Origin of the sequence: Shinella sp. WSC3-e (genome assembly GCF_945994535.1) — a bacterium.
Taxonomy (GTDB): Bacteria; Pseudomonadota; Alphaproteobacteria; order Rhizobiales; family Rhizobiaceae; genus Shinella; species Shinella yambaruensis.
In genome coordinates this window covers 1,010,063-1,064,058 of sequence record NZ_OZ000530.1, presented here as the reverse complement: position 1 = coordinate 1,064,058, position 53,996 = coordinate 1,010,063, and the positions used below count along the sequence as shown (strand labels likewise).

At 60.9% G+C, this 53,996-nt stretch carries 60 protein-coding genes, 3 tRNA genes and 7 pseudogenes (2 of these 70 running past the window's edge); 37 read left to right on the top strand and 33 right to left on the bottom strand.

Going from position 1 to position 53,996, the window contains the following annotated elements; translation table 11 throughout:
• On the bottom strand, positions 1-918 hold the 5' portion of the coding sequence (locus tag AABF56_RS05430; RefSeq protein ID WP_272805186.1) for a GH36-type glycosyl hydrolase domain-containing protein. 7,677 nt of this gene lie to the left of the window's left edge; the window shows 918 of its 8,595 coding nt (coding positions 1-918); it begins with the start codon at positions 916-918; its stop codon lies beyond the left edge, outside the window.
• Between the two features lie 107 nt (positions 919-1,025).
• On the bottom strand, positions 1,026-1,277 hold the full coding sequence (locus AABF56_RS05425) for a DUF1488 family protein (RefSeq protein WP_272805185.1): 252 nt from the start codon (positions 1,275-1,277) through the stop codon (positions 1,026-1,028).
• A 419-nt stretch (positions 1,278-1,696) separates the two neighbouring features.
• Here AABF56_RS05425 and AABF56_RS05420 point away from each other — a divergent pair, with 419 nt between their 5' ends.
• Positions 1,697-2,038, top strand: a complete 342-nt coding sequence (locus tag AABF56_RS05420; RefSeq protein WP_272805184.1) for a hypothetical protein — start codon at positions 1,697-1,699, stop codon at positions 2,036-2,038.
• Between the two features lie 442 nt (positions 2,039-2,480).
• A pseudogene (locus tag AABF56_RS05415) lies at positions 2,481-2,783 on the top strand (LysR substrate-binding domain-containing protein); the annotation flags it as partial.
• A 165-nt stretch (positions 2,784-2,948) separates the two neighbouring features.
• On the opposite strand, the gene AABF56_RS05410 reads toward AABF56_RS05415, so the two are convergent.
• Both AABF56_RS05410 and AABF56_RS05405 read right to left on the bottom strand, forming a co-directional pair.
• The gene (locus tag AABF56_RS05410; RefSeq protein ID WP_272805183.1) at positions 2,949-3,731 is read right to left on the bottom strand and encodes an SDR family oxidoreductase; all 783 of its coding nucleotides are present in this window, start codon (positions 3,729-3,731) and stop codon (positions 2,949-2,951) included.
• A complete protein-coding gene (locus AABF56_RS05405) occupies positions 3,728-4,054 on the bottom strand; it encodes a nuclear transport factor 2 family protein (protein ID WP_272805182.1) in 327 nt (108 codons plus the stop codon). The genes AABF56_RS05410 and AABF56_RS05405 overlap by 4 nt, the downstream gene beginning before the upstream one ends.
• Before the next feature lie 54 nt (positions 4,055-4,108).
• Here AABF56_RS05405 and AABF56_RS05400 point away from each other — a divergent pair, with 54 nt between their 5' ends.
• The 7 genes from AABF56_RS05400 to AABF56_RS05370 all read left to right on the top strand — a co-directional run bounded on the left by AABF56_RS05400 (position 4,109) and on the right by AABF56_RS05370 (position 9,266).
• Positions 4,109-4,510: a winged helix-turn-helix transcriptional regulator gene (locus AABF56_RS05400; RefSeq protein ID WP_272805181.1), complete on the top strand. Its 402-nt coding sequence runs from the start codon at positions 4,109-4,111 to the stop codon at positions 4,508-4,510.
• A 320-nt stretch (positions 4,511-4,830) separates the two neighbouring features.
• Entirely contained in the window at positions 4,831-5,874 is a 1,044-nt protein-coding gene (locus AABF56_RS05395; RefSeq protein ID WP_272807445.1) for an alpha/beta hydrolase, read from the top strand.
• 142 nt (positions 5,875-6,016) lie between these two features.
• Complete coding sequence (locus AABF56_RS05390; protein ID WP_272805180.1) at positions 6,017-7,039, top strand: alpha/beta hydrolase; 1,023 nt, start codon at positions 6,017-6,019, stop codon at positions 7,037-7,039.
• Between the two features lie 117 nt (positions 7,040-7,156).
• Positions 7,157-7,501 (top strand): carboxymuconolactone decarboxylase family protein, encoded by a 345-nt coding sequence (locus tag AABF56_RS05385; protein ID WP_272807444.1) that lies wholly within the window; start codon positions 7,157-7,159, stop codon positions 7,499-7,501.
• Between the two features lie 49 nt (positions 7,502-7,550).
• Positions 7,551-7,970, top strand: coding sequence for a (R)-mandelonitrile lyase (locus AABF56_RS05380; protein WP_443021150.1), 420 nt, complete (start codon positions 7,551-7,553; stop codon positions 7,968-7,970).
• Positions 7,971-8,059: 89 nt separating this feature from the next.
• Positions 8,060-8,542: a cytochrome P460 family protein gene (locus AABF56_RS05375; protein ID WP_272805178.1), complete on the top strand. Its 483-nt coding sequence runs from the start codon at positions 8,060-8,062 to the stop codon at positions 8,540-8,542.
• Between the two features lie 16 nt (positions 8,543-8,558).
• Positions 8,559-9,266 (top strand): DUF4405 domain-containing protein, encoded by a 708-nt coding sequence (locus tag AABF56_RS05370; protein WP_272805177.1) that lies wholly within the window; start codon positions 8,559-8,561, stop codon positions 9,264-9,266.
• Here AABF56_RS05370 and AABF56_RS05365 read toward each other — a convergent pair.
• A complete protein-coding gene (locus AABF56_RS05365) occupies positions 9,231-10,121 on the bottom strand; it encodes a LysR family transcriptional regulator (protein WP_272805176.1) in 891 nt (296 codons plus the stop codon). The two genes, AABF56_RS05370 and AABF56_RS05365, sit on opposite strands and share 36 nt — an antisense overlap.
• Positions 10,122-10,342: 221 nt before the next feature.
• Here AABF56_RS05365 and AABF56_RS05360 point away from each other — a divergent pair, with 221 nt between their 5' ends.
• Complete coding sequence (locus AABF56_RS05360) at positions 10,343-10,900, top strand: flavodoxin (protein ID WP_272805175.1); 558 nt, start codon at positions 10,343-10,345, stop codon at positions 10,898-10,900.
• A 60-nt stretch (positions 10,901-10,960) separates the two neighbouring features.
• On the top strand, positions 10,961-12,007 hold the full coding sequence (locus AABF56_RS05355; RefSeq protein ID WP_272805174.1) for an alpha/beta hydrolase: 1,047 nt from the start codon (positions 10,961-10,963) through the stop codon (positions 12,005-12,007).
• A gap of 334 nt (positions 12,008-12,341) precedes the next feature.
• Here the strand turns inward: AABF56_RS05355 and AABF56_RS05350 are convergent, their stop codons facing one another.
• Positions 12,342-13,232 carry an AraC family transcriptional regulator gene (locus AABF56_RS05350; protein WP_272805173.1) on the bottom strand — a complete coding sequence of 297 codons (891 nt, stop codon included), beginning with the start codon at positions 13,230-13,232 and terminating at the stop codon, positions 12,342-12,344.
• A gap of 95 nt (positions 13,233-13,327) precedes the next feature.
• Here AABF56_RS05350 and AABF56_RS05345 point away from each other — a divergent pair, with 95 nt between their 5' ends.
• Positions 13,328-14,071 carry an SDR family oxidoreductase gene (locus AABF56_RS05345; RefSeq protein WP_272805172.1) on the top strand — a complete coding sequence of 248 codons (744 nt, stop codon included), beginning with the start codon at positions 13,328-13,330 and terminating at the stop codon, positions 14,069-14,071.
• A gap of 216 nt (positions 14,072-14,287) precedes the next feature.
• Positions 14,288-15,004: a Crp/Fnr family transcriptional regulator gene (locus tag AABF56_RS05340; RefSeq protein ID WP_272805171.1), complete on the top strand. Its 717-nt coding sequence runs from the start codon at positions 14,288-14,290 to the stop codon at positions 15,002-15,004.
• A 303-nt stretch (positions 15,005-15,307) separates the two neighbouring features.
• Here AABF56_RS05340 and AABF56_RS37750 read toward each other — a convergent pair.
• The 9 genes and pseudogenes from AABF56_RS37750 to AABF56_RS05295 form a co-directional block, all read right to left on the bottom strand.
• Positions 15,308-15,409: pseudogene (locus AABF56_RS37750) on the bottom strand (IS630 family transposase); the annotation flags it as partial.
• 276 nt (positions 15,410-15,685) lie between these two features.
• Positions 15,686-15,922 (bottom strand): DUF6894 family protein, encoded by a 237-nt coding sequence (locus AABF56_RS05330; protein WP_272805170.1) that lies wholly within the window; start codon positions 15,920-15,922, stop codon positions 15,686-15,688.
• Positions 15,923-16,020: 98 nt separating this feature from the next.
• Entirely contained in the window at positions 16,021-16,203 is a 183-nt protein-coding gene (locus tag AABF56_RS05325) for a hypothetical protein (protein WP_338341903.1), read from the bottom strand.
• 45 nt (positions 16,204-16,248) lie between these two features.
• Positions 16,249-16,449 (bottom strand): hypothetical protein, encoded by a 201-nt coding sequence (locus tag AABF56_RS05320; protein ID WP_272805168.1) that lies wholly within the window; start codon positions 16,447-16,449, stop codon positions 16,249-16,251.
• A gap of 56 nt (positions 16,450-16,505) precedes the next feature.
• Positions 16,506-16,754, bottom strand: a complete 249-nt coding sequence (gene acpP, locus AABF56_RS05315; protein WP_272807443.1) for an acyl carrier protein — start codon at positions 16,752-16,754, stop codon at positions 16,506-16,508.
• A gap of 147 nt (positions 16,755-16,901) precedes the next feature.
• Positions 16,902-17,189, bottom strand: coding sequence for a hypothetical protein (locus tag AABF56_RS05310; RefSeq protein WP_272805167.1), 288 nt, complete (start codon positions 17,187-17,189; stop codon positions 16,902-16,904).
• 243 nt (positions 17,190-17,432) lie between these two features.
• Positions 17,433-17,783 (bottom strand): hypothetical protein, encoded by a 351-nt coding sequence (locus tag AABF56_RS05305; protein ID WP_272805166.1) that lies wholly within the window; start codon positions 17,781-17,783, stop codon positions 17,433-17,435.
• A 291-nt stretch (positions 17,784-18,074) separates the two neighbouring features.
• Complete coding sequence (locus tag AABF56_RS05300; protein WP_272805165.1) at positions 18,075-19,235, bottom strand: GGDEF domain-containing protein; 1,161 nt, start codon at positions 19,233-19,235, stop codon at positions 18,075-18,077.
• A gap of 291 nt (positions 19,236-19,526) precedes the next feature.
• On the bottom strand, positions 19,527-19,718 hold the full coding sequence (locus AABF56_RS05295) for a hypothetical protein (protein ID WP_272805164.1): 192 nt from the start codon (positions 19,716-19,718) through the stop codon (positions 19,527-19,529).
• A gap of 236 nt (positions 19,719-19,954) precedes the next feature.
• On the opposite strand from AABF56_RS05295, the gene AABF56_RS05290 reads away from it, so the two are divergent.
• The 4 genes from AABF56_RS05290 (at position 19,955) to AABF56_RS05275 (ending at position 22,271) form a co-directional block, all read left to right on the top strand.
• Positions 19,955-20,164 carry a cold-shock protein gene (locus tag AABF56_RS05290; protein ID WP_272805163.1) on the top strand — a complete coding sequence of 70 codons (210 nt, stop codon included), beginning with the start codon at positions 19,955-19,957 and terminating at the stop codon, positions 20,162-20,164.
• 279 nt (positions 20,165-20,443) lie between these two features.
• Positions 20,444-20,671 carry a 30S ribosomal protein S21 gene (gene rpsU, locus AABF56_RS05285; protein WP_272805162.1) on the top strand — a complete coding sequence of 76 codons (228 nt, stop codon included), beginning with the start codon at positions 20,444-20,446 and terminating at the stop codon, positions 20,669-20,671.
• Positions 20,672-20,829: 158 nt separating this feature from the next.
• Positions 20,830-21,870: a fatty acid desaturase gene (locus AABF56_RS05280; RefSeq protein ID WP_272805161.1), complete on the top strand. Its 1,041-nt coding sequence runs from the start codon at positions 20,830-20,832 to the stop codon at positions 21,868-21,870.
• Between the two features lie 161 nt (positions 21,871-22,031).
• The gene (locus AABF56_RS05275) at positions 22,032-22,271 is read left to right on the top strand and encodes a hypothetical protein (protein ID WP_272805160.1); all 240 of its coding nucleotides are present in this window, start codon (positions 22,032-22,034) and stop codon (positions 22,269-22,271) included.
• Positions 22,272-22,716: 445 nt separating this feature from the next.
• Here AABF56_RS05275 and AABF56_RS37745 read toward each other — a convergent pair whose 3' ends face one another.
• Positions 22,717-23,190, bottom strand: a complete 474-nt coding sequence (locus tag AABF56_RS37745) for a BA14K family protein (RefSeq protein WP_443021092.1) — start codon at positions 23,188-23,190, stop codon at positions 22,717-22,719.
• Positions 23,191-23,952: 762 nt separating this feature from the next.
• On the opposite strand from AABF56_RS37745, the gene AABF56_RS05265 reads away from it, so the two are divergent.
• Both AABF56_RS05265 and AABF56_RS05260 read left to right on the top strand, forming a co-directional pair.
• Complete coding sequence (locus tag AABF56_RS05265; protein ID WP_272805159.1) at positions 23,953-24,306, top strand: response regulator; 354 nt, start codon at positions 23,953-23,955, stop codon at positions 24,304-24,306.
• Positions 24,307-24,394: 88 nt separating this feature from the next.
• Positions 24,395-25,438, top strand: coding sequence for a sensor histidine kinase (locus AABF56_RS05260; protein ID WP_272805158.1), 1,044 nt, complete (start codon positions 24,395-24,397; stop codon positions 25,436-25,438).
• 78 nt (positions 25,439-25,516) lie between these two features.
• Here the strand turns inward: AABF56_RS05260 and AABF56_RS05255 are convergent, their stop codons facing one another.
• Positions 25,517-25,663 carry a hypothetical protein gene (locus AABF56_RS05255; protein WP_272805157.1) on the bottom strand — a complete coding sequence of 49 codons (147 nt, stop codon included), beginning with the start codon at positions 25,661-25,663 and terminating at the stop codon, positions 25,517-25,519.
• A gap of 328 nt (positions 25,664-25,991) precedes the next feature.
• Between AABF56_RS05255 and AABF56_RS05250 the strand changes: the two genes are divergently transcribed.
• The 4 genes and pseudogenes from AABF56_RS05250 to AABF56_RS05235 all read left to right on the top strand — a co-directional run.
• On the top strand, positions 25,992-26,264 hold the full coding sequence (locus AABF56_RS05250; protein ID WP_272805156.1) for a hypothetical protein: 273 nt from the start codon (positions 25,992-25,994) through the stop codon (positions 26,262-26,264).
• Between the two features lie 15 nt (positions 26,265-26,279).
• Positions 26,280-26,665, top strand: a pseudogene (locus AABF56_RS05245) (hypothetical protein); the annotation flags it as partial.
• A 63-nt stretch (positions 26,666-26,728) separates the two neighbouring features.
• Positions 26,729-27,817, top strand: coding sequence for an extracellular catalytic domain type 1 short-chain-length polyhydroxyalkanoate depolymerase (locus tag AABF56_RS05240; protein WP_272805155.1), 1,089 nt, complete (start codon positions 26,729-26,731; stop codon positions 27,815-27,817).
• Positions 27,818-27,837: 20 nt separating this feature from the next.
• Positions 27,838-28,381, top strand: a pseudogene (locus tag AABF56_RS05235) (catalase); the annotation flags it as partial.
• A gap of 573 nt (positions 28,382-28,954) precedes the next feature.
• Here the strand turns inward: AABF56_RS05235 and AABF56_RS05230 are convergent.
• The 4 genes from AABF56_RS05230 to AABF56_RS05215 are packed head-to-tail and all read right to left on the bottom strand — an operon-like array spanning position 28,955 to position 30,211.
• Positions 28,955-29,224, bottom strand: coding sequence for a DUF1488 domain-containing protein (locus tag AABF56_RS05230; protein ID WP_272805154.1), 270 nt, complete (start codon positions 29,222-29,224; stop codon positions 28,955-28,957).
• Entirely contained in the window at positions 29,221-29,736 is a 516-nt protein-coding gene (locus AABF56_RS05225; RefSeq protein ID WP_336314373.1) for a hypothetical protein, read from the bottom strand. The genes AABF56_RS05230 and AABF56_RS05225 overlap by 4 nt, the downstream gene beginning before the upstream one ends.
• Before the next feature lie 33 nt (positions 29,737-29,769).
• The gene (locus AABF56_RS05220; RefSeq protein WP_272805153.1) at positions 29,770-29,916 is read right to left on the bottom strand and encodes a hypothetical protein; all 147 of its coding nucleotides are present in this window, start codon (positions 29,914-29,916) and stop codon (positions 29,770-29,772) included.
• The gene (locus AABF56_RS05215) at positions 29,909-30,211 is read right to left on the bottom strand and encodes a hypothetical protein (RefSeq protein WP_272805152.1); all 303 of its coding nucleotides are present in this window, start codon (positions 30,209-30,211) and stop codon (positions 29,909-29,911) included. The genes AABF56_RS05220 and AABF56_RS05215 overlap by 8 nt, the downstream gene beginning before the upstream one ends.
• A gap of 630 nt (positions 30,212-30,841) precedes the next feature.
• On the opposite strand from AABF56_RS05215, the gene AABF56_RS05210 reads away from it, so the two are divergent.
• The 4 genes from AABF56_RS05210 (at position 30,842) to AABF56_RS05195 (ending at position 33,508) form a co-directional block, all read left to right on the top strand.
• Entirely contained in the window at positions 30,842-31,738 is an 897-nt protein-coding gene (locus AABF56_RS05210) for a transglutaminase family protein (RefSeq protein WP_272805151.1), read from the top strand.
• Positions 31,739-31,815: 77 nt separating this feature from the next.
• Positions 31,816-32,631: a transglutaminase-like domain-containing protein gene (locus tag AABF56_RS05205; protein WP_272805150.1), complete on the top strand. Its 816-nt coding sequence runs from the start codon at positions 31,816-31,818 to the stop codon at positions 32,629-32,631.
• Positions 32,632-32,843: 212 nt separating this feature from the next.
• Positions 32,844-33,104: an antitoxin gene (locus tag AABF56_RS05200; protein WP_272805149.1), complete on the top strand. Its 261-nt coding sequence runs from the start codon at positions 32,844-32,846 to the stop codon at positions 33,102-33,104.
• On the top strand, positions 33,101-33,508 hold the full coding sequence (locus tag AABF56_RS05195; protein ID WP_272805148.1) for a type II toxin-antitoxin system VapC family toxin: 408 nt from the start codon (positions 33,101-33,103) through the stop codon (positions 33,506-33,508). Before AABF56_RS05200 ends, AABF56_RS05195 begins: the two co-directional genes overlap by 4 nt.
• 152 nt (positions 33,509-33,660) lie before the next feature.
• Here AABF56_RS05195 and AABF56_RS05190 read toward each other — a convergent pair.
• From AABF56_RS05190 to AABF56_RS05175, 4 genes and pseudogenes are all read right to left on the bottom strand, one after another.
• A pseudogene (locus AABF56_RS05190) lies at positions 33,661-33,875 on the bottom strand (IS701 family transposase); the annotation flags it as partial.
• Complete coding sequence (locus tag AABF56_RS05185; RefSeq protein ID WP_272807440.1) at positions 33,856-34,668, bottom strand: amidohydrolase family protein; 813 nt, start codon at positions 34,666-34,668, stop codon at positions 33,856-33,858. The pseudogene AABF56_RS05190 and the gene AABF56_RS05185, both read right to left, overlap by 20 nt.
• A 212-nt stretch (positions 34,669-34,880) precedes the next feature.
• Complete coding sequence (locus AABF56_RS05180) at positions 34,881-35,561, bottom strand: hydrolase (protein ID WP_272805147.1); 681 nt, start codon at positions 35,559-35,561, stop codon at positions 34,881-34,883.
• Between the two features lie 101 nt (positions 35,562-35,662).
• The gene (locus AABF56_RS05175; RefSeq protein ID WP_272805146.1) at positions 35,663-36,529 is read right to left on the bottom strand and encodes a pirin family protein; all 867 of its coding nucleotides are present in this window, start codon (positions 36,527-36,529) and stop codon (positions 35,663-35,665) included.
• Positions 36,530-36,653: 124 nt separating this feature from the next.
• Between AABF56_RS05175 and AABF56_RS05170 the strand changes: the two genes are divergently transcribed.
• Positions 36,654-37,565, top strand: a complete 912-nt coding sequence (locus AABF56_RS05170; protein ID WP_272805145.1) for a LysR family transcriptional regulator — start codon at positions 36,654-36,656, stop codon at positions 37,563-37,565.
• A 486-nt stretch (positions 37,566-38,051) separates the two neighbouring features.
• Here AABF56_RS05170 and AABF56_RS05165 read toward each other — a convergent pair.
• Positions 38,052-38,793 (bottom strand): annotated as a pseudogene (locus tag AABF56_RS05165) (DUF1403 family protein).
• Positions 38,794-39,532: 739 nt separating this feature from the next.
• Here AABF56_RS05165 and AABF56_RS05160 point away from each other — a divergent pair.
• Positions 39,533-40,396, top strand: a complete 864-nt coding sequence (locus tag AABF56_RS05160; protein WP_272805142.1) for a phage integrase N-terminal domain-containing protein — start codon at positions 39,533-39,535, stop codon at positions 40,394-40,396.
• A gap of 984 nt (positions 40,397-41,380) precedes the next feature.
• On the opposite strand, the gene AABF56_RS05150 is transcribed toward AABF56_RS05160, so the two are convergent.
• The 3 genes from AABF56_RS05150 to AABF56_RS05140 all read right to left on the bottom strand — a co-directional run bounded on the left by AABF56_RS05150 (position 41,381) and on the right by AABF56_RS05140 (position 43,637).
• Positions 41,381-43,228, bottom strand: a complete 1,848-nt coding sequence (locus tag AABF56_RS05150) for a tyrosine-type recombinase/integrase (RefSeq protein WP_272805141.1) — start codon at positions 43,226-43,228, stop codon at positions 41,381-41,383.
• A gap of 226 nt (positions 43,229-43,454) precedes the next feature.
• Positions 43,455-43,528 (bottom strand) — tRNA-Gly (locus tag AABF56_RS05145).
• A gap of 24 nt (positions 43,529-43,552) precedes the next feature.
• A tRNA-Tyr gene (locus AABF56_RS05140) sits at positions 43,553-43,637 on the bottom strand.
• A gap of 269 nt (positions 43,638-43,906) precedes the next feature.
• Between AABF56_RS05140 and rlmB the strand changes: the two genes are divergently transcribed.
• Entirely contained in the window at positions 43,907-44,782 is an 876-nt protein-coding gene (rlmB, locus tag AABF56_RS05135; RefSeq protein ID WP_272805140.1) for a 23S rRNA (guanosine(2251)-2'-O)-methyltransferase RlmB, read from the top strand.
• A 69-nt stretch (positions 44,783-44,851) separates the two neighbouring features.
• Here the strand turns inward: rlmB and AABF56_RS05130 are convergent, their stop codons facing one another.
• A complete protein-coding gene (locus AABF56_RS05130; protein WP_244765767.1) occupies positions 44,852-45,475 on the bottom strand; it encodes an FMN-dependent NADH-azoreductase in 624 nt (207 codons plus the stop codon).
• Between the two features lie 130 nt (positions 45,476-45,605).
• Between AABF56_RS05130 and AABF56_RS05125 the strand changes: the two genes are divergently transcribed.
• From AABF56_RS05125 to AABF56_RS05095, 7 genes and pseudogenes are all read left to right on the top strand, one after another.
• Complete coding sequence (locus AABF56_RS05125; protein ID WP_272805139.1) at positions 45,606-46,469, top strand: LysR family transcriptional regulator; 864 nt, start codon at positions 45,606-45,608, stop codon at positions 46,467-46,469.
• A 21-nt stretch (positions 46,470-46,490) separates the two neighbouring features.
• A protein-coding gene (locus tag AABF56_RS05120) for an IS3 family transposase (RefSeq protein WP_168168997.1) occupies positions 46,491-47,629 on the top strand; the annotation gives its coding sequence in 2 pieces (ribosomal slippage) (positions 46,491-46,749 and positions 46,749-47,629; 1,140 coding nt in all).
• 64 nt (positions 47,630-47,693) lie between these two features.
• Positions 47,694-47,840: pseudogene (locus AABF56_RS05115) on the top strand (hypothetical protein); the annotation flags it as partial.
• A gap of 54 nt (positions 47,841-47,894) precedes the next feature.
• A tRNA-Thr gene (locus AABF56_RS05110) sits at positions 47,895-47,970 on the top strand.
• Positions 47,971-48,233: 263 nt separating this feature from the next.
• On the top strand, positions 48,234-48,428 hold the full coding sequence (locus tag AABF56_RS05105; RefSeq protein ID WP_244765769.1) for a hypothetical protein: 195 nt from the start codon (positions 48,234-48,236) through the stop codon (positions 48,426-48,428).
• Positions 48,429-48,553: 125 nt separating this feature from the next.
• A complete protein-coding gene (locus AABF56_RS05100) occupies positions 48,554-49,327 on the top strand; it encodes an NAD kinase (protein ID WP_272805138.1) in 774 nt (257 codons plus the stop codon).
• A 35-nt stretch (positions 49,328-49,362) separates the two neighbouring features.
• Positions 49,363-49,869, top strand: coding sequence for a hypothetical protein (locus tag AABF56_RS05095; RefSeq protein WP_272805137.1), 507 nt, complete (start codon positions 49,363-49,365; stop codon positions 49,867-49,869).
• Positions 49,870-49,990: 121 nt separating this feature from the next.
• Here the strand turns inward: AABF56_RS05095 and prfB are convergent.
• The 3 genes from prfB to AABF56_RS05080 form a co-directional block, all read right to left on the bottom strand.
• A protein-coding gene (gene prfB, locus AABF56_RS05090; RefSeq protein ID WP_272805136.1) for a peptide chain release factor 2 occupies positions 49,991-51,122 on the bottom strand; the annotation gives its coding sequence in 2 pieces (ribosomal slippage) (positions 49,991-51,052 and positions 51,054-51,122; 1,131 coding nt in all).
• 101 nt (positions 51,123-51,223) lie between these two features.
• Positions 51,224-53,671, bottom strand: a complete 2,448-nt coding sequence (locus AABF56_RS05085) for a penicillin-binding protein 1A (protein WP_244765773.1) — start codon at positions 53,669-53,671, stop codon at positions 51,224-51,226.
• Between the two features lie 264 nt (positions 53,672-53,935).
• Positions 53,936-53,996, bottom strand: the 3' end of a protein-coding gene (locus tag AABF56_RS05080) for an N-acetylmuramoyl-L-alanine amidase (RefSeq protein ID WP_398431770.1). It continues 1,181 nt past the right edge of the window; only the last 61 of its 1,242 coding nucleotides appear in the window; the start codon falls outside the window, past its right edge; its stop codon occupies positions 53,936-53,938.

The following is a 53,996-nucleotide window of genomic DNA, read 5'->3' as shown; positions in this document are numbered from 1 at the left end:
AAAGGTCCCCTGCTTTGCCAACCTCGCCTCCAGCCAGCCATGGGCCGGCGTCGTGTTGGGATCATGGTCGCGTAGCCGCTTGGCAAGCTGGGCCGCAAAGAGCTCGGGCAAGGGACCGGCGGATACCTTCTCGTTGCCACGCCCCTCGTTCGCCAGAAGACGGTCGGCCAGCGCATCCGCCTCTGCACGCATGCGGCGCCCGGCGGTGATCTGGTCGGCCAATCTGCGCAGATTTTCGACAAGCACGATGCGCAAGGTGATCGCCACGGCCCACAATTCCCCAATCGTCAGGGGTTGGACCTTTTGGTAGGCCGTGATGAACCGAACGAGCGTTTCCGGATCGAAGTGGCTGTCGGTGTGCGCGACGAAGGCCCATGCAATGCCGAACACGCGTGGATATCCGGCGAAAGGCCCTTCGGCCAGCTTGGGCAACTGCCTGTAGTAGTTGGGCGGCAGGTCATCATGAATCTCGCGAATCTGCTCTTCGACCAGATGGTAGTTGTCCAGCAGCCATTCCGCCGCCGGCACGACGCCGCGCTCGTTCTCCACCTCCAAGGCACTGGCGCGGTAGGCGGCGAGGAGGACCGCCGCGTTGCTCTTCAGGCGCTTGTGCAGGGACTGGACGGATGGCGGTCGCCGCGTCACCGGTTGGGCAAGCGCAAGGGTGGCGGCGTGCTGCTCGAGCCTTTCGATCCCAAACAGTTCTTCCCGCACCGGGGTGGGATCATTCAACGGCATGCCCGACGCCCGGTTAAAACCGAAGCCGGACTGCGGAATGCTGCCCTTGCCTTTCCCGCGCGCAACCGCTTGCGGCTCCGTCAGCGGCCTGGAACCCGTCTCGGGATGGACGGTCCGTTCGGTAACGGCGGTTTCCGAACTGCCAATGTCTTCGACGCCACGCTTTTGGCCTTTGGCCATAATCATTCCTTTGCCTGGATGCGGCCAGGCAGCCGGCCGGGCGAAATCCGGCAGTCGTTTTGGAGATGTGAAAGATCGCCGAAGCTTCGCTCCGGTATTCGGCGCTCTCAGGCGAAATCGGCGCGCGTCAGGACGTAGACCGGTTTGCGGGCGGCGGAGTAAGCGCGGAGGGCCGCCGTGTTGATGGCGACTCGGGCGGCGTCGAACGCCTTTAGATAACCTGCTTCCGAGGTCGCCGCTGATAAGAGGTCCGCCGCCACGAAGAAGGGGATTTCAAACACACCATTATGACCGATGAAGCGGACGCGCTTGCCAGCCTCTTCGTAACTTCTGCTCGGGTTCGGAAAACTGAGACTCATGGAAAGCTCCTCGCGGTGGACGACTGCATCTTCAATGCGAAAAGTAGCCATCGGCGGCGCAAACATTCTCGCTGGCGCACTCTCAAAAGGAAATGTCAGATACTTATCCAGAAATTCGCTGCAGAATGCACAAAATTCCGGTCATTCAAATAAAAAATGAAACTTACGAATGTAAATTTCCGTCATCACCCCATAAGATTATGTGTTTATCGATTGACTTCACCATATCATGAAAAAAAAAATTCTGTTTTTTTATTTTTAAAAAAGAAACTTTTGTAAAAATTCGAAGAAAAGCCAATAATTTAATTTGCTTTCTGCGGTTTAAGGCGTAGATTGAAATTGTCCGGATTGCCATTGGCTCCAGGTCCGAGTGTGGGCCGTATCGATCCCGATAATCATCGATTAGAGGGAATAAAGCCATGTCATTCAGTCAAACCATCGAAAAAGCAAAACCCTATATGGTGGGTTTCGTTCTCGGTCTCGTGGCCGCGCCGATCATCGCCTTCAACGCGGGATGGGTTTCCACCACCAGTGCACGAGCCGAGGCCGTGAAAACTGCGCGCGTAGAGACCCTTGCGGGTATATGCTCCGCCAACGCGGGACGGATAGCCACTGCAAGCAGCACTGATCTTGCGACAGTCAAGGGATATGAAAACCGTGCCAAACGGGACGAGCTCGTCGCCGCCGCAATGGCCGATATCGAGGTGCCGGCGGACCTTCTGAGCAAGGTCACCTTCGATTGCGGACGTATATTGTCCTGATCACGGCGCCATGGAGATCACAAGGCACGACGCCGGAGGCACGCTATCCTTCGCTCCAAATGATTCTATCGTGCTTCTAAGCAGAAAATGGGTCCTGAAGGTTGCCCATTTCTCAACTGCGTTTAACACATCACCCGAAAGCTCGACCATTCGCTGACTTGGTTTCGATCTCAACGATTGATGACCGCTTTCGGAATCTTCCTGCGACCTGCTCGACGACCGACACGAAGGCGCATAGCAGACATTCGGCGACGGATCTTTCAACGTTATCCGAGGTCTTTCCGCAAAGCCGCTTAAAGTGACTACACATTCGCACAACACTTCATTCGATCGATTGAAAGATAGTGCCGGTCCCGCTTTTCAATTAGACAGTTCAATCGGGATGCCATGATGAGCAGAATGTCGGACAGGAAATCTGCGTGACCTGAACGCCTTCGTCATCGTCGCGGAGGAAGGCAGGCTGGTCTTCACCAGCGTCGTGCAGGTGCGCCAGGCCTGCCTCGCCGGCTTCGGCCTTGCTTATCTGCCGCTCGATTTCGTGGCCGGGCATATCGCCAGCGGAGAACTCGTCGCGGTGCTTGCCGACTGGTGCAAAACCTTCGAGGGTTATCACCTCTACTATCCGAGCCGGCGACAGCATCCGCCCGCCCTACACCGACCGCATAGCCCGTCTTGCAAACTACCAGCCGCGGCCAGTCAGAAGGCTGCCGGGTTGGCCGGAACCGGTCGATCCACTTCGGGATAATATCGCGATAAGCCGCCGTCCCGCTCCAACCTCATCTCAATGGTCGGGAGCAGATGCCGTTTAGAGTAGATACCGCAGTTCCCGCCATCATAGATCATGACCGCCCCAGCAATCAGCCGCGATGTGTCGCTTTAGCCGGAAGCTGGCAGAGGATGCCCAGCCCTGTCACAAGGTTGGTATCGTGCCGCCGTCGATGACGAATTCCGTGCCTGTTGCCGCGCCGGCGCGCGGGGAGACGACGAAGGCAATGAGATCGGCAACCTCCGCCGGTCTGGCGGGGCGTCCGAGCGGAATGCCGCCCAGCGAATCCATGACGATCCGCTTGCCGCCCTCGTAGTCGGTGCCCGCCTGTTCGGCCAGGCGCTCGGCCATCGCAACCGCGGCCTCGGTCTCCACCCAGCCGGGAGAGACCCGCACCACGCGAACCCCCTTCGGCGCCACCTCCTTCGACAGGCTCTTGCTGTAGGTCGAAAGGGCGGCCTTGGCGGCCGCATAGGCGGTCGTGGATTCGGGAAGCGGCAAACGGTTCTGGATCGAGGTAACATGCACGACCACGCCCGCCCCTTGCGCGATCAACCCGGGCAGAAGCGCCCGGTCGAGACGGACGGCCGGCATGAGATTCCAGTTCAGCTCCTTGAACCATTCCGCGTCATCCAGCGCCGCGAACCCGCCGCCGGGCGCGGACGAACCGCCCACCACATGCACGACGATGTCCACACCGCCGAGACGATCGAGCACGCCGACGGCCACATCGGCGCAGCCTTCGGCTGTCGTGAGGTCAGCCACGATGAAGTGGACATCTTCCGTCGAATTGGCCGGCACGGTGCGGGCGGTCGTCACCACGCGCGCACCGGCCTCGCGCAGAGCCTCGACCACGGCCGCGCCGATGCCCTTCGTTCCGCCCGTCACCAGGGCGCGCTTGCCCTTCAAGCCGAGATCGAAGCTCATGGGGTGATCTCCAGCCGCGCGATCTTCTCGCCTTCCAGAACGAACGCATAGCGCAGATCGACCGGGCTGCCGGGGAAGTTCCCCGCGACATGGGCCGTCACCACGGTCTGACCGCCTTCCTCGCTGACCGCAAAGGGATCGGCGGTGTAGCTGAACTTCCCGGACGCCTCCGTCTTCCATCGACGGATGGCGTCGCGGCCCCTATGGGTCTGGCGCTCGTCCACGACGATAGCGTTTTCGGTGAAGCAAAGGGCGACGGCATTGCCATCGTTCTGATCGGCGGCGAAATAGGCCGCGACCGGTTCCGGCAGGGTGATCGGCATGAGAGTTCTCCGATTTGTGTTGTCTCCGCAGATAAATCGCCCTAACCTCATCAAATGACAAGAACAGATAAAAAAGTAAGGTACTCACCGGAAGGTAAGTCTTCCCATGGCCATACGCGCGAAACGGCGGCCGAAGGCGTCGAAAACGTGCTGAAGCTGCTCGAAGGCCGGTGGAAGCTGATCATCCTGTTCCACCTGTTCGGCGGCAACGTCATGCGGTTTTCCGATCTCGAGCGGGCAATCCCGGCGGTATCGCAGAAGATGCTGATCCAGCAGCTTCGGCAAATGGAAGGCGACGGCATCGTGCGCCGCATCGTTCACCATCAGGTGCCGCCCAAGGTGGAATACTGCCTCACGAAATGGGGCCAGGCATTGTGCCCGGCGCTCGATGCGCTGCTGTGCTGGGCCGCGCAGCGGGAGGAGGAAGGGGTTCGGTCGCCCACTGTTGCAAACTGAACAGCTGGGTTGTCCAAGACATTTTGTGTGTCGCGCTACTCCAAGGGTTCGCCGTCAGCCTGCCGCCCTGAAATCAAGAGGCATTTTCGGCGCTTAGGAGGACCTTCGGTGCGCCCCGAGCGGGCTGGGCCGTAGCGCTCGACTTTCCCGATGTACTCTCTTCCATGGTTCGCCATTATGAAGCTGACCTTAAAGACGCATCCGGATATCGGCATCTAATCAAGGAATACGACTGGCTCTATCTTTCCCAACGATACGAAATATCGAGAAGGATGGGTGCTTTGTGTTCACGCAGTCAATTCGCCGCGCCGATAATAGCCATGGTGACAATACTTTCCCCCTTGGCCGCCATGGCTGACCAGATAGCGAAGTTCGAGCCGCTGACCATTCAGGATCAAGGAAGCTTCGCCGTCGGCGGAACGGTGGTGAACACCCCCGGCACATACAATAACAACGTCCCCACCGCTGAGGGACAGACGTTCCACGGCGACCATCTCTACGCCTTCTATCAGGTTCCCCCAAACCCCAAGGCACTGCCGATCGTCATGCTGCACGGCGCGTTCCAGTCGGCGCGTAGCTGGGAGACGACGCCGGACGGGCGCGAGGGCTTCCAGACCCTTTTCCTGCGTCGCGGCTTCCCCGTCTATGTCGTCGATCAGCCTCGTCGCGGCCGGGCGGGCAACAGCACCGTCGCGACGACGATCGAACCGGCACCCAACGACCAGCTTTTCTTCGACCAGTTCCGGATCGGCAAGTGGCCGGACTACTTCGACAATGTCCAGTTCGATCGCAAGCCGGAGACGCAGGACCAGTTCTTCCGCTCCGTCACGCCGAACACCGGGCCTTACGATGCCGGCGTGATTTCCAACGCGATGGCGGCGCTGTTCGACAGGACCGGTCCCGGCATCCTCTTCACCCATTCGCAGGGCGGCGGTCCGGGCTGGCTGACGGCGATCAGGAGCGAGAACGTCAAGGCGATCGTGGCGTTCGAACCGGGCAGCGGCTTCATCTTTCCGGAGGGCGAGCTTCCGGAAGAAATGCCGAGCGCAGCCGGCACGCTGAAGCCCGAGGCTGTGCCGCTCGCGGACTTCGAGAAGCTCACCAGGATTCCGATCGTCATCTATTATGGCGACAACTTTCCAACCGAACCAACCGCGGAACGAGGACAGGACAATTGGCGGGTACGGCTCGCCATGGCTAAGCTTTGGGTCGACGCGATCAACAAGCGCGGCGGCGATGCCCGGCTGGTGCATCTTCCCGAGATCGGCATTCGCGGCAATACGCACTTCCCGATGTCCGACCTGAACAATGTCGAGATCGCCGATCAGGTCGCGCAGTTCCTCGCCGAGAAGAAACTGAATTGATGCCCCTGCGCGGGGATCGCTCTTCCCCGCACATCGAAGATTGGAGTTCGACATGACCGACGACGTCATCGACACGAAAAGGCGCGCGTTCCTCGGAGCCTCCGCGCTTGTTCTCTCAGGTGCAATCATAGGAGTTCCGGCAATGATCACTTCCGCCGCTGTCGCAGCCGACTACAAGCAGAACCCGTTCACCCTGGTCTATGACGGGGCGATCACGAAGAACGAACCGGGCAAGGTCAATATCCACCCGGTCAGGTACAAGCTCCACGGCCTCGATATCGTCGCCAACGTCTACACCCCGGCCAACTACGATCCGGGCCGGAAATACCCCGCGATCGTGGTGGCGCACCCGAATGGCGGCGTGAAGGAGCAGGTCGCAGGCCTCTATGCGCAGCACCTGGCGGAGCAGGGCTACATCACGATTGCGATGGACGCCGCCTATCAGGGCGGGAGCGGCGGCGAGCCGCGCAGCGTGGACAAGCCCCAGTTCCGCATCGAGGACATTCACGGTGCAGCGGACTTCATCACCGGCTATGCGGGCGTCGATGCCGAACGGCTTGGTCTGCTCGGTATCTGCGGCGGCGGCGGGTACTCGCTGTCCGCGGCGAAGGCGGACAAGCGCTTCAAGTCGGTCGCGACGCTGAGCATGTTCAACTCCGGCCGGGTTCGCCGCAATGGCTTTGCGGATTCGCAACTCGGCACGATCCAGGAGCGCCTGCGGCAGGTTTCCGAAGCACGCGCCCAGGAGATGTCCGGCGGAGAAATCCTCTATTCAGGCGACGCCAATCTTACGGACGAGCAGATCGCCGCGCTGCCGTTCGAGATGTACCGGCAGGGCTACGAATATTACTGGAAGACGCACGCGCATCCCAACTCGACCTTCAAGTACACGACGAGCAGCTTGCTGGACCTGATGCGGTGGGATGCCACCGACCAGATCGACCTGATCGACCAGCCGTTACTGATGATCGCCGGCAGCAAGGCCGACAGCCTCTACATGACCGAGGACGCCTATCCGAAGGCCACCGGCACGGCGGACAAGGAGCTGTTCAAGATCGAGGGCGCGACGCATATCGAAACCTATTGGATTCCCGAGTATGTCGAAGCCGCGATGGGCAAACTGACGCCGTTCTTCGCCCGGACCCTTGTCTCCGACCGCACATAGTGCGTCGCCCCATTTAAATCAGGCCATCCCCGACGCCCAAGGAGTCATCCATTGAAGACGCTCACCACACGCCTGTTCCTCGCAGCCAGCCTGCTTCTGTCCGGAGGTTTTTCCACCATGGCCCACGCTCAGTCCGAAACGCCGGTGGCGAAACAGCAGTCACGCGCCCAGCAGCTCTACGGCGAGATCGCGCCGAAGATGGCGGAACTGACCGATGACGTGCTCTATGCCGACATCTGGGAGCGCCCCGGCCTCTCCAAGCGTGACCGGAGCCTTGCGACGGTGACGGCCCTCATCGCGCTCAACCGGCCTGACCAGCTTCGTTCCCATCTCAATATCGCGCGTCAGAACGGCGTGACGGAAGAGGAACTGATCGAGGTCATCACGCACATGGCCTTCTACTCCGGCTGGCCGAGTGCGGTTTCGTCGCTCGCGATCGCGAAAGAGGTCTTTCAGAAGTGAGGCCGGCATGAAATCCTCTCTCCTGATCGCAACCGTTCTGGTTTCCGCCATGCCCGCCTTTGCAAACTCGGAGGTCGTGATCACGCGCACCGGCTCACAGCCGTCCGCGGCGGGGCCGGCCGAGAACTTCACCGGCTCCGTCCGCGTGGACGACCGCTTCAAGGGGAGCGGCGAGGCCCGGATCGGCGGCGCGACCGTCACTTTCGAGCCAGGAGCGCGGACCGCGTGGCACACGCATCCGCTCGGCCAGACGCTGATCGTCACGGCGGGCGTCGGCCTCGTGCAGCAGGAAGGCGGCTCCATTCAGGAAGTCCGGCCCGGCGACATCGTCTGGATACCGCCGGGCGTCAAGCACTGGCACGGCGCCAGCGCCACGGTCGGCATGAGCCATATCGCCTTTTCCGAAGCGCTCGACGGCAAGTCCGTCGACTGGATGGAGAAGGTCTCGGACGATCAGTACGGACGCTGATCGCCAATCGATACGAAACCGCGCGGGCCGCCGGAATGGCGGCCTGCCGTCCGGCACCGCATTTTTCGATATCAAAGCGAGCTCCGCTCATGAAAACATTCGCACATCCGGTTGCCTTGAGCGCGCTTGCCGCCTCTGCCGCCTGTCTCATCGGCTGGCAGGTCCATGCGGAACCCAACCGCGTCCAGTTTCCCGACATCGATGCGCTGGTTCACTACACGACGGTCCGGCGCGGCAATGTCATGGAGCACATCATGACCACGCCGGCGGCCATGGAGGCCGTCAAGGCTGGCCAGCCGATCCCGGCGGGCACGCATTTCGTGCTGGTCGATCATCGGGACGGCGAGCTCTATCGCTACTTCGTCATGCAGAAGGGCGAAGGCTTCGGGGCCGAATACGACGACAGCCGCCGCACCGGCGACTGGCAGTTCCAATGGTTCTGGCCGGACAGGTCGATCAACATGGACGAGAACACGGCACGCTGTCAGTCCTGCCACAGTAGCCAGCAAGGGAGCGACTATCTGTTCACGGCCTATCGCATCCCCCGTTTCGACGGCACGCCGGTCGAATGAACGGGAGGCCTGACGCTTGAGCCCTGTCTTTCTCACCCGGCTGTTCCTCGACCTTCTTGCCGCCGGTCTCCTGCTGTTCGCCTTCTCCTACTGGTGGCTCGGCAATGTCGCCCATGAATTGGCCGGAACGGCGATGTTCCTGCTGGTGATCGTGCATAATGTCTTCAATCGCCGCTGGTATGGCGCGATCCCGAAGGCGCGGCGAGACGTGCGGGGCCTGTTCAACATCGTGGTGACGTTCCTGCTTCTCGTTGCGATGCTGGCTTTGCTGGTGACGAGCGTGCTGATTTCCCATGCGCTGTCCGGCGTCATGTCGCCCTTTGGCGGTTTCACCGTCCGGCAGATTCATACTTTGGCGGCCTATTGGGTGCTGGTGATCGTCGCCGTTCATCTCGGCCTGCGCTGGCCGATGCTCATGGGCGTGGCGCGCAAGCTCGCCAGGATCACGCAGCCGAGCGCCGCTCGCACGCTCGTATTGCGCATGATTGCAATTCTTGTCGCGATCCATGGCGTCTGGAGTTCGTTCGCGCTTGCGGTCGGCACGAAGCTCTCCATGCAGATGACGCTCGACTGGTGGAACTTCGAGGAATCCGTCATGGGCTTCTTCGTGCACTGCATTGCGATTCTCGGCCTCTATATCTGCCTGACCTACTACGCCATGAAGGGACTCCAGCTCAGGAAACGCAGGTCAGCCGCCGCGATACCGGAGAATGTCCACCAATAAGGCCAGCGCCGGAGATTGCTGCCGCCGGCTCGGGTAATAGAGGTGATAGCCGGGGAACCAGGGGCACCAATCCTCCAGAACCCGGATGAGCCGCCCATCAGCAACATAAGGAAGAACCTGATCTTCGGGCATGTAGGCCACTCCGAGGCCATCCAAGGCCGAGGACAGCCGCATGGCGAGGCTGTTGAAGATGAGCTGTCCTTCGCCCCGCACCTTCACTTCTCGGCCCTTTTTCTCAAGGCCCCAGCTAAACACGCCGCCATAGGTCGGCAGGCGCGTATTGATGCATTTGTGTGCGGTCATGTCCTGGGGAGATTTCGGCAGCGGATACCGCTCGAAATAGGCTGGCGATGCGACGACCGCCATGCGCATCTGCGGCCCGATGGGCACGGCGATCATGTCTTTCGCGACCTGCTCGCCCATGCGAACCCCGGCGTCGAACCCTTCCGCTACGATATCGGTCAGGCCATAGTCGATGATGATCTCGACCTGTATGTCCGGATAATCCGGCAGGAAGCGCTTGAGCGCGGGTTGCAGGATGGAGATCGCGGGATGTTCGCCGGTCGTGATCCGAACGGTTCCGGCCGGTTTGTCCCGAAGCTCGCTCAATGCCGCCAGCTCCGTTTCGATCTCCTCGAAGCGCGGCGCGAGCGTGCGCAGCAGCCGTTCGCCGGCTTCGGTCGAGGCAACGCTGCGCGTCGTCCGGGTCAGGAGCCTCAGACCCAATCGCTCTTCGAGATTGCGGATGGTCTGGCTCAGGGCCGAGGGCGAAACGCGAAGCTTTGCAGCCGCTCTCGTGAAGCTGCGTTCCTTGGCGACGATGGCGAATGCGGCGAGATCGTTGAAGTTTTCCATCTGGATTTATTAGCTCATCTAAAAGGCTCATGCGGATTATGGCATCTTATCGCAAGCTGCGGCAGGCGCTACATTTACCGACATGATCCTTGGAAGCTGACCTGCCGCGTGCGCCAGCCGCCGCGGCCGGTCGATTGGAGTTTCCAACTGGTCGGCGGCCCCGATCGGAAACAGTGGAGAAAGCCATGGCTACGGACAACCCGACACGGAGGGAAATCCTCATGACCTCGCTGCTCTTGCCTGTCATGGCCGGGGGAGCAGCGTCCGTCTCTCCGTCCGCGGCGGCCCGACTCCCGGAAGGAAGGAGACTGGTCGCTTACTTTTCGCGGAGCGGAAACACGCGGGTCGTCGCCGGTCAGGTCAGCCGGGCATTGCAAGGCGACCTGTTCGAGATCGAGCCGGAGAATCCTTATCCGGCCGACTACTTCGAGACGGTCGAGCAAGCGAAACAGGAGACCGATCGCGGCTACGAACCGCCGCTGAAAGCGACAGTCCCCGATTTCGCCTCCTGCCGAACGGTATTCCTTGCCTTTCCGATCTGGGGGATGACCGCACCGCCCGTGGTCCGCTCGTTTCTCGCCAGGCACGATCTGTCAGGCAAAACCATCGTCCCACTCATCACGCATGGCGGTTACGGGCTGGGCGACAGCCTGGATGTCGTTGCCGACCATGCGCGGCAGGCCAGCCTTGTCCAGGGTTTCTCCATGGAGGCTCCGCAGGAGCGGCAGACCATAGAGCGGATCACGGCGTGGCTGGACACGTTGAACGTCGCGCCGTGATCCTGGGCTCCGGCAACAGGGATGAAGCGAATGACCACGAAACGATCGTCGAGACCATCGTTGGACAAAGTCGCCCTGCGTCCCGCCGGTCTTGCCGTCTCCCTCTTGCTGGCCGCTTCCTCTGTCGCGGCCAATGAAGACAGGGCCGTTTCATCAACAGCCAGCGGTGAACGTGTCGCGGTAAGGGGCGAGACGGGAGAACGGCATGCGCGGCTGAAGCCGGAAAGCCGTCTTGCCGAGCTCCTGAAACACCCCGCTTTCACAGGCCACGCGCGAATGCTTCTGCCCTGGGATGATCGCGCCTACGATGAAAATATGCAGCTCAGCGAAATCGGTTCGCTTCTGCCGTATCATACCAATGTCGATCCCGATGTCGTGGTGTCCGCGCTCAATCGCATGATCGACGATATCAGCGCCGGCAACACCGTCTTCCATGACGTTTATACCCCCGAGGAGAAACATGCGGAGCCGGCCCGTGTGAATACCGGCCTCTTCTTTTTCCGCGGCAATCCGGGCGCACCTTTCGCGATCGTCGCCCCCGGCGGCGGCTTTTCCTATGTCGGCTCCGTCCACGAGGGCTTTCCCTATGCCGCCGAGATCAGCAAGGCAGGCTACAACGTCTTCGTGCTGAAATACCGGGTCGGTTCGGGCGGCAGGCCCGCGACCGAGGACATGGCCGCCGCCATTTCCTATATTTTCCGAAACGCCGGGACGCTTGGCGTCAGCACCCGGAACTATTCGCTGTGGGGTAGTTCCGCAGGTGCTCGAATGGCTGCGGCAATCGGCTCGCACGGCGTTGCGGCTTTCGGAGGCGACGACCTTCCCAAGCCCTCTGCCGTCATCATGGCCTATACCGGGCATTCCGACACATCTGCCGATGAGCCTCCTACCTTTGTGGTCGTCGGCGAACAGGATGGAATAGCGCCGCCCTCTGTGATGGAGCAGCGCGTGGCGATGCTTCGCACGGCAGGCACCGAGGTAAAGTATCGGAGATATGCAAACCTGGGCCATGGTTTTGGACCGGGCACCGGCACGAGCGCTGAAGGCTGGATCGCCGATGCGACGCGGTTCTGGGAAACATTCATCAGGAATAGCGACATGCAGTAACGAGAATGGCCATGAACGAAACCTCGACGCACTGTGCTCGTCGGTGGCGCGACCGGCAGCATCGAACGGCCTGTGGTCGCTTACGATATCGAATTGCCATGCGTGCTTTGGTTCGTAACGCAAATCGTGGGAAGGTGCTTCCGCCGTAAGTCGATGGCAGCGGCGGCGACCTGACTCATGCGGGCTCGCCATGCAAATGGTCAGCAGTCGACCTAATATCCGCGTTGAGCATACCACGGCCTGCCGCCCAAAGCAGACCTTCCGCAAAAGGGCCGCTGCCAGCCTTTCGAGTGGAGCATCCGAAAGGTAGTCTCGGCTCAATCATCATCCTTACTCATCCTGCGCGGGCGTAGAGCGCGGGCGGGATTCCGACGCGTCGGGCAAAGGCAGTGCTGAATGCGCTGGCTGATCCATAGCCAACGCGTTCGGCCACCTTTGCGACGGTGATCCTGTCCCGACGCAGAAGATCCTTGGCAAGCGTCATGCGCCAACCGGCGACATATTCCATCGGGGCGACCCCGACTTCGCGCCGGAACCGCTCGAAGAAGGTGGTGCGCGACAGGGCCGCCTCGCGCGCCAGCGTATCCACTGTCCAGGCCCCTGCCGGCCGGTCGTGAATGCAGCGGAGGGCGATGGCGAGACGGTCGTCGCAAAGGCCGCGCAAGAGCCCGGATGGCGCCGCCGGGCCTGAAGCCGATCGCAGGGCCTCGATCAGGAGAACTTCCAGGAGCCGCGTCAGGACGGCCTCGCGGCCGGGACGCTTCGCGCGCATCTCGTCGTTCACGAAAGCCACCAGGGCGGCCAGCCGCTGCTCGCCGCGCACATGCACGAGCTGTGGCAGAAGTGAAACGAGAAGATCGGCATCGTCCGAAGCGAAGGTGCAGTGCCCAACCAGCATGCGCAAATCAGGCGCCACGCCCTCGGGTCCAAGACGGAACACGCCCGGGCTTGTCTCGACCCTTGCCGCCTCCCCTCCTATGCAAGGGGCCAGGCTGGACATGACGAAATCGTAGGCAGCCGGCGCGAGTACGAAGTCGCCGCCCTCGAGCATGACGGGCGCTTGGCCGGCGAGCTCGAGGCGGCAGCGTCCCTCCAGGACCGCGCAATAGAAGGGCTGGCCTTCGTCGGTGCGATGCACGCGCCATGCACCGCCCGCGACGACGAGCTTAGAGAGATCGGCCTTGGGTTGCAGGAGACCGACGACTTGGCTGAGGGGATCCGACATTTTCGTACGATCGCAAAAATTATTCGTACCTTCTATTATAGAACATCCGGCATTTCTTGCCTATCCTCCTGTCATTCCCAACAGGAGATCATCTCATGACCACCATCCTTATCACCGGCTGCTCTTCCGGCTTCGGCCTGGAGACGGCGCGCTTCTTTCTTGATCGGGACTGGACGGTCATCGCCACGATGCGCACGCCGCGCGAAGGTATCCTGCCGCTGTCCGACCGGCTGCGCGTTCTGCCGCTTGACGTGACGGATGCAGGCAGCATCGAACGCGTCGTCGAAGCTGCAGGTCCGATCGACGTCCTCGTCAACAACGCCGGCGTCGGCCTCATGAATGCGCTGGAGGGCGTGCCGATCGAAAAGATCCGCGAGTTGTTCGAGACCAATACGATCGGCACCATTGCCATGACGCAAGCCGTTCTGCCGCAGTTCCGTAAGCGGGGCGCCGGTACGATCGTCAACGTGACGTCCAGCGTTACCCTGCGCGCTCTGCCGCTCTTGTCCGCCTATACGGCGACCAAAGCTGCGGTGAATGCCTTCACGGAATCGCTGGCGCTGGAGTTGGAGCCGCTCGGTATTTTCCTGCGCCTCGTTCTGCCGGGTGCTTCGCCTGAAACCGCGTTCGGTGCGAACGCCCGTGCCCGCATGGGGATGGAGGTGCCCGAAGCCTATGCCGGAGTTATGGCAGAGATCGTGGCCAACCGGCAACGCGCGACCGAATTCACGCGCGCCATCGACGTCGCCGAGGCGGTCTGGCGTGCGGCAACCGATCACGCCTGTCCTATGCGCCTGCCCGCTGGAGCGGACGCTTTAGCCTGGTCGAAGTCCGTATGATCGTTTATCCGTCCATCGAGTCGACATACCCACGCACGGCTTTTGGGGGATCGGAAGCTGCCAGTCCGTTCACGGTTAGGGGACATTGAATAGCCGACATTCGTTCTCTCATCTAAGCGTCTACCCGACTGTTCTATTTCCCTCGGTGAGGACTGCCTCCCTGCTTGATGTTCGCGGAGCGAAAGATAGATCATTCCTCTGAATGAGGAGGCACAAATGGCCGCACTGCAACCCGATATGGATCAGAACCGGCTCCTGGCGACTTTGCCGAAAGCCGATCTCGAACAGATTGCCGACGATCTCGAATATGTGTCGTTGCCGCTTGGTACCTCCCTTGCCGGGGTTGGGAAACCGATCGAGTACGTCTACTTTCTCACCGACGGCATTGGTTCGGTGGTTGTGACGACGCCTGAAGGATATCGGACGGAAGCAGGGATATTCGGCTTCGATGGCTATGTGCCTACCTCCGCTATCGCCGGCGTGGAAGTCAGTCCGCACGACGTGGTCATCATGGTGGAGGGTGGCGGCTATCGCATGGCGTACGATGCTTTCCGCCTCCGAATGGACGGGAACCGCAATATGAGCAAGGTGATGATCCGTTCGATCGAAAGCTTCTCCGTCCAGCTGGCCTATACGGTGACCTCCAATGCCATCCACGATATTGACGTCCGCCTCGCCCGATGGTTGCTGATGTGCCATGACCGCATCAAGGGCGACAAGATCCATCTCACCCACGACTTCATTGCTACCATGCTGGCGGTCCGGCGACCGAGCGTTACGACTGCCCTCCATGTGCTTGAGGGTCATCACTTCATCCGCTCTGAGCGGGGTAACGTCGTCATCCGAGACCGACCCGCGCTGCAAGAATATGCGCGGGACGCCTACGGCAAACCCGAAATGGAATTCGAGCGTTTAATGAAAGATCTCTTCTAGAGCAGATTCGCCTTACTGCATTCGTTGTACATGAACGCGCAGAAGCAGTTGGCGACGACGGACCAGAGTGCGCGTCGGTTCTTGCAGCGGCCTTTCGCAGGAGGGCCTTGAGCTTGGAGAAGGCCATCTCGATCGGGTTGAAGGCCAGCGAGTATGACGGCAGGAATAGAGCAGGGTACCGTTCTTCTCGATCGCCTTGCGCATGCCGCTGATCTTGTGAGCGGGCAAGTTGTCCATGATCACGATGTCGCCGGGGCAAAGCTCAGGTGCGAGACCTTGCTCTGCGTGGACACGGCAGTCTCGGATCAGCCTCTCGGGGTCGAGATCGAGCGGGCCGTCGAACCAAGCTATGCGGCGCCGCAGAACATCGGGGCGCTGCCGCTCGGCGGCGTGTGCCGTCTTTGTTTGAACGTGATGCCGCACCCCGGTCCAGGAACAGCCAGACAGTCGTGGGCGGTAAGGCGCTCACCGATCTTGAAATCTCATCTTCAATCGCCGCAATTACCCACTCACGAAGATCGGCGCTCAGGCTCCTCGCCATCTCCACCTCCCGAAAACCAACAGGAGCAGTGAATCAGACAAGGGACCTCGCGGGAAGCCTCAAAGCGACTCTGCGTTTATCGAAAATGCCCTCGATCGACGGCCCACCCCTGAGGATGAGAGCAAAGCTGCATCCAAGCTTCATTCAAGGTGAAACGTCGCGCGAAACGGAATTGTATGGACGACTTCGCCCGCTTCCGTCGTGATCTCGAAACGCTTTCCATCGATCAGCTCTCCAGACTTCACACGTTCTGCCACAATCTCGCGTGCCGAAGCGACGGCCTCATCGATCGCAAGGTCGAGGGTATCGAAGTCCGCCCCTTCCTCGTCAAGCTTTAAGTCCTGACCATTGCGTACGTTGAAAAAGTACCGGGTCATCACGCCCTCCAACACAACCCAACTGCGCCAGGAAGGGTTTGTTCCGTTCGCAGATTGCCCGAAAATGGATGAGGACGCGCCAGCCAGTGCTATCGCCATCACCTGGAACTGCGCCGAAACCGATCAATGGAATTGAGAAAGCCGCAATATTCAAACGCCTTCTCAAACGGCAGGTCCACAAGCGGCCAGCTTGAGGGCTTGGCAGTTGCCCCGGTGAAAACATCATAGATCGTCCATTCGAGATTGGGCTGTATGCGAATGGCATAGCGTTTGGTTTCCATTGGCCGTTTCTGCCGCGCGCCTTCGACCACAAATATCTCCGATTGCTATTTTCGCTTCAGCTTTGGCAGCGGTACGGGATTGGCCGCCTCTTTCGCCAGGCGTAGCGCGCGCAGCTTCTCGGTCTTCTTTTCTCGCGCTGCCGCCTCCTGATCGACGATCCTCCTTGCTATTGAGTTGGTCTCCGCCGCCTTTTTCTCGGCGCTCGCTTTTGTCGGCTTGGGGAACTGTTTTCTGGTCGCTGTCATCCATCGACTCCTCTGTCCGCGACGGTTTCTAAGCAACCTGGGCATGCGCTTGCCTGTCACTGCCGTGACGCGACAACGAAGTCGATGGCGTCCCGAACCGTCAAGAACTCCGCGGCCGGCTCGTCGGGAACGGCAATGCCAAACTCGTCTTCGATAAGCATCACGATTTGGACCACTTCCAGGGAATCAGCACCCAGGTCGTCGACGATTGAGGCATCATCGACGACCCTCGATTGCTTGACGGCCAACTGTCCGGTAATAATGCTCTTCACACGCTCAGCGATATCGGCTCTTGCATCTTCCATGTGTGATCCTTGCCCTGATGAAGGATAATTACTGCGACGATGCGGGCTGACGCGATTGAGAGGGATGAAGACGGTCATACCGGCCTTGATCCGGACGATAGGCCCAAACAAAGCCGACCGCCAAAACCACGATGACAATCATCGCTGTCAGACGATTGGACATAGTGGCCACGCCGTAGTGGAGCCACCCTCGTTTTCCCAAACCTCAACGCTGATGCGCTGCTCCTGCACGCGAGTCCTGCGGGATAGAGGATAGTTTCCAGCATCGATCGTCGCCGACTTGATCAAGCGGATAAGGTTTGCTGCATCTTCGCTCTTGGTCTCCTGCTCCGGCGAAAGGCTGCGGGTCTCATAGTCAGCGTTTTTGAGAATCTGCCGGAGGACGGTTCGGCGTCGTGCTCCCGGATCGGGACCTTTGAAGATGAGAATCACCATAGCCAACCCTCCGCGAGGAGGACGAGGATCATCGCCAGGCTGGCTGCAAAAAACAGGTAACCGCTTGCAGCAGCCCATACGTATCGTTGCTGCCTGTGAAAGAAAGTGGAAGACATCGAGTCCTCCTTCATTTTCAGGGCCAGGGTAACCAACCCTCAAACAGCAGCGCCCTTGTCAATGGCTGCTGGAATAAGAACCTTGCGCTTGATGCCCCGCATTGGCAAGTCCTCAATTGCAGTCGTTTCATGCTGGCAGCGCGCCAAAGTTTGCGGTCGACGGATGAGAAAGCGAGGCGTACTGTTCGTCATTGGTGGCTTTTGGCAAGGGCGCCATCGCTGAAGGTCGCAAGGCTTCCGCCCCAAACACGCAACAATGCGCACCAAGCGAATTCCCCGGCTGTTTTTGAAGCCGCCCATCGGCACCAGGGCAGGTCATTTTCCCGATTTCGGCGTCTTGCCCAATAACGAACGATGTCCGGTCGTCCGAAAAAACAAGAAACATATTGTCATCGAAACATTTGACGAGGCTGGCGTTAGGCGCATCCGGGTTGTTCTTTTGCTGTCTGTCGTCAACGACGTGGCTTACATCGTTCATGACGATGTGCTTACCACACTTTGCCTGGACACGGTTACAAACGCCTACAACGTCGATGACGGCATGCCGACGCTGGAATTGACGGCACAAAAGCGACGGTTCGATGCCTGAGCGATCAGGCGCTCCAGAGCTCGGCGACATTCATATCCTTCGAATAACGGTCATCGGCATCGTTGGAGACGATCCTGATGTCGTCGGATCTCAGCACCGCATTCAAGCGCCTGACGGGACGATCGCCCCTGCCGGCAGGCGCCAGACGTGGAAAGCAGCCGGCATTACAGAACGACCGACTCATGCGGCGAGGAGGTGGCCGTCGCTCACCGCAACCCTGTTGCGCCCACCCTGCTTCGAGCGATAAAGGGCGGCATCGGCTTCTTGCAACAGCAGCGCCAACGGCGTCTCCGCCGAGAGCGCCCGGCCCACCCCGATGCTGAGTGTCGGATGCACCGTGAGCTCGGTTCGCAGGGCGATCACATCGGCAAACGCGCGCTGGATCCCGTCTGCGATCAGGACGGCTTCATCGATGGAAGCGCCATCGAGGATCGCCACGAACTCGTCACCGCCGAGGCGGGAGAGAAGGTCGCCCGAGCGCAGTTGCCCGGACGCGGCGCCTGCAAAAAGCCGAAGCGCCTCATCGCCAGCCGAATGGCCGTGGCGATCGTTCAACGTCTTGAAGTGGTCAAGGTCGAACAGAAGAGCGACCGGCTGGCGGCCCAGCCTCTCGAACGATCGTGACAATCCCGCGCGGTTGAGCAGCCCCGTCAACGGATCGTGCAGGGCGAGCCTCGCCAGCTCGCAATGGCTCCGCTCGGCCGCCATCATCAGCATGACCATGCTGCGCAGCAGCAGGAACATCACGGCCGTGAGCGCCAGCCAGACATGCGCATCGTTGCTGGCGTTCTCGAACAGCCCTGCTCCTCCGAGATCGCCCGTCAGTGCCAGTGTGCCGCGCATCGCAAAGATCATCGCGGTCGGGATATAGAGCGCGACTAGGAGCCAGGCCGAATAGAGCCTTTCCCGCCTGCCCAGCCGCAATCCCTCGCGGATGATCGCGAGATCGATCAGGCCGCATACCGCCGAGCCGAAGGCGACGCGGCCCATGGTATCGGCGCTGCCGCCGAGAAAGACGATGATCACCACGCTTCCTGCGAGGATCGCTCCGAGCGAGTAGCGCAGATAGACGGGGCACCCTGCGAAGACACGGATCGCGACGAACATCAGCACGTAGCCGGCCAGAGTGACGGCATTGCCGATATCGATCGAAAGAACATCGGGAGCGAGATCGCGCAAGGCGATGCAGAGGCAGCCGAGACCGGTGAGGATGTTGCTCGCGCTCCACCAGAGCGGCCAGCGCTGGAACCGTTCGGTCGCGTAGGCTGCCAGTTGGAGTGCGCCCAGGACGATGAGCGTCAGCGATGCAACGACATAGATCGTCCGCAAGTCCAGCGCCAAGGATATTATCCCCCGATAACAATCATGCCTTGGAGCCTAAGGGGGAAAGTTTGCAATTCGATTTGATCGATTGCTAAACTTTTGCCTTTCCCTTCGCGAAGATGAGACTTTCCGCGGTGAATCGGGAAGTCAGCCGTGGCCGTCATGCGACGAGTTGTTGCAAAGCGGCTGACAGCCTCGGAAAATCATAGGGTTTGGGAAAGAACAGTGCTCACGGCGCGTGACGCGTGATCCAAAGCGTTCCGAAGACCATGATCACGACGGTCGGCACACCCACTACGAACCCACCGATCATACTGTCCCGGAATGCTGTAGTACTTCGCCGCGCTCCACGCCCGTCGTCGCGACAGGCCAGCTCTCCACCTTGAAGGCGCCGATCAGCGTAATGACGGCGATGCGGATGCCGAGCATGTGGCCCAATAGGTGACGATGACCTGCATCAATGAGGTAGATCAGGAACAGGCCGATAGCGGCGAGCGTCATGAGTTTCTCGCAAAATATTAGTCACCAATATTTGTTTTTTCCAAAGAAAAATCTATATTCTATCAATTAATTTCAGTTTTACCTTTTATATCTCTTGTATAATTTCCAGAGAACAGATATCAAAAAGAAAATTTTTGTGAGATTTGTCTTCGCTTGATTGGCTTTCCTATCATTGTCGATTTGCCTATTCCCATTCCGGTGGCGGATTTCACTATGAATCCGAAAGGAATATCGCTATGAATGCAGGCATGTTGAAGTTTTTCAACACGAACAAGGGGTTTGGCTTCATTTCCCCGGATGACGGCGCCACCGATGTGTTCGTGCATATTTCCGCGGTTGAACGCGCAGGTTTGCACTCGCTCGTCGAGGGCCAGAAGGTGAGCTACGACGTGGTTCAGGACCACAAGTCGGGCAGGAGCTTCGCAGACAACCTGCGCGCCGCATAGAATTCATGCGCCTCTTTGCCGACCACGGATGTAACTGGCGGCAAAGACGGCGGGGGGACAAAGAGGCCGGGGTAATGCCCGGCCTCTTTGTTTCCTGCACACGTAATGAATTGCGCAAAAGAGCTAGCTATAAGCCGAGCAATTTTCGCTCTCGGCGATACGGTGCTCAAACCGGATCTCTTTCGTCAGACGGAAACCAACTCAACCCTGCCAGATTATAGGAGTCCTGTCGGCCGACTAGAAGAAACAGCAAATGGCGCTGCTCTGAAATGACAAGATTTGCAAGTGCTCGTTCGCGACAACAATGTCGACCAGGGGAAGATGCAACGCGAAGGGCTTTTTCGCGAAATGAAAGCACGCAGTGCTTATGAAAAAACCTCACAGAAACGAGTGCGAGAAAAGGCCGAAGCCATCAGGCGGGCTCGCAAACTCGCCCGCAAGAAGGCGCAACGGGAAGGCCTGATCGCCTCGCCCAAAAGGAAGACCGTCGTCAAAGGCAGCCGGTAAGGAGGAGTGCCGATGGCGCGCCCAAGACAATATTCGTCTAAGCCGACGAAGCCAAACGCGGAGAAGAAGGCAACGGACATAAGCTTCATGGCAAGAGGCATTGTCGAACAGGAAGCTACTGCCCGCGGCAAAAAACCGAAAGGACGCCACAGCTGCCGATGACCCGGATAAACACAATTGCTCCCAGCAGCCCCGATCATGAAAAAGCCTGGCTGAAAATCCTCTCCGCCTATCGCAAGCCCCATATTGGCCGAAGCACGTTCGAACTGGCCGTAACCCTTGTGCCCTTTGTTCTCCTGTGGGCCAGCGCTTGGGCGTCGATGCACTTCGGTTACTGGTTCGGCCTGATCCTCATTGTGCCGGCAGCCGGGTTCCTTCTGCGCTTGTTCATGCTGCAACATGACTGCGGCCATGGCTCCTTCTTCGGCCGGCGCCGCCTGGATGATTGGACGGGACGGGCGATCGGTGTGCTGACATTGACACCCTACGACTACTGGCGCAGGGCCCATGCTGAACATCATGCCTCGGCCGGCAATCTCGACAAACGGGGTATCGGTGATATCACCACGCTCACTGTCGCAGAATATGGAACGTTGACGCGTCGAGGGCGGCTCGGCTACCGCCTTTACCGGCATCCGATCGTCATGTTCGGCATCGGTCCCGCGTGGCTCTTTCTCTTCAAGCAGCGTTTGCCGTTCGGCATGATGCGATCCGGCGCCCTGCCATGGGTTTCGACGATGGCAACGAATGCCGCCATCGCAGCACTCGCCGCCCTTCTTGTCTGGGCGGTCGGCCCTGTTCCGTTTCTCGTCATCCATCTGCCGATCGTGCTCCTTGCCGGAGCGGCAGGCGTCTGGCTGTTCTTCGTCCAACACCAGTTCGAAGACACCTATTGGTCTCGGCCTCCGGAGTGGACGTTCCAATACGCGGCCATGCACGGCGCCTCGCACTACGACTTGCCCCGCCCCCTGCGTTGGATAAGCGGCAATATCGGCATGCACCACATCCATCACCTGTCGAGCCGTGTTCCTTTCTACCGGCTTCCGGAGGTTCTACGTGACTATCCTGAACTGCGAGACTTGGGACACATCACGATCAAGGAAAGCCTCCGCTGTGTGAAGCTCGTCGTCTGGGATGAAGCATCGCACCAAATGCTGTCGTTTCGCGACGCGGGAGCACGTCGTAAAGTCGCAAAGTGAAACCGCAACCGTCAGCAAACCATGCTGCACAGACAAAGACGCGCAGCGCACCAACCATCAATGAACTTCAAGGATTCGCACAGGGTGATGGGTGGGGATCCAATACCTGCAATTTGGCGGCCGCGGCCGCCCCCTGTCACCAAATGGATTGAGATTAGACAATGAAGACCCTGAATGAAAAATTTCTCATTATTTTGAGTGCTTTCCACAGCGTTAGATATGGCGTGTCCCCGTCCGTGCTGCTTGGTACCGTCGAAAACCATTCCAAGAAGTATGGCCTCGCGGGAAAGGAATACACCGAGACCGTCGAAGCGGCGATTGGCGCTGGACTTATTGGCCTCACGTCCGACTCATCTCTTTCAATCAAGGGGGCGGGGCGAGCGAAGCTGGGCAAACCGTAGCTCGCTGATCATACACTTCGCGGCACAAGAGGCATTGTCCCATAGCAAAGCATGGGGTCGATAACGCCTCCGGACTGCCAAGGAAGCCGAGTTACAATCAGGTGCCGCTCGGCGGTCATTGCATGGGGAATCTGATCGAACCAGCGGCAGCACATCACTAGCCTGCGACGCGATCCGGCCATCGGCGCCCCGCGCTCATTGTTCCATTCCTGCAGATCGTTTCCATCGGGCGGCCGAAAGTCTGCTCGAGTTGCTCCGCCAGCGCGCGGGGAGGCTTCACGGGAAGGACAAGCCGCATCAGTCGAAGCGACATGCTTGAAGAGGATTCGCCACGTCGGCCCATTGCGCTTAGGTTTTGACAACCGCTTGCTGGTTTACGGTTATCCCCAAAGTCGTACCCCGCCTCGTTTTGCGAGACGGGGCCGAAGTTCTCAGCCGTAGCGGATTAGTTGTACGGCGAATTGCAATAGGCCCTCACGCCTGCCCGCGGCACATACGTGTTGTCGGAAGCGCGATATGTCCGGTAGCGATCGGCGCACCACTGGACATGACTGCCGCCGTAGCTCGTCGAAGGCTGTGACATCGCGCCTCCGATGATGGCTCCGGCTCCGAAAGCCGCAAGCGGATACCACCAACCGTCATTGTGACGGCGATAACCCCGGCGATGTTCTCGGTAACCCCGCTGGCCGTTATACCAACCCTGGCGGTCGCGACCCGGCCGGCGAACCTCCCGCCTGTCGCGTCTGTCCCGTCGAACCTCTCGCCCTCCTCGAAGCCATTCTCTCCTGTCCTGAACTTGCTGCACGTCGCTTTGAATAATGACCGATTTAAACGGTACGCTCATCGGTGCAGCCAGCGCGGGGGACAAACCAGAGAATACCGTGGCAATGGCAATTGCTATTATCGATAGCTTTTTCACGTTCTCTTCCTTTCAAGTGACGCCCAAGCATAGGGGTCATCAATTGAACGCTGAATGAACGCGAAGTTTCCGACAGTAACGATATCGTGTGCCATATATGGAGAGGCGGACGATGCCGGAGCTGAGGCGGCTTAACAAAGCGCATTCCGGGGACTGTCGCCTTTGGGGTCGGATTATCTGGCACCAGCCTCGCAATGACCTTAATTGAATTGTTGCTAAATTTGCGCGTGGGGCGCATTGTCCAATCTTCGGTAGCCATCGACACGGGCGCTACCGCTTGTGGGATAACCTCCTTCGCCCGCAACACGAAAGAAGGACGGTATGTCTTCCAAAGTCTCTGCCATAGATTTCAACCCAGCCTGCAACCGCATTCTCAACCAGATGCTTCATAAGGCGGGCTATGTCACTGCCAGGATGCAGCCGCTGGCAGGTCCCCTTGCGCGGCAATCCAAAGCCGTACTCGTTCGGTTTATGTCTGGCGTTATGCGCGATGGCGCTGCCGGCACGCCCAGCGAACCGAACTCAGTCGCTGCGTTCGGCCGCGCTTAGAGCCGAATGCGGCTGATGACGAGACCCACACGAGGTCACGCTCCAGTTCGCGCGAGTTGAGGCCCGGTCTCGCCGTGCGCGCCCCCGGCACAATCTGCGTCGGGCTTTCCTGGACAAATGCAGTTCCCACGATGACGGAGATCACGACGCCTTCAATCGAAGAAGGAACGTTGCGCGGTTCCAAGGGTTGGTGAGGATTGACAGGAGAACCTCGTGCGCACAGCCCTTGTAGTGGAAGACGAAGTGCTGATCCGCTTGACATTGGTCGACGCGCTGCACGAGGCGGGCTTCGACGTCGTCGATACTGGCTCGGCAGACCATGCTGTCAAGATCATAAACGAGCAGACGATCCACCTTCTATTCACGGATATCCAGCTGCCGGGCAAGCTGACGGGCCTCGATCTCGCCCAAAGAGTTGCCGAGCGTTTTCCCGATGCCGGAATCATCGTGGCATCCGGCCGGATACAGCCAACGAGCGCGGATTTACCGCCCAGGGCAAAGTTCTTCGCAAAGCCATTCCGCTTCGACCAAATCATCGAGTGCTTGAAAGCAATGAATCGTCACTAGATTTCGGCTGCACTCCGCATGCACATATATGACTGCGCAAGCGATGTGATCCGTGGCATAACGTGTGGGGCCGAATTCGAGAGACTTCATGAAGATTGCTGGCGATGCCGAAACGATTTCATCACGAGAGCGCTTCCTTGAGGCGATCGTGCAGAGCGCGATCGATTACGCCATCATATCCATGGACCTCGACGGCCTCGTGACGAGTTGGAATGAAGGCGCTGTCAAAATACTAGGCTGGGAAGCCGAGGACATGATCGGAAAACCGGCGACGGTTTTTTTCACGCAGGAAGATAGGGAAAATGGCGTTCCGCAGAAGGAGATGACCGCCGCCCTCAACCGCGGACGGGGAAATGACGAGCGATGGCATCTGCGCGCTGACGGCACGATGTTCTGGGCCTCCGGCGAAATGATGGCTTTGCGTGCGCCCGACGACAAGACGATCGGCTTCATCAAAATCCTTCGCGACAGAACCGGGGAACGTGAACGGGCGGAGCGAGAGCGTCTCCTGATGCACGAGCTCGCCCATCGGATGAAGAATACGCTGTCTGTCGTCCAGGCGATCGTGACACAGTCCTTGCGGAATGCGGTTTCCCTGGACGATGCGACCGACAAGCTTCAATTGCGTATCGCAGCCTATGCCAAGGCCCATGAAATCCTGTTGCAGAGGGACTGGGTAAGCGCAACGCTCGCGGACGTCGTGGCGGCCGCCAAAATGAACATCGGGTTGGACGGGAGCTCTCGGATCAGATCAAGCGGGCCTGATGTGCACCTCGGACCACAAGCGGCTCTATCATTTGCAATGATTTTTCACGAACTCCTCACAAACGCCTCGAAATATGGAGCTTTGTCGAATGCAGAGGGGTATGTCGACATAACATGGGCAATCGAACGTCGCGATGCCACGGAGACGCTCGTCACATGCTGGCGAGAGATCGGCGGTCCGCGCATCGCGAATTCCGAACCGGATCGCAAGGGGTTCGGCTCGCGCCTCATCGTTTCCAGCCTGCAAGCCTTCGGTGAGGCGAACGTCTCCTACAGGCAAGAGGGGTTCGTCCTCCTTGCCGAGTTACCGCTCGCAAAAATTCAGCTCCAAAGTGACTTATCCGCGATTGAAAAGTCGACGCGCTGAGGCAAGCCCGCATTGCGGCATCTTCGCCCTCGTCAGCCAACAAAAAAGGCCGGGGCGAAACCGCACCGACCTTCCTCATCATCGCTTGTCTACCAGTGCCAGTACATCCGTGGTCAAAAGCATGAAGCGATGGCGGCGATTGCGAGCGGCAGAGATTTTCCAGCGCTCATCAGCAATACCGATAAATGATATATAGGCGGTCACTTTGTCGAAAACAAGCTTCATGCGACATGCTTGCTTGCGAACTGCGGGCAATCTTTGTTTCACGCCTTCAAGCCACAGAAATGATGTGTTGCCAAAGGAGGGAAATAGGTCCACAGTCCTTGTTCCAGCAGCCATCTTACGGGCGCTGCTGTTTGAGGGTTTATTACCCTGGCCCCAAGCGAGGAGGACGCCATGTCTTCCCTATTTCACCAACCGAAGAAATACGATTTTGCGACCCTGGCCGGTTACGTCTTATCCGCAACGAGCCTTGCGATGATCGTCTACATCCTGATCGAGGGATGGCTGTGGTAATCCTCAACGGCGAAGACGACGGGAAGCGGTGTTCGAAATGACCGAAAGAACCACACAAACTGAAATCACGTTCACGCATCCGTTTCGTCTGGAGTCCCTTTCTGAGCCCCTGGAAGCGGGCACATATCGCCTGGTCGTTGACGAGGAGTTGATAGAAGGCCTGAGCTTTACCGCGTATCGGAGGGTGGCGACCCACCTTGAGATTCCCGCGATTTCGGTCGCGATGGCCAGACGCCAGTTCCTTCAGGTATCGCCGGCAGAGATCGACGAGGCATTGGTACGCGACGGAGCAGCCCCGCTGTCGCGATGACCGGCACGTTGCTACCTGCCCGTCGACGTTGAATCCAGCACGCCGGCTTTGGCTTGGGGTCCCGTTATCGGCGGCTCGGTGGCCGCAGCGGCCACCACAATCATTCTTCTTCTCCTAGGTTCCAGTGTGGGCCTCACGATGCTCTCACCATGGGCAGGCAACAGCGCTTCCTTCACGACAGTCAGCGTCACGGCCGCCATCTGGTTCGTGGTCGTTCAGTGGCTGGCCTCCGCGCTTGGCGGTTATCTGGCCGGCGGCTGCGGACGAAGTGGGCTGGCGTTCACACGGACGAGGTGTTCTTTCGCGACACCGCGCACGGCTTTCTGAGCTGGGCACTGGCAACGGTGAGGGCGGCTTCTTTTCCAGCATATGGCAGAACAATTTTATTGTGCAGCGCAGCAACCTTATTGCGGCCGAGGGGTTAGAGTGTATGCGCCGGTCCGGCGCACAACCCGGAGCCCCCCATGAGATCCCTGTCCGATACGCTCGAACGGCTTGCGCGGCTGCGCTCCGTCAAACCCGCCGCACCGGCCGGCTCCATCCTGAGGAAGCTCGATCATTTCGGAGGCAACCCGGGCGGCCTGACGGCCTGGCAGCATGTGCCGAAGCAATTGCCGGCAGCACCGGCTTTGGTGGTCGTGCTACACGGCTGCACACAAACCGCCGCCGGCTATGATGCCAGCTCCGGCTGGTCGGCCCTCGCCGAGGACTACGGCTTCGTAGCGCTCTTTCCCGAACAGAACAGACAGAACAATGCGAACCTTTGTTTCAACTGGTTCAATGCCACCGACACCCAGCGGGACCAGGGCGAAGCGATGTCCATCCGGCAGATGATCGCCAGCATGGTCATCGAACACCGCATCGATGAGCGCCGGATCTACATCACCGGCCTTTCTGCCGGGGGCGCAATGGCCAACGCCATGCTGGCCTGCTACCCGGACGTCTTTGCCGGCGGCGCCATCATCGCCGGTCTCCCATACGCCGCCGCCTCGACCGTCCCGGAAGCGTTCGACCGCATGCGCGGCGAAGGAATTCCGAAGACTTCCGCCTTGCAGGCAAACCTGCGCGTCGCCTCGCGACATGAAGGCGCCTGGCCGACGGTTTCCGTCTGGCAGGGAACGAGCGACAACACGGTGGTTCCGGAAAACGCGGCCGCGATCATCGCGCAATGGCGTGGCGTCCATGCGGTTCCGGACCAGCCCACCCAGGTCGATACAATCGATCGACATTCACGGTCCATATGGCGCGACGATCGCGGCATTGAGGCACTCGAGCTCTACAGGATTTCCGGCATGGGGCATGGTACGCCGATCGACACATCCACCGGCTATGGCAGGGCCGCGCCATTCATGCTCGACGTCGGTCTTTCCTCGACGGTGCAGATAGCCAGAACCTGGGGCCTTGCCGCCTCCTTCGAACGCCGCGAGCGCCCGCAGGCGTCGACCTCTGCGGAAAGAACGATCACGCAGCAACCCCCATCGAGCGGCGGCGCCGGCAACAATATTCAGTCCGTCATCGAGGGGGCACTGCGTTCGGCCGGCCTAATGAAATGACTGCGGGTTCAGCGCCATCCATGAAGAAAATAACCGCTTCATCGCCGCACGACGCAGCCGACGCCGCCACCATCCACGATGTGAAGCCAGGACGGGGCGCGGGCGGCGAACTTCATCAGACCGCAGAACGCAACACACCCTTGCTGACGACTTTCATTTCCGCGAAAAGACCTTCCAATTCGACGACGAGTGTATTCCCGACCGGGTCGTCCATGCCCGTGGCTATGGCCCGGAACGCTTCTTTGATATCCATGAGGCGCTTGCTGCCTATACCAGGGCCGACCCTTTCCAGCGCCTTGGCGAATGCACGCCCGGCTTCGTTCGCTTCTCGACGGTCACGGGCAGCAAGGGGTCCTTCGACCTTGCACGCGAAGTGCGGGGCTTCGCGGTGAAAATCCATACGAGGGAGGGAACTGGGATCTTGTCGGCAACAATATCCCAGTCTTCCTCATCAGGATGCGATCAAGTTCCCGGACGTGATCCATGCCGTGAAGCCTGAGCCCGACTGGGCTCTTTCCGCAGGCCCAGTCCGCCCATGACACCTTCTGCAACCTTATCAGCCTCTTCGACGCTGTCGCGCTGTTGATCTCCGTCGAAGCATCGTCGACCCGGTGAAGACGCGAGGGCCCGCGACCTCGCCGCCGATGCCTTTCAGCACTGCAAGTTTGTCGGCTACGACGCGTCGGCGATACCATTGCTTGTAAATGGCCGGCATCGGCTATGCTCTTGATGAGGGTACCGTTTGAGGAAGAGCTTGCACGCTTCGTATCGGATCTCGGCAAGCTGCGTGTGTGGGGACAGGAGTCTTCGGTAAAGCTTGGCAAAGCCTCAGCGGCGATCGAGTAGGATCACGAATGGGGCGCGGGGGCAATGCCGCGCTTTTCGTCACGGGTTCTGATGCGCAGCACGGACTGGATCATTTCCATTTCACGCGATGAAACTTCAGGAACTCTGGCATCGGAAGACATGTCGTCCTCCTTTGATTGGGGCCAGGGTAACTAACCCTTGAACAGCAGTGTCCATACCATGGCTGCTGAAGAAACCCCATGAGCCTCCCCCGCCTCGTTAGCAAGGATTCAATAAGGCGAAGTCGAGGGAATGCCTCTGATGGCGGCAGAGGTCGCCAGCTGGCATCGCCTAGCCAAAGTCGGAAGTGGTCAGCGTGTTCGAATTGCGCCGATGCTTTGTATACACTCTCCTTGCAGCGTCGTAGATGGGCGTGCGCATCGCATCGAAAGCCGAAAGGCACTGCGCTTCCGACATGCCCGCCGCTCGTGCGCGGCCCTCGGCCAGCGCCTCGGCCTCGACGAAAAAACGGATCTCGAACATGCCGTCATGGCCGAAAAAACGCACGGCATTGCGCACCTCGTCGAAACTGCGGGCCGGGTTGGGGAATGCCAGCGTCATGACTGGCACCTGTTGCGTTCGTTTCTGCGCCGAGCGTTGCGTCGATTGAGCGTCAGCATGCCGTCGGTCGCGTCCGATATGGTGAGGTCAGTCAGCGTGCAGCCGTTGATCCGTGCCGGGACGCCGGTGAAGACATGATATACAGTCCAGGTTCGATCCCTCTCGATCCTCCTTCCGTATTGATGGTCGAGTGCGTCGGTAGCGGACGCCCCGCCTTCATTCTCCCAAACCTCGACCCTAAGCACCTGTCGCTTGTGTTCAGCATGAATATTCATGGGTTTTAACCTTTCATCCGGAGTTCCCGCGCGGATTTCGCCCGTGTAGAGCCTGTTTCCGTCTGGATCACCAAGGGACAGCGCGTCGGGTTTCTGCGGCATGTTGAGAGTTTTCGAAAGCTGATGGGTAATTTCGATTGCGCTGACGAGATCGATGGCATCCAAGGTTTCACGACCGATAACAGCATAGGCATCGTCCGTTTTTCGAGTCCGGTAAAACGCAATTACGAACTTCATTACCTTCCCTCCCCTCTCGGACAATCACCGTCGTCACGCTTTACCCTTGGAACGCGGCGCATTGCTGTTTGCAGCAAGTTTCAGATGGCTGGCGAACGATGATGCGTCGGGCTTGGGTGCGGCCTTGTCCTGCTTAGGCTTCCTGGTCTCGCGATTGCTACGTTTCTGTCCCTTAGCCATGGCCGAAGGTCCTTTCGATAAGAGTGGCTCCCTCGCCTGATGAAGTATTTACCGGCGTGAGCTTGTCCTGTGTTGTCACCCGTTCGTGACGTTCGTCGTCATTACGAATGCGATACTGCGGAAACGCACCGGCCGACGGGAGGGTGCCGGTAATGCGATAGATGCCGGCGATCGAAGGTCGCGATTGGAAGCCGCCCTTCAGCCGGACAGCCTGCCCCACGGCGTAGAGATGCCGCGTTGTATCCGGGCGGACCTGTCGTAAGAGGTTTCGGGAAATAGTCTGGTTGTCGGTCATGTCTGGTTGTCCTGTGTCGCGCTTTGCACGCCGGCTCCGGCAAATGAATGAGGCAAGCGATCCCTTGCCACGCAAGCCGGGTAGCAGAAGTGTCTTGGAGAAATGCACGATGGTCTACGCCGTGCGTCTGGTTAGGGTGGGCCGTGTCCCGAGGTGGCCCGCCGCTCTCCCGAGCCGGCGCACACCCGCATCCGCCCGTTTCAATGCATCGACTGGAACGGCATACCGCACCATTGGCGCATAGATTCGCTATCGAGTATTCAAGAAAGAGGGTGCGTCTCTGCACCGCGAGGCCAGGCCAGCCACCAGGAAGCCTATTCATGCGCCTCGATTGCGTGGAAAACAAGGCGTGTGAAGCTGGGGGGGTCGAACCAATAACATCCTCGCCCGGAACGCATCGTCGAAACAAAGTGGCTGAACCGCTGCATGGGCCTGTCTCATCCCCCGTTTTTCACACAACTCGTGCTGCTCATTCGGCAACCGTCGCGACGGACGCAATCCGCCACGTCTTCACTATTACCTGTGTTTACCCGGGACGGTCTGTTATGAATGGCCCACGCATTGCTTTCGAACAACGCGATATCGAGGTTTCGAAGTCAGCGCCGCCCCGCAACACGCATCGGTGATTGGATGACCATTTTCTCCGTCCGGCATGTCACCGCCTATCGCTACAGGAGACGCGTGGCATTCGGCGAGCATCGGCTGCTGTTCCGGCCAAGGGACAGTTTCGATCAGACGCTTTTGAATTCTCGCCTGATGGTGAAGCCGCAACCGGACCATGTCCGGTGGATCCATGACGTCTTCGGTAATTGCGTCGCCCTCATAGGCTTTGCCAAGGCCTCACGTGACCTTCGCTTCGAAACCGTCATTCGCCTTGAGCACACACCACTGGCCGCAATGGATCTGCAGATCGACGAGGAGGCTTTGACCTATCCGTTTGCATACGATCCCGAAGAAGCACCGGACCTGGAAGGAACCATCAGGCGTCAATACCCCGACCCGGAGGGTGAGGTCGCCAAATGGGCGCAGCAATTCGTGCGGATCGGGCAGCCCACCGAAACCGGGCACCTGCTGATGACGATGTGCTACGCGATCCATGAGGGTTTCGTTTATGCCCGCCGGTTGGAGCACGGGACGCAGGCTCCGGTCGAAACCCTCAAGCTCCGGCGTGGCACCTGCCGCGATTTCGCGCTGTTGATGATGGAGGCGGCTAGATCGCTCGGGCTCGCTGCACGCTTCGTCACCGGTTACATCTACGTTCCGGATCGCGATGGTTCAACCACGCTCGGTGGTGGGTCGACCCACGCCTGGTGCCAGGTTTATCTGCCCGGCGCCGGCTGGGTGGAGTTCGACCCCACCAACGGCATTGTCGGCAACCGCGACCTGATCCGCGTCGGTGTGGCCCGCGATCCGAAACAGGCGGTTCCGCTTTGGGGTAGCTACGATGGCAGCGCCTCCGATTTCGACAGCATGTCCGTACAAGTGAACGTTACAACCGACGATCTCGGCGCCAGGCTCCATGGATGAGCGGAACACCCGCCTCGCCTGGACGTTGCCGCTGAACAGCCGTTTTGGCAGGGGTTCCTCCTCATAAGGATGCAACAATGAAAATACGCGCTGGGTTTCACCTGGGCTACGAATGCAAGCAGGCGACGCCGATGCTGCTGGTCCTCAACATCCATCCGTCACGCCGCGCGGATCTTCTCACCGAACAGGTGCTGAGTTTCGACCGGCCGATCGAAAGCTGGGGGTATATCGATGGCTTCGGCAATGCCTGCAGCCGGATCGTCGCGCCGCCGGGGCTTACCACGATCTCCACGGAGTTCGAGATTTATGATGGTGGCCTGCCAGATCCCACGCCGGAAAATGCCTTCCAGCACGATATCAAGGATCTGCCGGACGACGTGCTGGTGTACCTGCTCGGCAGCCGCTACTGCGATACCGACCACCTTGCAGACTTCGCCTGGAAGACGTTTTCATCGACGCCTCTCGGCTGGCCGAGGGTCCAGGCGATCCTCGACTTCGTTCACAACCACATCGCATTCGACTACCAGAAGGCCGATCCTCTCAGGACAGCCTATGGCGGATACAAAGACCGGACAGGCGTGTGCCGCGACTTCGCGCATCTCGCCATCACGCTTTGCCGGTGCATGAACATTCCCGCGCGGTATTGCACGGGCTATCTCGGCGATATCGGCGTACCGAAGGACCCGAACCCGATGGATTTCAGCGCCTGGTTCGAAGTCTATCTCGGTGGCCACTGGCATACCGTCGACGCGCGGCACAACACGCCACGCATCGGCCGCATCCTGATGGCGACCGGCCGCGACGCCACCGACGTGGCGATGACGACCGCCTTCGGGCCGGCAATCCTCTCGCGTTTCGAAGTCGTAACGGAAGAAATCACCCACGCTGCCTAGCGGGTCATTTGAAGCGCGAGATCGAGAACTGTGCTAAATTGAAAAAATCGCATCAGCGGCCCATCTCCTAGAATAAGCGCTCCGATCTACGGCAATCGTTTCGGGAGGGCGGAATATGTGGGCGCAAGCCGACGCTCTTCGTGATGTCGGCGCTTGAATCCGAGATCGAAGCAATGTATATACTAGAAAGTATATACAATAAGGAGGCACGTATGCCACATGTCGCACGCGTATTCCAATCCGGAAACTCTCAAGCAGTTCGCCTGCCGAAGGAATTCCGTCTCAACGTCGATCGTGTGGAAATCACCCAGGAGGGCGATGCGCTCATTTTGCGTCCGCATGTCGAGCGTGGTGAATCGTGGTCGTCGCTGAAGGCTGCGCTGGCGCGCGGCCTAAGCGAGGATTTCTTGGAAAGCGGGCGCGAACAGCCAGACCCACAGGACCGGCCGGAGTTTGATGCGGTGTTTCCGTGATTTCGCATCTCCTCGACACCAACGCGGTCATCGCCTTGATCGGCCGCAGATCGGAAGAATTGGTCAATCGAGTGCTCCAGAACGCCGAAGGGACAATCGGCCTGCCGTCGATCGTCGCGCATGAACTCTATTTCGGGGCACAGAAGAGTGCGAAGGTTCAGCACAACCTCGAGACCTTGCGCTTGTTGTTCGCAGATTTTCCGATCCTCGATTTCGACCAGCGCGATGCTTTTGCCGCCGGCGAGATTCGGGCTGCTCTGGCCGCCAAAGGCACGCCCATAGGTCCCTATGACGTCTTGATAGCAGGGCAAGCCAAAGCTCGCGGCCTGATGCTCGTCACCAACAATATGGGCGAGTTCAACCGGGTCGAGGGCCTTCATGTGGAAGACTGGTCAGCGAGCTAGCATTACAGGTGCGTTTTGGTTTTCAGATGAGCTCGTCAAGCGGCCGCCTGACCAGCGCGTCTCCAGCGTGACCATGCGATGACGTAGGCAGGCCCCTATGCGACACTGCGAGCTTGACGGCAATGCGGCGAACCTCCGGACAGACCATTGGATCAAATCCTGATGGTCAGCATCCGCAGTCTTTTTTGGATGTCTCGTCGCTAGCGCGGTACCGGATCAACGTCATCATGCGAAGGCGAGGGAGACGTGGCGATGCCAGCCATGCCCCTGACCAGGCTTCGTTGTGATCGAGTCCGAGCTCCTTCTTGGCGGTCTCGAAGCTGCCTTCGATCGCCTGACGATGGCCTTCAACGTAAACGAGCGTCTGGCTGACGAAACGCCATGACATCGCGGAACCATTGCGCCTCCACGCCCGACTTCATGGCCGGGATACGATATCCGGCGCGGATGGTGAGCTTGCCCTCGCGGTGCAGGGCAAAGAGCCTGTCGTAGCTCGACGCCGGGCCTGCCGACGGATCGATGAAGCCCGTCATCCCGCCACTGTTCAGCGCGGTGAAGAACGCCTGCAGGCTTTCCTTCCTGCGCGCTTCCTCCTGCGGCGCGATCTGTGCGAAGAGCGCATTGTAGGATGCGATGGTGCCGAGCAGTTTGCCCGTCGCCTTTCCATCCGGGCCGCGCTCGATGGTGATGCCCGCAGAAACTGCAGGCTCCGCATCGTCGAGCCTCAGCGCTTCCACGCCTTTGGCGTTCACGAGCGCGTAGTCATAGAGATACTGGATATAGGCCGGGCGATCCGGAACGGCCTGCGTGAGCTCGGCAAAGGTTGGAGGTCGTTTTTCCGCGAACTGTTCGGGAAGCCATGATCCGACGACGGCAACCCATTCAGTTTCGGCGCGGTCGCGCGCCGCATCCTGCAACGCTTGAAGGGCGTCGGAAAGGTTTGTCTCACCGTACCAGTACGTTTCGAAGGTGAAGGTCTGGCCGCCTCGAATGGCATGACTATGCGTATCGACCAGGCCGGGAATGACGGTTTTTCCCTTCAGGTCGATGACGCGCGTCCGATCGGTCTTCAGCGACGTGATCGCCTCGTCATCACCGATTGCGGTGATGCGCTCGCCCGCAATCGCCAAAGCGCTGGCCCGGGGTTTGTCCGTATCCATGGTCACGATGACGGCGTTGTGAAGGATTAGGTCCGGCCCGCCGGCCAAAGCCGCGCCGGCAATCAGGAGCGAGCCGACCGAAGCAAGGATCGTCTTCTCGAACAGATATCTCATCGTCTTCAAATCCTGTGTGGAATCCATCGGGTGCTGCCCGAGAGCAGTTGCAAGGAACAAGGGCCGCGGAGTGGTCCGCGGCCCCTGCCTGCCGCACGTCAACCGCGCTGCGAGTCGAGCTGCTCGTGGTTCTTCTCGACGTCCTGCGCCTTCAGGTAGCTTTCGATCAGCAGCTGGTAGGCCGGGAAGATCTTGGTGTAGATATTCGCCCATTCCTGGGCGTCGTCACGGTGCCAGGTCTTCTGCAGCTCGGAGGCGACGGCGGCGGTATCCATCGGCACGACGCCGGCCTGCACGACGCGGGTGAGCGTGATCTCCTCGGCCATCTTGGAATAGGTGCCAGAAGCATCGATGACGGCAAAGACCTTGTAGCCGTCCTGTACGGCCGCGATCGACGGGAAGGCCATGCAGACGCTGGTGATGGTGCCGGCAATGATCAGGGTCTTGCGACCGGTCGCCTTGACGGCGGCGACGAAGTCCGGATTGTCCCACGCGTTGATCTCGCCCTTGCGTGCGATATACTGCGCATGCGGTGCATTCTCGTGGATTTCCGGGATCAGCGGGCCGTTCGGGCCCTGCGGCACGGAGGCGGTGGTGATGACGGGCATCTTGGACAGCGTCGCCATCTTGGCAAGCGCTGCGGCATGGTTGCGCAGCACCGGCATCGGCATGTCGCCGACGGTCTGGAAGAGGCCGCTCTGATGGTCGATCAGCAGCATGACGGCGTCATCGGCATCGATGACAGGACGCTGGCCGTTGAAGTTTGCGGGAGTGCTCATGTCAATTTTCCTTAGTTGCAGTTGCAGGTTGAAGGGAGGGGCCGGAAGCATTTCCGGCCCGGTCTGCCTCGGAGGAGAGCCGCCGAGGACAAGCTTGAAGGTCAGGCGGCGATCGTGCCGAACCTGCCGGCGCGAAAGTCTGCAAAGGCCTGCTGCAATTCTTCCGGCGTGGTCATGACGAAGGGGCCGCGCATGGCGACCGGCTCGCCGAGCGGCGTACCGCTCAGCACCAGAACCGTCGCGTCGCTCTCGGCCTCAAGGCTGAAGGCGCCGCCTGTACGGTCGAGCAATACGAACTGGCCGCCGCGGGCCGAGGACGTGCCGTTCACCAGAACGGAGCCGCGCAGGACGACGAACCCGGCCGTGTGCCCTTCGGGCAGATCGAGCGAAACGTCCTTGCCCTGGTTCAGCCTGAGGTCCCAGAGGTCGATCGGCGAGAAGGTGCGGGCCGGGCCCTTGTGGCCTTTATAGTCGCCGGCGATCACCCGCAGGCGGCCGGCCTCGCCGGCAAGCGCGACGGCCGGGATGTCGCGGTCGGACAGCGACTGGTAGCCGGGTGCCGCGTTCTTGTCCTTTGCCGGCAGGTTGACCCAGAGCTGGACCATGTCGAGCGTACCGCCCCGGCGGGTGAAGGCCGGCGAATGGAACTCCTCGTGCAGGATGCCGGCGGCGGCCGTCATCCACTGCACGTCGCCCGGGCCGATGACGCCGCCCGCTCCGGTCGAGTCGCGGTGCTCGACCTCGCCCTCATAGACGAGAGTCACGGTCTCGAAACCGCGGTGCGGATGGGCGCCGACGCCGCGCGGCTCGTTGGTCGGCGAAAAGGCCGCTGGACCGGCATGGTCGAGATGCAGGAACGGGCTGACATGTTCGCCGAACGTTTCATAGGACAGCATCGAACGAACCGGAAAACCATTACCGACCCAGTGCTGCGCGGGGCTGCTGTAGATGCCGAGAATCTTTCTCATGGGGTGTGCTCCTTGGGGCTTTGCGTTGGGCAATCTGTTGAGATCAATATACGGCTGCACCAAATCTGGCAGTAGACGGCAATATCGTGCTAGAATGTCCTGAATTCAGGACAATGGAGCCCCGATGCAGGATCTCAATGACTTCCGTTTCTTCGTCGACGTGATCGAGCAGAACGGCTTTTCCGCTGCCGCTCGCAAGCTCGGCATGCCGCGTTCGCGGCTCAGCCGCCGCATCGGCCTTCTGGAGAAAAGCCTCGGCGTCCGCCTCGTGCAGCGCTCCACGCGGCAGTTCACGGTGACCGAGATTGGCCAGGAATTCTATCGCCATTGCCTCGCGATGGTCGTGGAGGCGGAGGCCGCGCAGGAGGTGATCGAGCGCATGCGCGCGGAGCCGCGCGGCACCGTGAAGGTCAGCTGCCCGTCCTCCGTCATCTATTTCCAGGTGGGCGAGATGATCGCGCGCTTCATGGCCAGGCACCCCCAGGTCCATATCCACCTCGAGAGCACGAACCGGCGTGTCGATGTCATCAAGGAGGGGTTCGACGTCGCCATCCGCGTGCGCTTTCCCCCGCTCGTCGACAGCGACCTCGTGGTGCGCAAATTCGCCGAGAGCACCCAGAGACTGGTCGCTAGCCCCGGCCTGGTGGAGGGATGCTTCTCCCGGCCGCTCGTTCCGGCAGACCTGACGGCCATGCCGAGCCTTTCCTGGGGGCCGCCTGCCGGCAGGCACGAATGGCGGCTGGAAGGGCCGCAGGGCGCGACGGCAACCGTGCCGCACGATCCCCGGCTGGTGACGGAGGACATGGTGGCGCTCCGCCAGGCCGCGCTTTCCGGCATCGGCGTCTGCCAGTTTCCGACCATGGTCGTGCAGGAGGACCTGGCGGCCGGGCGGCTCGTCGACATCCTGCCGCAATGGGCGCCGCGCAACGGCATTATCCATGCCGCCTTCCCTTCCCGCCGCGGGCTGCTGCCCTCGGTGCGCACGCTCATGGATTATCTTGCAGCCGAATACGCGGCCTTGACCAAGGCCGAGTAAAGTTCGGACTGCGTCACAATGGTCAAAATGGACTGGATGCTGTGGCGTTCTGCGCAAAGAAGGACGCTGCGTCTCCTCCCCCCGTTTGTTCAATACGGCGCCTCGACTTGTCCATCGGCACATAGGCCGTCTTCAGCTGGGAATAGTGTTCCAGCGCCACCAGCGAATTCTCCATGAGAAGCCTGATGTTTGGAGCCGCCGAAAAGGATTTCAACCGGAGAGAACTTGTAAAGGCGTTGAAGGAAATCGAACCCGTATATCCGCTGGCAATACAGTTTATGTTACTGAATATCCTAACTTATGGCTTGGTTTTCAGGTGGGAGAAGACGTAGCTTCGCCACACGTAATTTGTCACGCCCTTCCATTCGCGCAGCGCCGGCGGCAGATCCGCCAATTCCCGATCAACCAAGCGTTCGCTCGCGTCATTCGTCCGAGGCGCCTGTGCTTTGCTGCGTGGCGCTTTGGCTGTATCCGATCCGCTCATCGTCACACCCCGTAAATCCGAAAAGACGGCCGGCCAAAGAGTTCCCGCACGGCGCCAAACCCCTCCAGCCGCTCGAACAGGCGGGTGGCGGCCCCTGCCCCCTTGGTGCGCACCTTCGACGCCGCGGCAGGCAGCATGTCAGCGCGCCGGGCGATCTTCCGGCGGCGCGCAGCGCCGTACCCGCCCCCCTCGACCAGCGCGAGGCAGACGGCGCGCGGGAAGACGGGGGCGCCTGGGCGCACACGGCCGCGACCGCCGAGCGGGCGGAAGGCCGGGCCGCTCGGCCATCGGCAGCGGTACGAGATGGGTCCATTTCAGCCTAACCGCGACCAACATGTCGGCGGGCATCCAGGCGAGCGGTTCGGCATCCGGCCGGCCGGCATGGATCACCGTCACCAGCGCGGCGGCGAACGGGGTGAGCGGGCGGACTGGAGCGCATCGTCGACGTGAGCGACCGCCAAGGCAAGCCGGCCGTCCCAAGTGAAGCCCCAGAAGATCGGCAAGTTCGGCCACCGCTTTCGAGGAAAACGCAGGTTTTCGCGTGGCGAGCCTTTTGTAGGCCAAAAACACCCCGCCCGCCGGGCCAGGATCGTCGCCAACAGCGGTCAGCAGAACGGCGTCGCGCAGTCCCGCTTCTTCCTCGTTGCAGACCAACAGCCGAACGGCAGTGGTGGCACATTTCAGGGCTTGGCGCGATCGCCAACAACCGGCCCACACAGTTTCGGCGGAATCGAGATCATCCATCTATTTCAAAGCAATGCCGGCTGCGAAGGCAGCATCCAGCTCGCTTGGCTCGCGGCAAGGCCCAGCCAGGTATCTGCGGCAGGGTGACAACGGCCTCCGAAGAAGAAATTGCTGGCGTCACAGCGGAATTACCGCAGTGACGACAGAGTGACCTGCCGCAGAATAAGGTACGGATGACGACCGCATTGTTTGCAGCAGCCGTGACGATGATCCGTCATGGTGTTGGCGCAGTCACCTTCCGGCGGGTGTCGAACACCGGAGCCTGGCGCAGCGATCCCGCGCCGGTTAGTCCCACTGCACTAGCCGTACCCAGCCGGCATTCCCAGACGCGCCCAGGCTCATCTCGCGCGTCGTCCCTGCTCCAGCGGGGAGAGCCTTGCTCATCACCGGCTTCGCCTGTCGGTCGTTCCACGGCCGTGCGATAGCGCGCGTCCTTCAACCATCCACCGTTCCGTCATCCCTCCGCAGCGGGCCTTTCGCCTGCAGCAGTCGTCTTGTCCAACCACAGGAGCTTCATCCATGTCCGACACATCCTGATCCTAATGCATCGCCCGCCGCTGACCTTCCCACAGGAAGCAGCGCGGAAGCCTCACGCGAACGAGGCACTACCGGTGATCCGGGCACCTGCCCCTGGCCCTTGCGGGCATCCCGCTTCCACGCGGGTTGGCATCAACACTGACCCAAGACTCCACCCGGAACGACGATCCTTCACGCAATTCGAACTTTTTGGCTGAAGCAGATGGACAATCTCACCTTTACCCTGAAGCAACTGTGCCGGCGCAATCGCGACGGCAGCCATGCGACGCAGGCCGACCGGATGCACTCGCTGACGCTGGCCGCCCGCCAGTTGAGCGAAGCTGGTTTCCGGCAGATGCGCGCCACCTCCCTCAAAGGCCGGCATGTCGACGCGCTTGTGGGCCGCTGGCAGGAGGAAGGGCTTTCAGCCGGCACCATGAAAAACCGGGTTTCGCACCTGCGCTGGTGGGCGGAGAAGATCGGCAAGCCCGGTCTCATTCCCGCCGACAATGCAAAGCTCGGTATTCCGCAGCGTAGGTACGCGACGAACGAGAACAAGGCGGCCGAGCTCGGCACCCGGCTGGAGCGCGTCACCGATGCCCATGTCCGCATGAGCCTTCAATTGCAGCAGGCGTTTGGCCTGCGCCGGGAGGAAAGCATCAAGTTCCAGCCGCGTTATGCCGATCGCGGCGATCATATCGCGCTGAAGGGTTCATGGACCAAGGGCGGACGGGAGCGGACGGTTCCGATCACCACAGTCGAGCAGCGGGTGATACTGGACCATGCCCATGTTCTTGTCGGGGCCGGCTCACTGATCCCGGCGCACCTGACCTACATCCAGCAGCGCCATGTCTATGACGGACAATGCAAGGCAGCCGGCCTCAGCCACATGCATGGGCTGCGCCATCGCTACGCCCAGCAGCGCTACGAAGTCTTGACCGGATGGAAGCCGCCGGCAGCCGGTGGCCCGGCCATCCGGCAACTGACACCGGAGCAGCGCCTCGTCGATTATGAGGCCCGCCAACAGATCAGCCGGGAGCTGGGCCACGAGCGCATCCAGATCACGTTCGTCTATCTCGGACGATGATGGCTGCAGAGAATAGGCCGGCCTCGCCAGGCTGGCCACTCAAGCAAGGAAATCGAGGAAACGCTCAGACATAAGGGCATAACGAAAAACCTCTCCTCGCGCCAACGAGAAGAGGTTTTCGGTCACCCTCGAGGAACTGGCCTTGTTCGTTGTCGGCGACAATGATCTGGGACGGAAGCTCGCCCGGCTAGGAAAGCTGATCGAGCAGCGAAAGCGGAATGGACAACGCGAGTCCGCCGGCGGGATAAATCCCCATCTGAATCTGTTAAGTCTGCGCCGGAATAAGCGGGCAGCACTGCGCCAGCCTTCATTGAGGTCGGGCAGAGGTTCCGGATCGTGCGTAAGCTGTCACAGCATTCAAATAGCCCTGAACCGTAACGTTCGCGCCTGCGGCAGTCGAAGCATGTTGCTGGCGAACTGGGCCATGCCAAGAAGGCGGAGAAGGGTTTGAAAGCGAAGGGCTAAAGGAAGGGCATCAAGGGAAATGGTCCTATCCAGAAACGGAAAAGGAGAGCAAAGGCTCTTCTGCGTCACTCGGCAGGCTTCTTAACGAACGGCCACACCGCCGCTACTCTAGGGAATGAATTCGACGCCGGCCTTTTCGAGCGCGGTCTTAAGCACTTTCAGATTTGCTGCCGTGATTGTCGGCCGTCCATCTTCCAATAGCCAATCGGCCAAGGTGCCGATCTAGCGGCATTTCTCGCATTCGATCTCGTGGGCAATCATCGGCGCGGCCGTCACCGCGATCCCCGGCGGGACGGATCTCAGACAGATGCGCATGGAAATCGATGCCACCCGCATCGATGATCCGCTGCTACTCTTATAATGGCAGCGTTGCCACCGACCGTCACCACACCCAAACCTTCCAACATAGATACTACCGGGTCTGGCCACCCCGAGACGGTACACCTCGGCGCTATTTCGCGGTTCATATAATGCAACTCGTAGAGAGAGCCAAAGCCCCCGCGCATCATCCGACAGCGATCAGGCGCTTCGACGCAACGCACGCCCGCCTTTCTCTTTCATGGCAAGGCAAACGGCCATGAGAATGTCATGAAAATTCTCTCCGACTACCGCATCGATCGGCGAGCGTCCTTTCAGTCGGCCATAGGGATGCTTCAGCAAGCGATAGATCTGCCAGCCGTCCTTGTCCCAACCATGCATCAAAACCGCACGGATGAACCTGTCCTTGAGCGGATCAAGATGCCAATCGGGAATTCGGCGGCCGAGATTTCCAACAGTCAGGGCCAGTAGCTTGCCAGTGCGAACGTCGTAATTGACCGACTGCCTCGACTTGCCGACGGCTTTCGCGAAATCTACCACCGACAGATTGCAAGGCGAGTTGAATAATTCCAGCATCTCCAGCCGTTCACGCTGAGCGTCCGTGACAGCGTCCGCGATACTGGGGCGGGCGGTCACCGCAGGCAGGCGCGTTATCCGGGCCTTCACGATTGCGAACCCGTCATCTCCGGTCTCTCCCGCCCAAGCCGCGGGTTCCGTTGCCGAGTGAGATAAAACGCCCCCGGACTGCTCTGCGAATGCAAAGGGAAGCCCCACTGCCGCACCCGGCAACCGCAGGCTGCCCTTCTCCACCTTACCATGCTCAAACAGATCCAGCCGATCCGCCCAGTCCTGCATCATACGCCGACGCGGCTCGACATATTCGGCGTGATTGTAAGCAGAACTGACCTTGTCCGGATCGGCATGCGACAATTGCGCATCGACCCAGATTTTCGGATATCCGATTTCGTTGAGCGCGGTTGAAATCGTTGCCCGGATACCGTGTCCGGTGAGCCGATCTTTGTAGCCAAGGCGCTTGAGCGCTGCGTTGAGCGTATTCTCGCTCATCTGTTTTTTCGGATCGTAAGCGTGTGGAAACAGGAAGCGCTGTGTGGGAGCGACAAGCGTGAGCATATGGCGGACGACTTCGACGGCCTGAACCGACAATGGCACGATGTAGGGCGGAACGTCGCGCGGACGCTTCCGACGCTTACGCATTTCAAGCTGCAACTGCTTGACGATCTCCGGCGGGATGATCCACAGCCCCTTGTCGAGATGGAACTGATCAGGCGTCGCAAGCCGAACCTCTCCAGTGCGTACTCCGGTCAGAAGAAGAAGCCGGAGGCCCAACTGGGTTTGTAGCACGCCGGGATAGTTTCGCAGCAGCCGAAGGAAGGAAGGCAATTCATCCATCAAGAGATAGGGATTGTGCCGCACCGGTGGCAGCGGAGCCGCAATCGCATCCAGGTCGGATGCCGGATTATTTTCCATGTCCGGCACCACGACAAGCGCGAAGCGGAACATCTGGCGCAGCCAGGTCCGCACCTTGTCCGCCACCGAGAAGGCTCCCCGCCGCTCGATGCGGTCGACAACGGCGAGCAGATCATGCCGCCTGATCTCGAGGATCGGCCGCTTGCCAAGCTTCGGCAGGACATCCTTGGCGAAGACGCGCCTGATCTGTGTCAGTGTCGTCTGACGCCCCTCCTTGAGGGAAAGCGCCCGTCGCTGGAACCACTTTTTGTAGACCACGCGGAAGGTGTTTTCGTCGGCGTCAGCGCGTGCTCGCTTCTTCTGCTCTCGGTAAGCCTGTGGATCGGTTCCTGCGGCAAGCACCGCATTGGCTCCATCGCGAAGAGCGCGCGCCTGCTGAAGGCTGAGTTCGGGATAAGTTCCAAACGAAATGCGGCGGCGCCGCTCCGCCCAGACATAGCGGTAGTGCCAAGATTTCACGCCGTTCGTCGCGACGAACAGCGAAAGACCGTCCGAATCGTTGAGCGTGTAGTCCTTGCCAAGGGTCTTCGCCTGTCGGATCTTCAGATCGGTAAGTGCCATGTTCCTGCTCCTGATGTTTAGTCAGGGCCGGGATTTTTGGCTCGCTCGCCTCATGCCGCCAGAATCAATCCGGAACCGTCAGCGCCCGCTTTGATGTACCGTTTAATGTACCATTTTGGGGTGGCTGTGGGTGGTTTTCGGTGGATGATGCTGGATTAGCGAAAAGCGATTATCCTTCCAGTTTCAACGGCTTGCAGAACTCACTGGAATTCAGCGGAAGCCAAGATGGAGCGGGTAGCGGGAATCGAACCCGCGTATTCAGCTTGGAAGGCTGCTGCTCTACCATTGAGCTATACCCGCGGGGTCATGATCCGTGCGACAGAATGGTGGAGGGAGTTGGATTTGAACCAACGTAGGCTGAGCCAACGGATTTACAGTCCGTCCCCTTTAACCACTCGGGCATCCCTCCATATTCCGTCGGGATCAAGCGACCAGTGTCGACCGGCGGGCAGTGCCTTTTCGGCGGCGCCTTCGATCTGGCGGCGTATATGACGGGCACAAATCGTCCTGTCAACACAAGGCCATGGAAAAAATTGCGAAAAACGTCATCGTCCCCATCCGGCATCCGGAAGAGGCCGTCCGCGCGTTCGGAATCCCCCTGCCCTTGTTCGCTATTTTTCGCACGCCGCGCACATAAACCGCTGCACACTGGGGCGCCAGATGGTCTATAAGGCCGGCATGAGCAAAGACGATACCGGCGGCAAGTCCGCAAAAGACACCCATTACGCCAAGCTGCGCCGGGCGCACCGCGACCAGCGGCGCGAACGCGGCGAGATTCCGACACCCAGGGACGACCGCCGCCGCAGGCAGGCGGAAGGCTGGAAGGCGCCGGCTCTCGCTCCCGACCAGGTCCATCTCTATGGCCTGCACACGGTGCGCGCGGCCCTAGACAATCCGGAGCGGCAGATCATCAAGCTTTCGGTGAGCCAGAACGCCGCACAGCGGCTGCAGCTGCCCGAGCTTTCGACCCTGCCCTATCCGGTCGAGACCGTGCTGCCCTCCGACCTCGACAAGGTGCTCGGCCCCGAGGCGATCCACCAGGGCGTGATGCTGGAAACGCGCCCCCTGCCGATGCGCCGCCTGGAGGCGCTGAAGGACAGCCCGCTGCTGCTCGTGCTCGACCAGGTGACGGACCCGCACAATGTCGGCGCCATCATGCGCTCGGCCGTCGCCTTCAATGCCGGTGCCGTCATCACCACGCAGCGCCATTCGCCGACCGAATCGGGCGTGCTCGCCAAAACCGCCTCCGGGGCGCTGGAGCTCATTCCCTATATCCAGGTGACCAACCTCGCCGATGCGCTGGACGAGCTGCACAAGCTTGGCTTCCTGACGATCGGCCTTGATTCGGAAGGCCCGGAGCCGCTGGAGGGCACCCTGTCCGGCGAACGCATCGCGCTCGTCATGGGAGCGGAGGGCAAGGGCCTGCGACAGAAGACACGCGCCACCTGCAAGTCGCTCGCCCGGCTCGACATGCCCGGCACGATCAAGTCGCTCAACGTCTCGAACGCCGCCGCGATCGCGCTCTACGCCACGCAGCGGCATCTCTCGCGCTGAAATTACACCTCGCAAACGAAAGGCCCGCCGATGCGGAACCGGCGGGCCTTTGCATGTCGGCGGACGGCCTCAGCTGGCGCGCTTCAGCGCTCCGCGATCGGAAATGGTGCGCTCGGCCTCGGAAATCGCCTCGATCTTCGAATCGGGGCTGAGGTTCAGGCCCTCGGCGCGCACCAGCTCCACATCCGTGATGCCGAAGAAACCGAGCACGACCTTCAGGTAGCTTTCCTGATGGTCCATGGCGGACGCCGGACCGGCGGAATAATGGCCGCCGCGGGTGGAGACGATGATGACCTTCTTGCCCTTGGCGAGGCCCTCGGGGCCTTCGGCGGTGTAGCGGAAGGTCTTGCCGGCGACGGCGACGCGGTCGATCCAGGCCTTGAGCTGGCTCGGCAGGGAGAAATTGTACATCGGCACGCCGAGAATGATCGTATCGGCGGCCAGGAACTCGTCGAGCACGACCTTGCTTTCGGCGACCTCCGCGGCGATCTGGGCATGCACCTCTTCCGGCTTCGCATTGGCCGCCATCAGATGGGCGCCGGACAGATGCGGCAGCGGGTTGGCGACGAGGTCGCGATAGGTGATGGTGGCGGCCGGCTGCTCGGCCTTGATCTGGGCGGCGACGGCGGCCGTCAGGCGACGGGAGACGGAGTGATCGCCGAGAATGCCGGAATCGACATGGAGGATGTTCATGGGGCTGCACCTTTGTTTCGGTTGGGTGCAACACATATGCTGTGAAAACAATCACGCGATTAGACGGCAAAAATCCAATTGACTGTTTCCGGAGAGAAACAATAATTCGCAAAATACCCGGAGACATCCCATGCAGGACCTGAACGATCTCGCGCTTTACGCCGCCGTGGTGCGGCACAAGGGTTTTACCGCGGCGGCGAATGCGCTGTCCGTGCCGAAATCGAAGATCAGCAAGCGCGTCGCCGCGCTGGAGGAGCAGCTCGGCGTGCGCCTCATCGAGCGCTCCACCCGCAAGCTCGCCGTCACCGACATCGGCCAGTCCTTCTACGAGCGCTGCGAGGCGGTGCTCTCCGGCGTCGAGGCGGCGGAGGCCGTCGTGGCGGTCGCCAAGGCGGAGCCGGCAGGCACCGTGCGGCTGTCGATGCCGCCGGGCTTTGCGCCGATGATCGCAGACGTGCTGCCGGGCTTCATGAAACGTTATCCCGACGTCCGCCTCTCCATCCTCACCACCGGCCGCCCGGTCGACCTCATCGAGGAGCGGATCGACATCGCGCTGCGCGTGCGCGACGGCTACGACACGGACCAGTCGCTGGTCGTGCGCCGCTTCGCCGGCACGCGGCGCTATCTCGCGGCAAGCCCGCGTTTTCTCGAACGGTACGGCCCGGTCGATCTCGAGACGATCGGCCGCCTGCCCACGCTCTCCATGCAGGAGAACAATCCGCGCGTGATCTGGACACTCTTCCACCAGAACGGCGCCGTGCACGACGTCTCCCACTCCCCGGTGTTGCTGTGTTCTGATTTCAGCGTCCTGGAGCGCGCAACGATCGAGGGCATCGGGCTCGCCCTGCTGCCGGACATGATCGTGGAGCGCGGCTTTCGCAGCGGCTACCTGACGCCGGTCCTGCCGGAGTGGTCCAGCGCGGAATCGACCAGAGCTGGCTCGGGAAATCTGCACAGCGGGGATAAGTGGAGTTTCTGCCTGACTTCGGCTTAGATGCCGGGAACAGGAGAGACCATGACGAGACGACCGCGCCGGAACCATAGCCCGGCTTTCAAGGCGAAGGTGGCACTTGCCGCCATCCGAGGTGAGCAGACGCTGGTGGAGTTGTCCCAGCAGTTCGATGTGCACGCCAACCAGATCAAGCAATGGAAAGACCAGCTCCTTGAGGGGGCGACAGGTGTGTTCGGCGATGAAACGAAAGCGGAGCCGTCGGGTCCGACCATCGATGTCAAAACGCTGCACGCGAAAATCGGCGAACTGACACTGGAGAACGATTTTTTATCCGGTGCGCTCGGCAAGGCGGGATTGCTGGGCGGAAAGAAATGATCGACCGCGAGCACAAGCTATCCGTCGTGCGCCAGGCGAAGCTTCTCGGCTTCAGCCGTGGCAGCGTCTACTATCTGCCTCGTCCGGTGTCTGACGGCGATCTGGCCCTTATGCGCCGGATTGACGAATTGCATCTCGACTACCCCTTTGCCGGAAGTCGGATGTTGCAAGGGCTCTTGAGAGGAGAAGGTCTGGAGACCGGGCGGCGACACGTCGCCACGCTGATGAAGAAGATGGGCATCGAGGCGATCTACCGCCGCCCGAACACCTCGAAACCAGCGCCAGGGCACAAAATTTATCCCTACCTCCTACGAAAGCTGGCAGTCACCCGGCCCAATCAGGTGTGGGCAATGGACCTGACCTACATCCCCATGGCGCGGGGATTTGTCTATCTGTGCGCCGTCGTGGACTGGTTCAGCCGGAAGGTCTTGTCATGGCGGTTGTCGATCACGATGGAAGCAGCCTTCTGCATCGAGGCGGTGGAGGAGGCACTTGCCCGTCATGGCAGGCCGGAAATCTTCAATACCGACCAGGGATCGCAGTTCACCTCCATCGACTTCACCGCCGTGCTGAAGAGGTCACAGATTGCCATCTCGATGGATGGCAAGGGTGCGTGGCGAGACAATGTCTTCGTCGAGCGGCTCTGGCGTTCGATCAAATACGAGGAAGTCTACCTCCATGCCTACAAGACTGTGTCCGAGGCACGCGCTGGCATCGCCCGATATCTGAACTTCTACAACACCAGACGCCCACATTCATCCCTTGACCGGCGGACGCCGGATCAGGCCTACTTCAACGCGCTGACACCAATGATGGTGGCGGCATAATCGAGGCGGAAATCCACTTAGCGAAACGCCCGAAGCTGTTCAGACAAACCGAGCCACCTCTACCGTGCATGCGGTCTTCACCTCGCGCCACGGCATGCTGCCCGCCGTCCGCGCCCTCATCGACCACCTCGCCGAAAACCTTCCCCGCTCCATGCTGCGCTGCCAGGAAATCGCCCCCAGGACCGCGCTCGACAGCAACTGGTCGATCTGAACAGGCCCTTTTCGCTTTACAGCGGCGGAGAATGTGCTAACTCCCTCGCTGAGTGCCCTTATAGCTCAGTTGGTAGAGCACCTGATTTGTAATCAGGGGGTCCCGGGTTCGAGTCCTGGTGGGGGCACCATCTCCTTTCCAACGCATTGATCGAGTCTTCGCCCCGCTGTCTTACAGCCCGATGGCATCGTGGCGGCTGTGGCGCGGCCCGGATCGCCGATGCGCCTTCCTTCTTCCCGCCGTCGAAGCGAGCCGACCGGCGAGGTACATTGCCGTTCCCGGCCGACTGGCCTATAGGCGTTGATCGACGGGGTGCCTCCGGCACCCCCATTCCCGTTTCGCGGCGCCGGGCAAGACCGGCCATCATGCGAAAACCATGGCGGAGGAACGAACGTGGCGGAAGACAAGGGACCGGTTTCGAAAGTGACGGTCGAAAAGCGGATCGACGGAAAATACTTCTACGCACTCACCTTCCGCGGCGTCACCTATCCGGTGAAGGGTCCGTTCGCCAATCCGATGGAGGCGGCCGCCAGCGGACAGGCCGTGCTGAAGATACTGGAAGAACGCGCCGGGCCGGCGAAAGCCTGAGCGGCGTATGCCCTCACACCGTCCTTGTCATATTTTTCAGATGCGCATGCCGTAAAGGCGTGCGACAAAGACCGGCCCTGGATGCAGGATGTCCGGGGCTTGCTTAGAGGATGCGGATCGACGGCATGGCGCGTACCTTCAATTCCCTTTCCTTCGTCGCCTCACAGGCGCCCGAAGCGCAGGAAGCGCGCAACGAGCTGGTTTCGATCTATGGCAATGCCGATCCGGAAGAGGCCGACGTCATCGTCGCGCTCGGCGGCGACGGCTTCATGCTGCAGACGCTGCACACGACGATGAACACCGGCAAGCGCGTCTACGGCATGAACCGCGGCTCCATCGGCTTCCTGATGAACCGCTACGACACGAAGGACCTGGCGGGCCGCATTGACGGGGCGATTGAGAACGCCTTCCGCCCGCTGGAGATGATCACCGGCGACGCCAGCGGCCAGGAGCGCCGGGCGCTCGCCATCAACGAGGTCTATCTCTTCCGCCAGTCCTACCAGGCGGCCAAGCTGCGCGTCAGCGTCGACGGGCGGGTTCGGCTGGAAGAGCTGATCTGCGACGGCCTGCTGCTGGCGACGCCGGCGGGCTCGACGGCCTACAATCTTTCCGCACACGGGCCGATCCTGCCGCTCGAGGCGCCGCTGCTCGCCCTCACCCCCGTCAGCGCCTTCCGGCCGCGGCGCTGGCGCGGCGCGCTGCTGCCGAACAAGGTGACGGTGGAGATCGAGGTGCTGGAGGCGGAAAAGCGGCCGGTCAACGCGGTGGCCGACAACACCGAGGTCAAATCGGTGACATCCGTGCGCATTGCCGAATCGGCCGGGCTTTCGGCGCGCATCCTCTCCGATCCCGACCATTCCTGGTCCGACCGGATTCTTGCCGAACAATTCGATTACTGACACTGTTACCCAGGCTTCGGGACAGGAGTTTCGCCATGACGCGGTATGCAGCCCTTGGCACCGCCCTCACCCTGCTTTTCCTCGCCGGGCAGCCCGCCCTCGCGGACGAATCGCCGGTTGCGGAAACCATCACCTTCGTCGTCAGCACCGGCTTCTGGGAAGAACCGGTCGAGGCGGAGGAGGAAGACGCCGCCGCCAAGCCGGATACGGCCGAGACGAAGGAGGCGGCCGCCCTCCGCCGCGGCTACTACAAGCTGATCGCCGTGCGCCAGGCGGATGGCACGGCACAGGTCCATCTCCAGCAGATCGAGGCGACCGCCGACGGCCCGAAGATCGCCTCCTCGACGGTGCTGGACGAATTCTCGGCGATGAAGCCCTATGTCACGGACATAAGGCCGGAAAACTCCTCCGGCATCACCACGCAGCCGGGACTGTTCGCGACGGTCTACCTGAAGACCGATCCCAAGGCCGCCGAGCCGGAAGGCTGGACGGTGCTGATCGACGATCTCGGCGAGATCAAGATCGAGCGGGCGACGAACTGAGAACGACCGCCCGTCACACTCTCCTCCGTCATCCTCGGGCTTGACCCGAGGAGAGGTTGTGGGGCTATCGAACGACAACGGGCGCCGAAGCGCCCGTTTCCCGTTTCAATGCCGTCCGACGTCAGTTCAGGTCGTCCACGACCGCATCGGCACCGCCGTTGACGCGGTGGGCGAGTGCGGCTTCCATGAATTCGTCGAGCTCGCCGTCGAGCACGTCAGAGGGGGCCGTGCTTTCGACGCCTGTCCGCAGGTCCTTGACCAGCTGGTAGGGCTGGAGGACGTAGGAGCGGATCTGGTGGCCCCAGCCGATATCCGTCTTGGAGGCGGCTTCGGCGTTGGCGGCTTCCTCGCGCTTCTTCAGCTCGGCTTCGTAGAGGCGCGCGCGCAGCATGTCCCAGGCCTTGGCGCGGTTCTTGTGCTGCGAACGCTCCTGCTGGCAGGCGACCACGATGCCGGTCGGGATATGCGTGATGCGCACGGCCGAATCGGTCGTGTTGACGTGCTGGCCGCCGGCGCCCGACGAGCGGTAGGTGTCGATGCGGCAGTCGCTTTCGTTGACCTCGATATCGATCGATTCGTCGACGACCGGATAGACCCAGATCGACGAGAACGAGGTGTGGCGGCGCGCATTGCTGTCATAGGGCGAGATGCGCACCAGGCGGTGCACGCCCGATTCGGTCTTCAGCCAGCCATAGGCGTTGTGGCCCTTGACGAGCATCGTCGCGGACTTGATGCCGGCCTCTTCGCCGTCATGGACTTCCAGCAGCTCCACCTTGTAGCCCGAGCGCTCCGCCCAGCGGGTGTACATGCGCAGAAGCATGTTCGCCCAGTCCTGGCTTTCCGTGCCGCCGGCGCCGGAATGCACTTCGAGATAGGTGTCGTTGGCGTCCGCCTCGCCGGACAGCATGGCCTCGACCTGCTTGCGCGCGGCCTCGACCTTGACGGCCTTCAGGGCGTCCTCGGCCTCCTTGACGATCGCCGCGTCGCCCTCTTCCTCACCAAGCTCGATGAGTTCGACATTGTCCTTGAGCTGCTGCTCGATGGCCTTGACGCCATTGATGCCCTCGTCCAGCTGCTGGCGCTCGCGCATCAGCTTCTGGGCTTCCTGGGCATCGTTCCAGAGGGTCGGATCCTCTGCCTTGTTGTTCAACCAGTCCAGTCGTCTCAGCGCCTGATCCCAGTCAAAGATGCCTCCTCAGCAGGCTTATGGCCTGCTTGATTTCGTCGACGACGTTCTCGATTTCCGCGCGCATGTCCGCCTTCTTCTTCGATGCTATTCCGGTGGCCGTGAAATAGAGAGGGCGGGCGCGGATGTAAAGCCCCGCGCCCGCCCTAGAACCCGATCATCCCTTGATCAGAACAGGCCGCCGCTGCCGCCCGTCACCGCCTGGTTGGCCTGCGGCGAGCTCCTCAGGATCTCCTCCGGGCTGGCATAGTCCTCGCCGCCGATGACCGAGAAGACGGAGGCCGGGCCGGTGCCGGGCTTGAAGGCTTCCATGATCGTGTCGGGCTGGCCTTCGGAGGCCTGCATGCCGGTCTTGCGGTTGACGGCGATGAACTGCATGCCCTCCGGCACGATGAACTTCGTCGGGCGCGTGCCCTCGAGCGCGGCCTGCATGAACTCGTTGAAGATCGGCGCGGAGAGCGAGCCGCCGGTCGCGCCGCGGCCGAGCGGGGCCGGGTTGTCGAAGCCGATATAGAGGCCGGCGACGAGGTCCGGCGTGTAGCCGACGAACCAGGCGTCCTTCTCGTCGTTCGTCGTGCCGGTCTTGCCGGCGGTCGGGCGGTCGAGCTTGATCTTGCCGGCGGCCGTGCCGCGCGTGACGACGCCTTCCATCATCGAGGTGATCTGGTAGGCGGTCATCGGGTCGAGCACCTGCTCGCGGTTGTCGGTCAGGACAGGCTCTTCCTGGTTTTCCCAATCGTTGGCGTTGCAGTTCTCGCAGGTGCGCTCCTCATGGCGGAAGATCGTCTTGCCGTAGCGGTCCTGGATGCGGTCGATCAGCGACGGCTTGATCTGCTTGCCGCCGTTGGCGAGCACCGAATAGGCCGAGACCATGCGCAGCACGGTCGTCTCGCCCGAGCCGAGCGACATGGCGAGCACCGGATACATCTTGTCGTAGATGCCGAAACGCTCGGCATATTCGGCAACGAGGTTCATGCCCATGTCGTTGGCAAGGCGCACGGTCATCAGGTTGCGCGAGCGCTCGATGCCGAGGCGCAGCGTCGAGGGGCCGGCAGCGCCCCCGCCATAGTTCTGCGGGCGCCAGACCTGGCCGCCGGCGACGATCTCGATCGGCGCGTCCATGATCACGGAGGCCGGCGTATAGCCGTTGTCGAGCGCGGCGGCGTAGACGAAGGGCTTGAAGGAGGAGCCCGGCTGGCGCATCGCCTGCGAGGCGCGGTTGAATTCCGATTGCGCATAGGAAAAGCCGCCGACCATCGCGAGCACGCGGCCGGTATGCGGGTCCATGGCGACGAGGCCGCCCTGCACCTTCGGCGGCTGGCGCAGGCGATAGGTGCCGTCCTCCAGCGGTTCGACATAGACGACGTCGCCCACGGTGAAGACACCGGCCGGCGATTTCGCCGTCTTGCGGTCGCCCTTGGCCGAACGATAGGCCCAGGTCATGGCCTTGGCCTCGATACGGCCGGTCACGCGCTCCTCGACCACCTTGCCGGAGGCTTCCTTGCTCGGCTGAAGGCCGATATCGGCGCCGCCGTCGTCGACGGCGAGCACGACGGCGAGCTTCCATTCCGGCACGTCGGAGAGCGAGTCGACCTTGGCGAGCTCCACGCCCCAGTCGCCGCCGATCTCGATGGTCTTGATCGGGCCATGGAAGCCGCGGCGCTCGTCATAATTGAGAAGGCCCTTCTGCAGGGCCCTGCGGGCGGCGACCTGGATGCGCGGGTCGAGCGAGGTGCGCACCGAAAGACCGCCCTCGTAGAGCGCGTTGTCGCCATAGCGCTCGATGATCTGGCGGCGGACCTCCTCGGAGAAGAACTCCGAGGCGAAGAGATAGGAGCCGCGGTGGCGCGGCGTCACGCCGAGCGGCTGGGCCTTGGCTTCCGCGCCGTCGCTCTGGGTGACGTAGCCGTTCTCGACCATGCGGTCGATGACCCAGTTGCGGCGCTCGATGGCGGCCTCGGTGCGGCGGAAGGGATGGTAGTTCGACGGCCCCTTCGGCAGGGCGGCGAGATAGGCGGTCTCGGCGATCGTCAGCTCGGTGACGGACTTGTCGAAATAGGTCAGCGCCGCACCGGCGATGCCGTAGGAATTCAGACCGAAGAAGATCTCGTTGAGATAGAGCTCGAGGATGCGGTCCTTGGAATAGGCCTGCTCGATGCGGAAGGAGAGGATCGCTTCCTTGACCTTGCGGTCGATCGTCTGGTCGGAGGAGAGCAGGAAGTTCTTGGCGACCTGCTGGGTGATCGTCGAGGCGCCCACCGGGCGGCGGCCGGAGCCCATGTTCTGGATGTTGACGACGATGGCGCGGAAGAGGCCGGTCACGTCGACGCCGGGATGCTGGTAGAAGTTCTTGTCCTCGGCGGAGAGGAAGGCGGCCTTCACGCGGTCCGGGATCGCCTGGATCGGCAGGTAGAGGCGGCGTTCGCGGGCATATTCGGCCATCAGCGCGCCGTTGCCGGCGTGCACGCGCGTCGTCACCGGCGGCGCATAGCTGTTCAAGACCTCATAATCGGGAAGATCCTTGGTGACACTTCCGAGATAGAGCGCGACCGCCCCTGCCACGGCAAGGAAGAAGACGGCGCCAATCCCGAAGAAATATCCAATCAGTCTGATCATGAGCCAGTTACCGATGCCTTATGCTTATAATATCATCGGGCGGACCTGCCGCCCGGCCTTGCGCCGCCCCGGCACGTCCGGCCGTTGCGCCTCTTCCGGCGAGGACGAGTCGTCCCATTTTCTCGCTCCCGTCTAGCGATCGGAATGTGAGGAAAATAGGGCTTACAGCATGCATCCCGGCTACGCCACCGCACAATGGCGGCCGCTGTCACTTTTCCGGCACAGGCGAGCCTAGCACGTTCCGCGCCCGCGCGCCGAAAAAGCTCAGCCGCCGTTGGCGACGACCGTCGCGCGGTACTGTTCCACCGCCTTGGCGACAAGGCCC

What these genes read in the sequence shown, in the direction of transcription:
- AABF56_RS05200 (WP_272805149.1), top strand. Translation starts at nt 32,844, where the DNA reads ATGCCACATGTCGCACGCGTATTCCAATCCGGAAACTCTCAAGCAGTT.
- AABF56_RS05260 (WP_272805158.1), top strand. Translation starts at nt 24,395, where the DNA reads ATGAAGATTGCTGGCGATGCCGAAACGATTTCATCACGAGAGCGCTTC.
- AABF56_RS05365 (WP_272805176.1), bottom strand. Translation starts at nt 10,121, where the DNA reads ATGGAAAACTTCAACGATCTCGCCGCATTCGCCATCGTCGCCAAGGAA.
- AABF56_RS05180 (WP_272805147.1), bottom strand. Translation starts at nt 35,561, where the DNA reads ATGAGCACTCCCGCAAACTTCAACGGCCAGCGTCCTGTCATCGATGCC.
- AABF56_RS05160 (WP_272805142.1), top strand. Translation starts at nt 39,533, where the DNA reads ATGGACAATCTCACCTTTACCCTGAAGCAACTGTGCCGGCGCAATCGC.
- AABF56_RS05375 (WP_272805178.1), top strand. Translation starts at nt 8,060, where the DNA reads ATGAAAACATTCGCACATCCGGTTGCCTTGAGCGCGCTTGCCGCCTCT.
- AABF56_RS05380 (WP_443021150.1), top strand. Translation starts at nt 7,551, where the DNA reads ATGCCCGCCTTTGCAAACTCGGAGGTCGTGATCACGCGCACCGGCTCA.
- AABF56_RS05385 (WP_272807444.1), top strand. Translation starts at nt 7,157, where the DNA reads ATGGCCCACGCTCAGTCCGAAACGCCGGTGGCGAAACAGCAGTCACGC.
- AABF56_RS05395 (WP_272807445.1), top strand. Translation starts at nt 4,831, where the DNA reads ATGGTGACAATACTTTCCCCCTTGGCCGCCATGGCTGACCAGATAGCG.
- AABF56_RS05240 (WP_272805155.1), top strand. Translation starts at nt 26,729, where the DNA reads ATGAGATCCCTGTCCGATACGCTCGAACGGCTTGCGCGGCTGCGCTCC.
- AABF56_RS05340 (WP_272805171.1), top strand. Translation starts at nt 14,288, where the DNA reads ATGGCCGCACTGCAACCCGATATGGATCAGAACCGGCTCCTGGCGACT.
- AABF56_RS05390 (WP_272805180.1), top strand. Translation starts at nt 6,017, where the DNA reads ATGATCACTTCCGCCGCTGTCGCAGCCGACTACAAGCAGAACCCGTTC.
- AABF56_RS05320 (WP_272805168.1), bottom strand. Translation starts at nt 16,449, where the DNA reads ATGACAGCGACCAGAAAACAGTTCCCCAAGCCGACAAAAGCGAGCGCC.
- AABF56_RS05210 (WP_272805151.1), top strand. Translation starts at nt 30,842, where the DNA reads ATGACCATTTTCTCCGTCCGGCATGTCACCGCCTATCGCTACAGGAGA.
- AABF56_RS05325 (WP_338341903.1), bottom strand. Translation starts at nt 16,203, where the DNA reads ATGGAAACCAAACGCTATGCCATTCGCATACAGCCCAATCTCGAATGG.
- AABF56_RS05425 (WP_272805185.1), bottom strand. Translation starts at nt 1,277, where the DNA reads ATGAGTCTCAGTTTTCCGAACCCGAGCAGAAGTTACGAAGAGGCTGGC.
- AABF56_RS05305 (WP_272805166.1), bottom strand. Translation starts at nt 17,783, where the DNA reads ATGAACGATGTAAGCCACGTCGTTGACGACAGACAGCAAAAGAACAAC.
- AABF56_RS05360 (WP_272805175.1), top strand. Translation starts at nt 10,343, where the DNA reads ATGACCTCGCTGCTCTTGCCTGTCATGGCCGGGGGAGCAGCGTCCGTC.
- AABF56_RS05125 (WP_272805139.1), top strand. Translation starts at nt 45,606, where the DNA reads ATGCAGGACCTGAACGATCTCGCGCTTTACGCCGCCGTGGTGCGGCAC.
- AABF56_RS05410 (WP_272805183.1), bottom strand. Translation starts at nt 3,731, where the DNA reads ATGAGCTTCGATCTCGGCTTGAAGGGCAAGCGCGCCCTGGTGACGGGC.
- AABF56_RS05130 (WP_244765767.1), bottom strand. Translation starts at nt 45,475, where the DNA reads ATGAACATCCTCCATGTCGATTCCGGCATTCTCGGCGATCACTCCGTC.
- AABF56_RS05405 (WP_272805182.1), bottom strand. Translation starts at nt 4,054, where the DNA reads ATGCCGATCACCCTGCCGGAACCGGTCGCGGCCTATTTCGCCGCCGAT.
- AABF56_RS05175 (WP_272805146.1), bottom strand. Translation starts at nt 36,529, where the DNA reads ATGAGAAAGATTCTCGGCATCTACAGCAGCCCCGCGCAGCACTGGGTC.
- AABF56_RS05255 (WP_272805157.1), bottom strand. Translation starts at nt 25,663, where the DNA reads ATGAAGCTTGTTTTCGACAAAGTGACCGCCTATATATCATTTATCGGT.
- AABF56_RS05170 (WP_272805145.1), top strand. Translation starts at nt 36,654, where the DNA reads ATGCAGGATCTCAATGACTTCCGTTTCTTCGTCGACGTGATCGAGCAG.
- AABF56_RS05400 (WP_272805181.1), top strand. Translation starts at nt 4,109, where the DNA reads ATGACAAGAACAGATAAAAAAGTAAGGTACTCACCGGAAGGTAAGTCT.
- rlmB (WP_272805140.1), top strand. Translation starts at nt 43,907, where the DNA reads ATGAGCAAAGACGATACCGGCGGCAAGTCCGCAAAAGACACCCATTAC.
- AABF56_RS05205 (WP_272805150.1), top strand. Translation starts at nt 31,816, where the DNA reads ATGAAAATACGCGCTGGGTTTCACCTGGGCTACGAATGCAAGCAGGCG.
- AABF56_RS05295 (WP_272805164.1), bottom strand. Translation starts at nt 19,718, where the DNA reads ATGACGCTCGCCGCTATCGGCCTGTTCCTGATCTACCTCATTGATGCA.
- AABF56_RS05250 (WP_272805156.1), top strand. Translation starts at nt 25,992, where the DNA reads ATGACCGAAAGAACCACACAAACTGAAATCACGTTCACGCATCCGTTT.
- AABF56_RS05310 (WP_272805167.1), bottom strand. Translation starts at nt 17,189, where the DNA reads ATGGTGATTCTCATCTTCAAAGGTCCCGATCCGGGAGCACGACGCCGA.
- AABF56_RS05085 (WP_244765773.1), bottom strand. Translation starts at nt 53,671, where the DNA reads ATGATCAGACTGATTGGATATTTCTTCGGGATTGGCGCCGTCTTCTTC.
- AABF56_RS05290 (WP_272805163.1), top strand. Translation starts at nt 19,955, where the DNA reads ATGAATGCAGGCATGTTGAAGTTTTTCAACACGAACAAGGGGTTTGGC.
- AABF56_RS05220 (WP_272805153.1), bottom strand. Translation starts at nt 29,916, where the DNA reads ATGGCTAAGGGACAGAAACGTAGCAATCGCGAGACCAGGAAGCCTAAG.
- AABF56_RS05350 (WP_272805173.1), bottom strand. Translation starts at nt 13,232, where the DNA reads ATGTCGGATCCCCTCAGCCAAGTCGTCGGTCTCCTGCAACCCAAGGCC.
- AABF56_RS05150 (WP_272805141.1), bottom strand. Translation starts at nt 43,228, where the DNA reads ATGGCACTTACCGATCTGAAGATCCGACAGGCGAAGACCCTTGGCAAG.
- AABF56_RS05185 (WP_272807440.1), bottom strand. Translation starts at nt 34,668, where the DNA reads ATGGATACGGACAAACCCCGGGCCAGCGCTTTGGCGATTGCGGGCGAG.
- AABF56_RS05330 (WP_272805170.1), bottom strand. Translation starts at nt 15,922, where the DNA reads ATGACCCGGTACTTTTTCAACGTACGCAATGGTCAGGACTTAAAGCTT.
- AABF56_RS05420 (WP_272805184.1), top strand. Translation starts at nt 1,697, where the DNA reads ATGTCATTCAGTCAAACCATCGAAAAAGCAAAACCCTATATGGTGGGT.
- AABF56_RS05275 (WP_272805160.1), top strand. Translation starts at nt 22,032, where the DNA reads ATGAAGACCCTGAATGAAAAATTTCTCATTATTTTGAGTGCTTTCCAC.
- AABF56_RS05100 (WP_272805138.1), top strand. Translation starts at nt 48,554, where the DNA reads ATGGCGCGTACCTTCAATTCCCTTTCCTTCGTCGCCTCACAGGCGCCC.
- AABF56_RS05095 (WP_272805137.1), top strand. Translation starts at nt 49,363, where the DNA reads ATGACGCGGTATGCAGCCCTTGGCACCGCCCTCACCCTGCTTTTCCTC.
- AABF56_RS05280 (WP_272805161.1), top strand. Translation starts at nt 20,830, where the DNA reads ATGACCCGGATAAACACAATTGCTCCCAGCAGCCCCGATCATGAAAAA.
- AABF56_RS05215 (WP_272805152.1), bottom strand. Translation starts at nt 30,211, where the DNA reads ATGACCGACAACCAGACTATTTCCCGAAACCTCTTACGACAGGTCCGC.
- acpP (WP_272807443.1), bottom strand. Translation starts at nt 16,754, where the DNA reads ATGGAAGATGCAAGAGCCGATATCGCTGAGCGTGTGAAGAGCATTATT.
- AABF56_RS05230 (WP_272805154.1), bottom strand. Translation starts at nt 29,224, where the DNA reads ATGACGCTGGCATTCCCCAACCCGGCCCGCAGTTTCGACGAGGTGCGC.
- AABF56_RS05225 (WP_336314373.1), bottom strand. Translation starts at nt 29,736, where the DNA reads ATGAAGTTCGTAATTGCGTTTTACCGGACTCGAAAAACGGACGATGCC.
- AABF56_RS05345 (WP_272805172.1), top strand. Translation starts at nt 13,328, where the DNA reads ATGACCACCATCCTTATCACCGGCTGCTCTTCCGGCTTCGGCCTGGAG.